Annotated in this window: 54 protein-coding genes (1 of these 54 running past the window's edge); 15 read left to right on the forward strand and 39 right to left on the reverse strand. The window is 41.3% G+C overall.

Annotated elements, in window-relative coordinates; all coding sequences use genetic code 11:
• Window positions 1-138 precede the first annotated feature (138 nt).
• From P2W73_RS17335 to P2W73_RS17360, 6 genes are all read right to left on the reverse strand, one after another.
• A complete protein-coding gene (locus P2W73_RS17335) occupies window positions 139-756 on the reverse strand; it encodes a DUF4304 domain-containing protein (RefSeq protein ID WP_276503346.1) in 618 nt (205 codons plus the stop codon).
• A 130-nt stretch (window positions 757-886) separates the two neighbouring features.
• Window positions 887-2083, reverse strand: a complete 1197-nt coding sequence (locus tag P2W73_RS17340) for a tyrosine-type recombinase/integrase (RefSeq protein ID WP_276503347.1) — start codon at window positions 2081-2083, stop codon at window positions 887-889.
• 52 nt (window positions 2084-2135) lie between these two features.
• Window positions 2136-2537 (reverse strand): helix-turn-helix domain-containing protein, encoded by a 402-nt coding sequence (locus P2W73_RS17345; protein ID WP_276503348.1) that lies wholly within the window; start codon window positions 2535-2537, stop codon window positions 2136-2138.
• 95 nt (window positions 2538-2632) lie between these two features.
• Entirely contained in the window at window positions 2633-2962 is a 330-nt protein-coding gene (locus P2W73_RS17350; protein ID WP_276503349.1) for a hypothetical protein, read from the reverse strand.
• 318 nt (window positions 2963-3280) lie between these two features.
• The gene (locus P2W73_RS17355) at window positions 3281-4867 is read right to left on the reverse strand and encodes a M28 family metallopeptidase (RefSeq protein WP_276503350.1); all 1587 of its coding nucleotides are present in this window, start codon (window positions 4865-4867) and stop codon (window positions 3281-3283) included.
• Between the two features lie 255 nt (window positions 4868-5122).
• Window positions 5123-5758, reverse strand: a complete 636-nt coding sequence (locus P2W73_RS17360) for a DUF3347 domain-containing protein (protein WP_276503351.1) — start codon at window positions 5756-5758, stop codon at window positions 5123-5125.
• A gap of 261 nt (window positions 5759-6019) precedes the next feature.
• On the opposite strand from P2W73_RS17360, the gene abc-f reads away from it, so the two are divergent.
• The 6 genes from abc-f to P2W73_RS17390 all read left to right on the forward strand — a co-directional run bounded on the left by abc-f (window position 6020) and on the right by P2W73_RS17390 (window position 14162).
• Window positions 6020-8041 carry a ribosomal protection-like ABC-F family protein gene (gene abc-f, locus P2W73_RS17365; protein WP_276503352.1) on the forward strand — a complete coding sequence of 674 codons (2022 nt, stop codon included), beginning with the start codon at window positions 6020-6022 and terminating at the stop codon, window positions 8039-8041.
• Between the two features lie 180 nt (window positions 8042-8221).
• The gene (locus tag P2W73_RS17370) at window positions 8222-8725 is read left to right on the forward strand and encodes a BON domain-containing protein (RefSeq protein WP_276503353.1); all 504 of its coding nucleotides are present in this window, start codon (window positions 8222-8224) and stop codon (window positions 8723-8725) included.
• A gap of 18 nt (window positions 8726-8743) precedes the next feature.
• Complete coding sequence (locus tag P2W73_RS17375) at window positions 8744-9169, forward strand: SH3 domain-containing protein (RefSeq protein ID WP_276503354.1); 426 nt, start codon at window positions 8744-8746, stop codon at window positions 9167-9169.
• A gap of 226 nt (window positions 9170-9395) precedes the next feature.
• On the forward strand, window positions 9396-11135 hold the full coding sequence (locus P2W73_RS17380; RefSeq protein ID WP_276503355.1) for a tetratricopeptide repeat protein: 1740 nt from the start codon (window positions 9396-9398) through the stop codon (window positions 11133-11135).
• Between the two features lie 212 nt (window positions 11136-11347).
• Window positions 11348-11740: an endonuclease domain-containing protein gene (locus P2W73_RS17385; protein ID WP_276503356.1), complete on the forward strand. Its 393-nt coding sequence runs from the start codon at window positions 11348-11350 to the stop codon at window positions 11738-11740.
• Between the two features lie 184 nt (window positions 11741-11924).
• A complete protein-coding gene (locus P2W73_RS17390) occupies window positions 11925-14162 on the forward strand; it encodes a patatin-like phospholipase family protein (protein ID WP_276503357.1) in 2238 nt (745 codons plus the stop codon).
• Here P2W73_RS17390 and P2W73_RS17395 read toward each other — a convergent pair.
• From P2W73_RS17395 to P2W73_RS17435, 9 genes are all read right to left on the reverse strand, one after another.
• Window positions 14159-14773 (reverse strand): dihydrofolate reductase family protein, encoded by a 615-nt coding sequence (locus tag P2W73_RS17395; protein WP_276503358.1) that lies wholly within the window; start codon window positions 14771-14773, stop codon window positions 14159-14161. The genes P2W73_RS17390 and P2W73_RS17395 overlap by 4 nt on opposite strands.
• 129 nt (window positions 14774-14902) lie before the next feature.
• On the reverse strand, window positions 14903-15679 hold the full coding sequence (locus tag P2W73_RS17400; RefSeq protein ID WP_276503359.1) for a DNA alkylation repair protein: 777 nt from the start codon (window positions 15677-15679) through the stop codon (window positions 14903-14905).
• A gap of 5 nt (window positions 15680-15684) precedes the next feature.
• Entirely contained in the window at window positions 15685-16077 is a 393-nt protein-coding gene (locus tag P2W73_RS17405) for an iron chaperone (RefSeq protein ID WP_276503360.1), read from the reverse strand.
• Window positions 16078-16158: 81 nt separating this feature from the next.
• Window positions 16159-16638, reverse strand: coding sequence for a VOC family protein (locus tag P2W73_RS17410; RefSeq protein ID WP_276503361.1), 480 nt, complete (start codon window positions 16636-16638; stop codon window positions 16159-16161).
• Between the two features lie 54 nt (window positions 16639-16692).
• Window positions 16693-17265 carry a dihydrofolate reductase family protein gene (locus P2W73_RS17415; RefSeq protein ID WP_276503362.1) on the reverse strand — a complete coding sequence of 191 codons (573 nt, stop codon included), beginning with the start codon at window positions 17263-17265 and terminating at the stop codon, window positions 16693-16695.
• Window positions 17266-17440: 175 nt separating this feature from the next.
• A complete protein-coding gene (locus P2W73_RS17420; protein ID WP_276503363.1) occupies window positions 17441-18496 on the reverse strand; it encodes a formimidoylglutamase in 1056 nt (351 codons plus the stop codon).
• 73 nt (window positions 18497-18569) lie between these two features.
• A complete protein-coding gene (locus P2W73_RS17425; protein ID WP_276503364.1) occupies window positions 18570-20741 on the reverse strand; it encodes a cation:proton antiporter in 2172 nt (723 codons plus the stop codon).
• 463 nt (window positions 20742-21204) lie between these two features.
• The gene (gene hutI, locus P2W73_RS17430) at window positions 21205-22452 is read right to left on the reverse strand and encodes an imidazolonepropionase (protein ID WP_276503365.1); all 1248 of its coding nucleotides are present in this window, start codon (window positions 22450-22452) and stop codon (window positions 21205-21207) included.
• Window positions 22453-22470: 18 nt separating this feature from the next.
• Window positions 22471-22947 (reverse strand): hypothetical protein, encoded by a 477-nt coding sequence (locus P2W73_RS17435; protein ID WP_276503366.1) that lies wholly within the window; start codon window positions 22945-22947, stop codon window positions 22471-22473.
• A gap of 264 nt (window positions 22948-23211) precedes the next feature.
• Between P2W73_RS17435 and P2W73_RS17440 the strand changes: the two genes are divergently transcribed.
• From P2W73_RS17440 to P2W73_RS17460, 5 genes are all read left to right on the forward strand, one after another.
• A complete protein-coding gene (locus tag P2W73_RS17440; RefSeq protein ID WP_276503367.1) occupies window positions 23212-24201 on the forward strand; it encodes a type I glyceraldehyde-3-phosphate dehydrogenase in 990 nt (329 codons plus the stop codon).
• Window positions 24202-24208: 7 nt separating this feature from the next.
• Window positions 24209-24973, forward strand: a complete 765-nt coding sequence (locus tag P2W73_RS17445) for an oxygenase MpaB family protein (RefSeq protein WP_276503368.1) — start codon at window positions 24209-24211, stop codon at window positions 24971-24973.
• Between the two features lie 1282 nt (window positions 24974-26255).
• Complete coding sequence (locus P2W73_RS17450; protein ID WP_276503369.1) at window positions 26256-26714, forward strand: transposase; 459 nt, start codon at window positions 26256-26258, stop codon at window positions 26712-26714.
• A gap of 221 nt (window positions 26715-26935) precedes the next feature.
• Entirely contained in the window at window positions 26936-27907 is a 972-nt protein-coding gene (locus P2W73_RS17455; RefSeq protein WP_276503370.1) for a metallophosphoesterase, read from the forward strand.
• 935 nt (window positions 27908-28842) lie between these two features.
• Window positions 28843-30171, forward strand: coding sequence for a DEAD/DEAH box helicase (locus P2W73_RS17460; RefSeq protein ID WP_276503371.1), 1329 nt, complete (start codon window positions 28843-28845; stop codon window positions 30169-30171).
• Window positions 30172-30248: 77 nt separating this feature from the next.
• Here P2W73_RS17460 and P2W73_RS17465 read toward each other — a convergent pair whose 3' ends face one another.
• From P2W73_RS17465 to P2W73_RS17485, 5 genes are all read right to left on the reverse strand, one after another.
• Window positions 30249-31301 carry an SO2930 family diheme c-type cytochrome gene (locus P2W73_RS17465; protein ID WP_276503372.1) on the reverse strand — a complete coding sequence of 351 codons (1053 nt, stop codon included), beginning with the start codon at window positions 31299-31301 and terminating at the stop codon, window positions 30249-30251.
• Window positions 31302-31433: 132 nt separating this feature from the next.
• A complete protein-coding gene (locus tag P2W73_RS17470) occupies window positions 31434-32618 on the reverse strand; it encodes a parallel beta-helix domain-containing protein (protein ID WP_276503373.1) in 1185 nt (394 codons plus the stop codon).
• A 100-nt stretch (window positions 32619-32718) separates the two neighbouring features.
• Entirely contained in the window at window positions 32719-33768 is a 1050-nt protein-coding gene (locus tag P2W73_RS17475; protein ID WP_276503374.1) for an ABC transporter permease, read from the reverse strand.
• Between the two features lie 5 nt (window positions 33769-33773).
• Entirely contained in the window at window positions 33774-34967 is a 1194-nt protein-coding gene (locus P2W73_RS17480) for a BT_3928 family protein (protein WP_276503375.1), read from the reverse strand.
• Between the two features lie 207 nt (window positions 34968-35174).
• Window positions 35175-35723 carry a DUF1599 domain-containing protein gene (locus P2W73_RS17485; RefSeq protein WP_276503376.1) on the reverse strand — a complete coding sequence of 183 codons (549 nt, stop codon included), beginning with the start codon at window positions 35721-35723 and terminating at the stop codon, window positions 35175-35177.
• A gap of 48 nt (window positions 35724-35771) precedes the next feature.
• On the opposite strand from P2W73_RS17485, the gene folP reads away from it, so the two are divergent.
• Window positions 35772-36599, forward strand: a complete 828-nt coding sequence (folP, locus tag P2W73_RS17490) for a dihydropteroate synthase (protein ID WP_276503377.1) — start codon at window positions 35772-35774, stop codon at window positions 36597-36599.
• Between the two features lie 299 nt (window positions 36600-36898).
• Here the strand turns inward: folP and P2W73_RS17495 are convergent, their stop codons facing one another.
• Window positions 36899-37879 carry an FKBP-type peptidyl-prolyl cis-trans isomerase gene (locus P2W73_RS17495; RefSeq protein WP_276503378.1) on the reverse strand — a complete coding sequence of 327 codons (981 nt, stop codon included), beginning with the start codon at window positions 37877-37879 and terminating at the stop codon, window positions 36899-36901.
• A gap of 77 nt (window positions 37880-37956) precedes the next feature.
• A complete protein-coding gene (locus P2W73_RS17500; protein WP_276503379.1) occupies window positions 37957-38964 on the reverse strand; it encodes a DHH family phosphoesterase in 1008 nt (335 codons plus the stop codon).
• 142 nt (window positions 38965-39106) lie between these two features.
• Between P2W73_RS17500 and P2W73_RS17505 the strand changes: the two genes are divergently transcribed.
• A complete protein-coding gene (locus P2W73_RS17505; protein WP_276503380.1) occupies window positions 39107-39523 on the forward strand; it encodes a nucleoside-diphosphate kinase in 417 nt (138 codons plus the stop codon).
• Window positions 39524-39566: 43 nt separating this feature from the next.
• Here the strand turns inward: P2W73_RS17505 and P2W73_RS17510 are convergent, their stop codons facing one another.
• From P2W73_RS17510 to P2W73_RS17530, 5 genes are all read right to left on the reverse strand, one after another.
• Window positions 39567-40553 (reverse strand): ABC transporter ATP-binding protein, encoded by a 987-nt coding sequence (locus tag P2W73_RS17510; protein ID WP_276503381.1) that lies wholly within the window; start codon window positions 40551-40553, stop codon window positions 39567-39569.
• A 63-nt stretch (window positions 40554-40616) separates the two neighbouring features.
• Window positions 40617-41771 (reverse strand): DUF6370 family protein, encoded by a 1155-nt coding sequence (locus P2W73_RS17515; RefSeq protein WP_276503382.1) that lies wholly within the window; start codon window positions 41769-41771, stop codon window positions 40617-40619.
• 70 nt (window positions 41772-41841) lie between these two features.
• Window positions 41842-43218: a serine hydrolase domain-containing protein gene (locus tag P2W73_RS17520; protein ID WP_276503383.1), complete on the reverse strand. Its 1377-nt coding sequence runs from the start codon at window positions 43216-43218 to the stop codon at window positions 41842-41844.
• A 43-nt stretch (window positions 43219-43261) separates the two neighbouring features.
• The gene (locus tag P2W73_RS17525; RefSeq protein ID WP_276503384.1) at window positions 43262-43648 is read right to left on the reverse strand and encodes a DUF3037 domain-containing protein; all 387 of its coding nucleotides are present in this window, start codon (window positions 43646-43648) and stop codon (window positions 43262-43264) included.
• Window positions 43626-44420 (reverse strand): HipA family kinase, encoded by a 795-nt coding sequence (locus tag P2W73_RS17530; protein ID WP_276503385.1) that lies wholly within the window; start codon window positions 44418-44420, stop codon window positions 43626-43628. The genes P2W73_RS17525 and P2W73_RS17530 overlap by 23 nt, the downstream gene beginning before the upstream one ends.
• A 567-nt stretch (window positions 44421-44987) precedes the next feature.
• Between P2W73_RS17530 and P2W73_RS17535 the strand changes: the two genes are divergently transcribed.
• On the forward strand, window positions 44988-47648 hold the full coding sequence (locus tag P2W73_RS17535) for a DUF5916 domain-containing protein (RefSeq protein ID WP_276503386.1): 2661 nt from the start codon (window positions 44988-44990) through the stop codon (window positions 47646-47648).
• Window positions 47649-47934: 286 nt separating this feature from the next.
• Here P2W73_RS17535 and P2W73_RS17540 read toward each other — a convergent pair whose 3' ends face one another.
• The 4 genes from P2W73_RS17540 to P2W73_RS17555 all read right to left on the reverse strand — a co-directional run bounded on the left by P2W73_RS17540 (window position 47935) and on the right by P2W73_RS17555 (window position 51031).
• Window positions 47935-48906, reverse strand: a complete 972-nt coding sequence (locus P2W73_RS17540) for a ligand-gated ion channel (protein ID WP_276503387.1) — start codon at window positions 48904-48906, stop codon at window positions 47935-47937.
• Between the two features lie 88 nt (window positions 48907-48994).
• Complete coding sequence (locus P2W73_RS17545; RefSeq protein ID WP_276503388.1) at window positions 48995-49618, reverse strand: endonuclease III domain-containing protein; 624 nt, start codon at window positions 49616-49618, stop codon at window positions 48995-48997.
• Between the two features lie 51 nt (window positions 49619-49669).
• The gene (locus tag P2W73_RS17550; RefSeq protein WP_276503389.1) at window positions 49670-50104 is read right to left on the reverse strand and encodes an acetyltransferase; all 435 of its coding nucleotides are present in this window, start codon (window positions 50102-50104) and stop codon (window positions 49670-49672) included.
• 240 nt (window positions 50105-50344) lie between these two features.
• Window positions 50345-51031 carry an alpha/beta fold hydrolase gene (locus P2W73_RS17555; protein WP_276503390.1) on the reverse strand — a complete coding sequence of 229 codons (687 nt, stop codon included), beginning with the start codon at window positions 51029-51031 and terminating at the stop codon, window positions 50345-50347.
• A gap of 61 nt (window positions 51032-51092) precedes the next feature.
• Here P2W73_RS17555 and P2W73_RS17560 point away from each other — a divergent pair, with 61 nt between their 5' ends.
• Window positions 51093-51317, forward strand: a complete 225-nt coding sequence (locus P2W73_RS17560; protein WP_276503391.1) for a DUF2905 domain-containing protein — start codon at window positions 51093-51095, stop codon at window positions 51315-51317.
• A 51-nt stretch (window positions 51318-51368) separates the two neighbouring features.
• Here the strand turns inward: P2W73_RS17560 and P2W73_RS17565 are convergent, their stop codons facing one another.
• The 8 genes from P2W73_RS17565 to P2W73_RS17600 all read right to left on the reverse strand — a co-directional run.
• The gene (locus P2W73_RS17565) at window positions 51369-51848 is read right to left on the reverse strand and encodes a hypothetical protein (protein WP_276503392.1); all 480 of its coding nucleotides are present in this window, start codon (window positions 51846-51848) and stop codon (window positions 51369-51371) included.
• A 163-nt stretch (window positions 51849-52011) separates the two neighbouring features.
• The gene (locus P2W73_RS17570) at window positions 52012-53340 is read right to left on the reverse strand and encodes a serine hydrolase (protein ID WP_276503393.1); all 1329 of its coding nucleotides are present in this window, start codon (window positions 53338-53340) and stop codon (window positions 52012-52014) included.
• Window positions 53341-53847: 507 nt separating this feature from the next.
• Window positions 53848-54279, reverse strand: a complete 432-nt coding sequence (locus tag P2W73_RS17575; RefSeq protein WP_276503394.1) for a VOC family protein — start codon at window positions 54277-54279, stop codon at window positions 53848-53850.
• Window positions 54280-54400: 121 nt separating this feature from the next.
• On the reverse strand, window positions 54401-55045 hold the full coding sequence (locus P2W73_RS17580; protein WP_276503395.1) for a hypothetical protein: 645 nt from the start codon (window positions 55043-55045) through the stop codon (window positions 54401-54403).
• A 270-nt stretch (window positions 55046-55315) separates the two neighbouring features.
• A complete protein-coding gene (arr, locus tag P2W73_RS17585; protein ID WP_439145494.1) occupies window positions 55316-55732 on the reverse strand; it encodes an NAD(+)--rifampin ADP-ribosyltransferase in 417 nt (138 codons plus the stop codon).
• A 53-nt stretch (window positions 55733-55785) separates the two neighbouring features.
• Entirely contained in the window at window positions 55786-56388 is a 603-nt protein-coding gene (locus P2W73_RS17590; protein ID WP_276503397.1) for a hypothetical protein, read from the reverse strand.
• 218 nt (window positions 56389-56606) lie between these two features.
• Complete coding sequence (locus tag P2W73_RS17595) at window positions 56607-57251, reverse strand: hypothetical protein (protein WP_276503398.1); 645 nt, start codon at window positions 57249-57251, stop codon at window positions 56607-56609.
• Between the two features lie 109 nt (window positions 57252-57360).
• A protein-coding gene (locus tag P2W73_RS17600) for a hypothetical protein (protein WP_276503399.1) crosses the window boundary here: on the reverse strand, window positions 57361-57671 show its end. The gene runs 475 nt beyond the window's last position; 311 of the gene's 786 nt are visible here — the last part of the coding sequence; the start codon falls outside the window, past its right edge; it ends in the stop codon at window positions 57361-57363.

A 57671-nucleotide genomic window follows, 5' to 3' on the forward strand; every position in this document is an offset into this window, starting at 1 on the left:
TTTAACATCCGCATCAACCACGTCTTCCACACACCAATCCCCATAATTACAAGCAACGCCTACCAGCAGGTTCCGTACAACTAAGAGTTCATCGTTGGCCCTTCAGGCCCGACGAACTCTTAGTTGTTAGCTGTTGTTTTAGTCCGTCAATTTGTATTTATCCCTATACTCAAACAGCGTTGATTTCATGTTATTAAAAGTGTACTTGTCTTGTTTAAGTTTGTCATACTCCGATTGTGCATTATCAAACTGCTTGTACTCTCCAAAAATTATAAGTCTGACAAACTTGTCCAGGTTAATATTCTGGTCTTGTAATAATTGTGATATGTCAGATTTAGTTTTGCTTTTTTCAAAATACGGAACAATGAAGTTGAGAACATTGTCTGTCATCTCTCTTTTTAGTTCTTCGATGTCAGTATTTAAATCTACGTCGAACCATTTGTCAATATTGTATTTCAGTTTACCAATTCTTTGTCTGATTGCACAAATTGGTTCTGTAGGATATTCTGGAATTGTTCCGTCATGGTACGTATAAAAAGTCAGCCAATATTCAGGTAAGAAAAGTCCTGTGTTAATTGTAAAAGAGATATGGTCTTTTGAATAGAACGAGCTTTTTTGAACATTTATAATTTGTCCAAGGTCTTGAAGTTGTCGATAAAAATTGTTCCCTTTCTTTTTAAAGCCCAATGGCTTTAAAATTTTCTGAAAACAATCCTTAATTATAATGTCAAAATTTTGTTCTGTAACGGTCTTCATAAAATAACAGCTAACGTGTGTATTATCGCAATATACGAAACCCTAAATCGGTGTAAAAAAATATTGTTGCTTTCATTATCAATAATTTAATCGCATTTATGCAAGAAGCAAATGAATTGCGACAATACAACTACACTATCAGCTCTTTTATGTCCTCGATTGGACTTAAAATATTCAAAATATCCTTGTTGGAAACATGCAAATAACGCAATGTGGTCTTTATGTCATTGTGCCCAAGAAGTTTCTGGATAAAAACCACATCAGTTCCTTTATCCAATAAATGGGTAGCAAAACTATGCCGTAGCATATGCATACTTCCACCTTTTTTTATACCAGCTTTCTCTTTGGCTGCGTGTATGATTGACTCCAGGCTTCTGACACTATAAGCCCTCTCCCTTTTTTGCCCTTCAAACAAAAACTGGCATGGATGATAAGCTAACTTATACTCCCGTAGCATTACCAACATGGCCGGGCTCAGACTGATCACCCTGTCCTTTTTACCTTTTCCCTTTCTCACAATCAGCAATTTCCTGTCTTCATCAAGATCCGTCACCAGTAACCCCGTGATCTCACTTACACGCAATCCACAACTATAGCCTAGCATGATCATCGTTTTATGCTTTATATTAATAATAGCCCGGAGCAATGCGGCTATTTCTTCCTTACTCAAAACTTTTGGCAATTGGATCGCTTTTTTTGGCCTTGGTATATCCCAAAAAAACTTTTCCCTTTTCAGCACCTGCTCATAATAAAATTTCAGCGCATTCATCCTGCTATGCAGTGTGTTTTCTGTCAGTTTTAATTTATCTGCGCAGTATTGCAGATAATCTTTTATTCTGCCAGTATTGAATATGTCTGCAGGATGATGCTTAATGGTTTTTAAAAACACAGCCATTTCATTCAGGTATGTTTTCTTCGTAGATGAGCTATATGATTTCAATACTAATATCTGCTCCATAGACGAAAGTACATGCCTATTGACTGGATGTATTAAGCCTTTTATACCGGCAGTAATTATTTTGCCGCCCGAAGCAGCAGGCTCTTTTTGTATAACTTTATTTGCGGGGATAGAAGGGCTGTTTTTCTTTTTGGCGGCCAGGTAGGCATGCAGCGTTGACTGGTCAATAACGGCCTTATCCTTTATGGCAAAATAAACGAGATTGTAATGCATCTTGCTTAATGGAAGCCACCAGCATTTATTTGTCTGGCTCCATTTAATCCCGGTTATTTTTCTAATAATACTGTTGAGAGCGGTATTATTGTCGTAATAAATACCAATACATTCCTGTTGGCGGTGGTAAAGTGGTTTCAGGCTTACCGGTGTCATACCTGAATTTACAAAATGTAAAGGGAAAATTCATTAAAGGGGAAAGGATTACTTATTTTTTATCTGCAACCATTTTTTCCAGTAAGGCTACCTTCTCCCTTTCAGTTTGTAATAATCTTTCGTACAGTTTTTTGTTTTCCTCCATTGCCTCAATATACTTTTCAAATGGATTGATTGTACATTGATAATTCATATTAACGGCATTATCATTAAAAGTGTTTGAAATTATATTGATAGCAGTCTCGTTAGAAAAATTTTTTATTGCGTCAGTCGGTACTTTTAATGCCTTTGCCACTTTCTCCAGCATCTCCTTATCTAAAGCTTCTTTCTGCTCCAACGCTGACACAGCTTGCTGGCTTAAGCCCAACTCCATCGCCAGCGCCTCCTGCTTGATGCCAAGTATTTCTCTTATCCTTTTTACGTTGCGGCCCTCATGTACTGTTTTTTCTGTCATAACAATTCCGTTTGGGTAAAGATAAATTATCCGACCCTTGTAAAAAACAATCGCACATCGGTAAATTACAAACAGCCAGGCGCCTGAATAGTAACTCAGTCAACCAGGTTCTTTTGTAATTTTTTTATTACCTGCTTTTCTGTCAAGCCCTCCTTCAGCATTTGCATGGCCTGGCCCGTCAGGCACTGGTATACCTTCCTATCACGCTTGTATATTGGAAGCTGCCGGTAGATAAACGACCCGATGACTGACGCTTTGGCTAACAGTCTGGCATATCGCATTGTCTCCCGGAAAGCTTTACCTGTCTTTACCCTTTTGCCGGATAATGAGCTTTTCTTTCGGGCATAATGATCGTTGCCCAACTGGTAAAAGCAAATACCACAAATGGTACCCTTTATTTTGATTGGTCCTGCTTGTCTGGCCATAATGAAAGAAAACAAATAAAGCTAATTGAGGCAACCGTATTAATACTGTATTATTTTCCGCCCGTAACCCAATTTAACAATCGCTACTTTAGGACGAGACAAACACGCTGTCAAAGGCTGGATACCGGCAGGATAATGTATGGCCGAGGCAGGGTAAAAGCGTTCAAAATGTAGTAAGCCACTCACCGTTCCGTATGAAACAGCCATCGCTAAGACCATTGCAGGTTGGATGCCGTGACAGGGGCATTTCGACCTGCCGGAAATAAAAAGAGTCCCTTGCTAAAGGAACTCTTAAAAGCGGTCAGGTTAAATAACAATTTAAAATCCACGCTGCCCGCCGCCTCTTGGTTGCGGCAGTTCTTTGCGGGGCAGCTTTTCATCCCTCATCGCTGCATTGTACACAAAGGATGCTACAATTACCGATATCTGTTGCAGGTCTTCTGCAACCAGGTGATCGTACGAATCCATATTGGTATGGTGTGTCCGTGTATCATACTCGATAGGATCCTGTATAAACTGGAAACCCGGCAAGCCCACGGCATCAAATGACTGGTGATCGGTGCCACCGGTATTGGAGATGGTAACCGTCTTTGCTCCCATTTCATTGAATGGCGCCAGCCATTGTGTAAAAATGTCTTTTACTTTTTCATTGCCCTGCAGGTAAATGCCCCGCACCTTGCCCGTACCATTATCAATATTGAAATAGCTGGAAAATTTACTGTGCTCCGGTTTTAATACCATATCAGCCGGGTCGGCAAAATGATTTTTTACATAGCCTCTTGAACCCAGCAATCCCTGTTCTTCGCCACCCCATAGAGCGATGCGGATCGTACGGCGTGGCTGTATGTTCAATGCTTTTAAGATGCGAACGGCTTCCATCATCACGGAGCAGCCCGCCGCATTATCGGTAGCACCGGTAGCTGCCTGCCAGCTATCGAGGTGGCCTCCGAGCATGACGATCTCATCTTTCAATGCAGGATCGGTTCCTTTTATTTCCGCTACTACATTATATCCCTTGGTATCTTTTTCGTTGAACGTTGTTTTTATATCCACATCCAGCTTAACCGGAATACCTGATTTTGCCAGCCGGCAAATGGTTCCATAATCTTCTGCCGTGATCATGATGTCTAAAAAATTATCCGGCGATCCGGCAGCATAAGCCCCCCCACCCTGTACAAACAAGGTTCCGTCATGGCCCCTTGGGCTGGAACTTAGTATCGCAATGGCACCTTCTTTTTCGGCCAGCTCTTTTAGTTTGTTGGCAACAGATCCGGCGCCACGGCTGCGCTGAAAGTCCCGCATGCGGCGTTGCTGTGCGGTATCGGTGCCCTGGCTTTGTCCACGTGATTGCTGTGGTTTGGCATTGGCCATTTTATCCAAATCATCATCGCTGAAGCGCCTCGCATCGGCAGTGAATGTCTGACGTAGGGTATCATTGCGGTACAATAAAACAATTTTGTTTTTAAGCTGGCCTTTATATTTTTCCAGGTCGGCAGAATCTTTCGCTTCGATCATCATTATCTCTGCGCTTTGCAAACCTTTGGTGCCCTTTGTCCATGTTTTGGGATAAGCGATCATGGGCTTGTAGTAAGGTGCGGTCAATGCCACGTAGCTTTTTTGCAGCTCCCACCCTTTTCCAAATTCACCCCATGGTTCGAGGTTAGCATTTACCAATCCCCATTGGGTTAATTCCGATTTGGCCCAGTTAGCGGCTTTGGTGTAGCCGGGCGACCCGGCAAGCCTTGGGCCATTAGCATCGGTCAGGTGAAAAGCGATGTCCATCACCTTTGAATTTTTTGTGCCTTCTTCTTTGATCTTGTTGATAGTGGTGAGATCCAGTTTTTCCTGGGCAAAAACGGACAGTGTAACAAAAAGAAATAACCCTAAAGCCTTTAGTTTTCTCATGTTGATTGTTGTTTTAAAAAGTAAAATGAATTCCGGGTGAGATTGAAGCCCGGAACTTAGACGAGAGTGGAAAGTAAAAACTTTCGGAAGAACAGAGATTTTTAAATGATTATGCTTAGCAGGATTTGAGTGGGGAATTAGATTCCGCAACATTAAAAAATGGCATTTATTATTTCCGTGAGTTCAAAACAGGCTACTAGCTAATGGAAACATAACTGCGCCAATCATCATAATCATCATGATCAGCGTTCCCGCTTATTTATTCACTGAAGTATCAGGCAATATAAAATTGATAGTATCCTTGGGGCCGCCGCAGTTCAGCATGCCATCCTTGTATTTCGGATGTTTAGTACCCAGGTAAGGGTTGCGCACCTCATCGGTCTTACTGAGCCAATATCCCGGCTGATCTTCACCAAACGCCATAGGACATTCCTGCCAATACAATTTGCCCTGGTCATATTTCACTACGATAAACAAGAGACGCAGGTTCTCTGATAAATTATTTAAAGCAGTTCGCTTTTGATCAATAGCAGGTTCTTTTAATATATTGGCGATCTCATTCCTGGCATTGCTCAATGGATCAAGCGCCGATTCGTAAATGCCGGTGGTATCTACCTTCAGCTCTTCAATCTTCAAACTATCCAGGGCTGTTTTTAACTGGTTGCCCTGCGTGGCTATCGCCGCAGTATCCCAGTTGACAAAGGCTTCCGACATGCCATAGTAAGCATCCAGCGCCGTTTGCACCGATTGATTGAATGCCGGGCTGTGTTTACTAACTGACAGTGCAACTGGTTTTGGCCCCTTAGGCCCTTTTTTACCCTTAAATGCATACCATATATAGCCAGCCAGTAGCAACAATATAATGCCGAGAATAGCGAAAACCTTTTTCATGAAGAATAGAAATATTTTTCACAAATGTAAATCAAAGCCGGTAGAGCCGGTAATCCTTATTTTTGCGGCGAATTTTTCGGCGGGTGTGGAAATATGGAAATGCAGGAATATACGAACGTGAAAGTGTGCAATGAGATAACAGGAATGGATGAATACAGATAAACCAATTAACGAATAAACGGACTAATGTATAGCGGTTTCAACCTTGAACACCCGGCCCTGAACTATAAAACTTAACAACTAAAAACTTTAAAACTTTCCATGTTAGCAGGATTACAAAATGTGACGTTTGAATTTGGCGCAAGGGTGATCATTGAAGATGCAACCTGGCATATACAACCCAACGAACGTATCGGCCTGATCGGGTATAATGGTACAGGCAAATCAACTCTATTGAAATTACTGGTGGGACAATATTCTCCTTCAGCCGGCACGGTAGAGCGCAGCCGCACTACCTCCATTGGTTACCTGCACCAGGATCTGTTGAGCTTTGATACCAACGACAGTATTTTACAGGTAGCATTGGGTGCATTTGAAAAAGTGTTGCAACTGGAAAAAGAAATTGAAGAGTTGGGTAAAGAGCTCGAAAAAACCGGTGACGAAAAAACTTTGTATGAATACACCGACAAGTTGCATGAACTGGAAACACTGGGTGGCTACAACATTCATCATAAGACAGAAGAAGTATTACAGGGGCTTGGTTTTTCCAATGCCGATCTCAATCGTCCTTATAAAGAATACAGTGGTGGATGGCGGATGCGGGTATTGCTGGCTAAAATGATCTTGCAGCAACCCGATTTGCTATTGCTGGATGAGCCGACCAACCACCTTGATCTTCCTTCTATCGAATGGCTGGAAAAATATTTGCAACATTACCAGGGATCGGTAGTAATTGTGAGCCACGATAAATATTTTTTAAACCGCATGGTGACAAAGATCGTGGAAGTGTACCAGCAGCAACTGCATATCTACAATGGCAACTATGATTTTTATGAAAAGGAAAAAGCTATTCGTATTGAGATGCAGCAAAAGGCCTACGAGAATCAGCAGGACTATATACGGCAGAATGAAAGACTGGTAGAACGTTTCAGGGCCAAAGCCAGTAAAGCGGCCATGGCGCAAAGCATCATGAAAAAACTGGATAAGCTGGAGCGTATTGAAGACGTGGCAATGGAACGCCCTGATATCCGTATCAACTTCAGGGTGGATAAAGTACCGGGCCGGGTGTTGACCGAACTGAAACATGTATCCAAATCATTTGGCGATAATGTAATCGTGGAAGACACTTCTATCGAAATCGATCGTGGCGATAAGATTGCATTGATCGGCGCCAACGGAAAAGGTAAGTCTACCCTGCTGCGCATTATTGCCGGTGTAGAAAAAATTGACAGCGGGGAAAGAAAATGGGGACATAATGTAGAAGAAAGTTTCTATGCACAGCATCAGCTCGAAGCGCTGAATGTCAACAATACCATTTTGGATGAGATGAAAGAATGCGGCAGCCAGATGAATGAGTTGGAGCTGCGTGGTTTGTTGGGTTGCTTTTTATTCAGTGGCGATGATGCCGATAAAAAAATAAAAATATTAAGTGGTGGTGAAAAAGCAAGGGTGGCACTGGCGAAGGTAATTGTGAGCAAAGCCAACTTCCTGATGCTGGATGAACCTACCAACCACCTGGATATGCATAGTTGCGACCTGTTGATCGATGCGTTAAACAAATACCAGGGCAGTATTATCCTCGTTAGCCACGACCGGTATTTTGTTTCCAAAACAGCCAACAAAATTTGGGAGATCGTAGATCACAAGGTAAAAGAATTCAAAGGTGGCTATGACGAATGGGTGGCGTGGAAAGAGAGAATGGCTAAGCAGGCGAAAATGGAAGCGGGTGGTCAAAAAGGTGAAGTGAAAAGTCAAAAGGCAGAAGTGAACCCTTCGACTTCGCCCAGGGTTAATGAAAAGACAATAACTAAACCTGCGCCGTCAAACATTCAACCTCAAACTTCAGACTTCAAACCTCAAACTGCTGCACCAATTAATAAAGAGGTAAAAAAGGAACTGCAGAAACAGCAGCGTATTTTTCAACAACTGGAAGAACAGATCGCTGAGCTGAATACAAAGAAAGCAGCATTGGAATCTTCCCTGAGTGATCCTGCCACTTATTCTGATAAAAATAAATTTTTGCAGGCAGAGACAGAATATAAAAAAGCTGCGGAAGAATTGGAAAAATTAAATGTCCGGTACGAAAAGACTTTTGAACTGATCGTTTCATTGGAAGGCAAGTAGCCATTTTTTTGTTGGTATAAACTTTGTGATACGTTTTCTTTTGCAGCAATGGCATGCAAAAAGAAATAACTTAAGATATGTATCAAAACCTAAACCAATGAAAGTAAGCCACAATCATGTTTGTTGAACGCAGGCAAGGTTGTGGCAATTTTATTGGGTAAAAAAATTAAAACCATGCAAATGAAACAAAAAATCAGCAGGTTGCTATTATTGTTTGCCACGGTAGCGCTTATTAGCAGTACATCGCCGGGATGCAAGTCGAAACCAAAAGATGCGGATGTAAAATCATCTGTTGAGACCGCCCTTCGGGCCAATCCTGAAACCAATGGATTAATGGTAGATGTAAAAGATGGCGTTGTTACGCTGAGTGGCGAAACACAAAAAGAAGAAGCAAAAACAAAAGCATCAGAATTGGCGACTGCCGTCAAGGGTGTAAAATCCGTGCAGAACAATGTTAGTGTTGCTCCGCCAGCACCTCCGGTTGAGATCACAGCCGATGATCCGCTTACGGCAGCAGTACGTGACGCTACCAAGGATTTTCCCACCGTGACAGCAACAGTAAAAGACGGGGTGATCTCTGTATCAGGAGAATTGAAATCAGATGCCTGGAAGAAATTGAAAATAGCCTTGGATGGTTTGAAACCTAAACGGGTTGATGCATCCGGATTAAAAATTTCTAAATAACAACTAAAAACTACAACTATGGCACTACAGGATAAATATAAAGAACTCACTGATGCTGCTGCTACATCAGGGGTAAGCAATTTGCAGGTTCGTGAGCAGGACGGTGTTTTATACATCGATGGTGTGGCGCCCAATGGTTCGGTAAAAGATCAGCTTTGGAATATCTATGGAAAAATAGATCCCGATTTTCTCTCAGGCGATGTGGTGATGAATGTAAACGTGGCTCCTGCTGCACCGGGAACCAAAGCCAAAGTGACCACGGAGAAATCGAACCTGAATATCCGTAAAGGCCCTGGTACGGATCAGCCGATAGTAGGTAAAGCAGCTCATCATGAAATAGTAACCCTCGTAAGCAAGACCAACGACCAGTGGTGGCTGGTAAGAACAAAGGACGGAGAAGAGGGCTATGCCTATGCCCAATATCTTACGCCGGAAGGAAGCTAAAAACTCAGCGTCTATAAAAGAAAGGTTGTTTGCAAATGCAGGCAACCTTTTTTATTAAGAAAAATGTCGGACTAGCAGACATCTGCAAATGATATAATCCTGGCGTTGAGAGTCGTGTTGGAATACTAAACCATATTTCCAACTTTATGAATCCGCACATTTGAAAATATCCACAGCATTCAAATGCTTTCTTTTTCGTAACTTTTATTATCTCAACCATTAAACCATGAAATTGCAATTACTTGTTGTTCCCGCTGCGGCGATGGCTTTATTGCTGGCTTTTCGTTTTCATGAATCAGCGGTTCCCGAAACATCCTCAAAGAATAATATCTATGCGAAAAGGAATATCATTAGCTGTAGTCCTGATTGGAACGAATTGAAAGATTGGATCGAAGAAGTTGACATCCCCCCTATGCCAGGCGCTGGTAATTATAAATGGAACATCAATACCAGGAGCGACAGCGCCCAGTTTTATTTTAACCAGGGCATCAATATGTATTATGGCTTTCACATTATTGAAGCCATGGCGTCTTTTAAAAAGGCGGCAAGACTGGATTCTTCCAATGCTATGTTTTATTGGGCACAGGCTTTGGCCTATGGGCCGAATATTAATGATGGTGGCAGTTATGCCGAAAAACAAGACGCCTATGCCATAGCGCAAAAAGCATTGGCGATGTCAGCTAACAGCAGCGATAAAGATAAAATGCTGATATTGGCGCAGACGGTTCGTTATTCAAAGGATTCCTCTGAAAGCCGTGATAGGTTGAATCAGTTGTATGCCGGTAAAATGAAGGAAGCGTATGCAAAATTCCCAAGTGATGCAGACGTTGCCGCTTTATATGCTGATGCACTGATGCTGCAGCATCCCTGGGATCTTTGGTACACCAATGGTAAACCAAAAGAATGGACACCCCGTATCAGGGAAGTGCTGGAAAAAATATTGAGCAAAAATCCCAATCATCCCGGCGCCAACCATTATTATATCCATGTGATGGAGCCCTCTCCTTTTGCCGCCAAAGCGTTGCCCAGTGCTGACCGGCTGGGTGAATCACACCCTGGTCTTTCTCATTTGGTTCACATGCCCTCACATATTTACCTGCGCACCGGTAATTATCAAAAAGGTTCGTTGGTGAATGAAAATGCCGTGAAGGCTTATAAAAATTATTTAAAATTGTTTGCACCGGTAGCGGCCGGCGATTTTATCTATATCATCCACAACCTGCACATGCAAACCAACCATGCCATGATGGAAGGCAACGCTGCATATGCTATTCAATCAGCCAATGAAACAGTGAATAGCGTTCCTGCAGCATATTTAAGTACAGGCGATGCATTTGGAAATTATGCGCAATATATCCATATGACTCCCGTGCTGGTCTATATCCGTTTTGGTAAATGGAGTGAATTATTGTCGATGGCGGCGCCGGATAAGAGCCACGTATACTCAACTATTCTTTATCATTTTGGAAGAGGTATGGCCCAGGCCCGCCAGGGCAAATTAAAAGAGGCCAAACAGGAACTGGAAGCGTTGCTATCATTAAAATCCGATTCATCACTTACATTGCGCATGCCTCCCTTCTCACCAATGCTGGATGGTGCAATTGTTGCGGAAAATTTACTGAGAGGAAGCATTGCCCTGGCCGAGAAAAAATTTGACGAATCAATCGCCGCTTATACAAAGGCTGTAGTAACGGAAGATAATATCGTGTATAACGAACCCCGTGACTGGATGCTTAATCCAAAACATTATTTGGGTAATGCTTTTTTAAAAGCTGAAAAATTTAATGAAGCCAAAGATATTTTTGAAAAAGACCTTCGCTCCAATAATGAAAACGGTTGGGCCCTGTTTGGTTTGTACCAGGTACTCATGAGCGAGGGTAGAAAAAATGACGCGGAAAAGATGCTGGCCCGTTTCAAAAAGGCTTTTGCAAAAGCAGATATACAGTTGTATGGCCCTGTTCTTTAATGTGTCTTTTTTTTCAGCAGCCAATATTAACATCCCACGGTTTAGGCTCATATTGAGTGTTACGAAAAAGTCCCTGAATAGCATTATACCATGCGAAAATGAGACAGTATAATATCCCTCCCGATAGCAATCGGGACGGGGGAAGTTCTTCGGTCTTAGAAAATTTTCGATCGGGGGTGGATTAGTTGCTCGCATATTTATAATTTCATTACATGGTCAGAAAACATGATAATTATTATTACAATAAGAATTTGCAACCTTATGCCAACCGCTTGCGCAAAGAAATGACCAAGGCAGAAGCTTGTCTATGGAAATATATTTTGAGGGCGGGCCAACTCAAAGGTTTTCCGTTCAGACGTCAACGACCGGTGTTGAATTATATTGCTGATTTCATGTGCAAGGAATTAGAGTTGATAATTGAAGTAGATGGGATAACACATCAGTGGGATGATGCCATTAAAAAGGATGAAATCAGGCAAAAAACGCTGGAATCTGCTGGCTTTACTGTACTTCGTTTTAGCGATGAAGAAGTGTTGAACAATATACAGGCAGTTTTTAATTACCTGGAAGATTGGATTGAAAAGAAAATTAATCGACAGGTCTGATCCACCCCCAATTGAAATTTTATCATGGTCAAAGTGCTTCCCCCGCCAGCGGGGGACAACGCATAGTTCTCTGCTCGATCAGTTAGGTACAGCATCTCAAAATAATAATTAGCCCCGTTTTATTTGATTACGAAATCAGGATGAAAGGAATTAATTTCACGTAGTGATCAATTATTCCAGCCTGATGAAGTTTGTGATTTCTGTCTTTTGTCTTATTGTCTTTTCCTGTTCGGCCCTGGCACAAACAAATCCTGCCCGTCCAAAAATCGGCGTGACATTTAGTGGAGGTGGCGCCAAAGGGCTGGCACATATCGGTATCTTAAAAGCCATTGACTCTGCTGGCCTAAAAGTAGATTATGTCACCGGCACCAGCATGGGCGCCGTGATTGGAAGTTTGTACAGCATTGGATATTCGGCTGATTCACTGGTGAAAATTGCCCGTTCTATTGATTGGGATCTTTTGCTAAGTAATCAATCGGGGCTGCGCAGTTTGTTTATGGAAGAAAAAGATGAATACTCCAAGTACGATATTGAGTTGCCCTGGGTGAATAGTCAATTTAAAATAGCTACGGGTTTTTTAGAGGGCCAGGAATTGTGGCTAAAATTTTCAGAATTGTATTTTCCTGTCAGCAATATCAAAGACTTTTCACAGTTCAATATTCCGTTCAGGGGCATTGCAACAGACGTTGGAAATGGCGAGGCCATTGTTTTAAAAGATGGCGAGATCATTACGGCGATTCGTTCCAGCATAGCGATTCCGTCTTTATTTACCGCTTCCAATCATAATGGAAAGTTATTGGTGGATGGTGGTATCAGCCGCAACTTCCCGGTAAGGGATGTAAAGGAAATGGGCGCCGATTATGTAATAGGCAGTACCGTCGCTACGGGATTATTGCCACCGGAAAAAGTAAAAAATATTGTTCAACTGTTATTACAAATCGCTTTTTTCAGGGAGGCGGAGGATGTAAAAAATGAAGTACCGCTTTGTGATATCTATATTCCGTTTAACCTGGAAAAATACAGCATGGCCAATTTTAATGATGCGGAAGAAATACTGGAGATTGGTCTCGAAGAAGGACGAAAAATGTACCCGAAGTTTAAACATTTGGCTGATTCATTAAATGAAAAATATGGGATACAGCCGTTGGACCATCAGCGCCTGCCGGTATTAAAAACTGTTTATATTGATTCGGTACGATCAACTGGTTTTGACAATACTACCCAGGCATTTTTTCTCAATACCATGAACCTTAAATTGCATAAGCACTATACGGCGGTGGAAATTGCTAACATGGTGCGACAGGCATTTGGAACAAGGTATTATAACCGTATCAATTATTCACTGGAGCAAAGAGCTGACAGCAATTATACCATCCTTTTTGATGTGGCTGAAAACCCGCTGAGTTTTTTAAAAGCCGGTTTGCATTTCAACCGGTTTTCGGGCATTGGAGTTATCGCCAACATCACGACCCGCAATTTTCTTTTACCCAATTCACGCAGCCTGGCCACCGTGAATATTGGCGAAAGTTTCCGGATCAAAGGCGAACATCTGCAATATATTGGCCGGTTGAAAGAATTTGGCCTCACATTGAAAGCACAGCTTGATCGTTTTGATGTTACCACCTATGACCTGTATAAACGAACAGGTTTATACAAACAAAATTTTGCAGAAGTCAGTGAAAAATTACATTTCTCACCGGGTAAAAGTTTTACGATTGGCATTGGTCACCGCTTTGAGTGGATCAATTATAATCCCCGCATTTCATCGTCCTTTGAATTCAAAGGGAAAAATAATTTTTCAACGGTATTTTCTTATTTAAAACATAATACACTGGATCGAAATATTTTTCCGCGAAGAGGTATTAAGCTGGATGCTGAATTTGGAAGAGTATTGACACAACAGGTAAGAATCAATTTTCTTATCGATGGTGAGCCGCCAACAAATCCTGATTCATTAAGGACATCTGGTCATCCCTACTGGCGTACATCTTTTTCAGCAGAAGGTTACGTACCACTCAACCACAGATTCACCGCTTTTGCCAATATGCAAACCGGTATCAATTTTAATTACTCCCGCAATATCATGAATGAATTTGTGATTGGTGGCCTGACAAAGATTGTGCGCAACCAGGTATTGTTTGCAGGATTGCAGGAAGCTGTTATTTACTCCCCGGCCGTTGCCACTTTCCAGGGCGGGCTGCGAACTTCTTTGTTTACCGGTGCTTATTTGACCGGCCGGGCCAATGTTCTTTTTAATAACTTTATCAGCCGGAGCGATTTTTTTAAATACGAAGATCTTTATACGGGTTATGCCCTCACCTTCTCCTATAATTTTGCATTAGGACCTCTTGATGTGAGTGTGATGTATTGCGACCAGACAAAAAAAATACAATCCTATATTAATCTTGGAATTCCTTTTTAAGCCGATTGATTGAAATATCGCGGCCGCGGGCCAATATCATCATGCTTGTTTACAATATAATACAGACCAATTTCGCCATTTACAAATTGCCTGGTTTTGGCAAGTGTCAATTTTATTTTATTCGTTGGCTCAGTAAACAACGGAATGCCTTTTCCAAAAATCACCGGGTTAACAAATATCCAGTAGCTATCTATTAAATCAAGCTGCATGAGCATTTTTGTCAAAGCCGGGCTGCCAAAGAGTAGAATGTTTTTTCCATCCCGGCTTTTGATAGCATTAATTTCATCCTGCAGATCTTCACGGATGATGCTTGTATTGGGCAATCCTTCATCCGTCAGCGTTTTTGAAACAACGATTTTGTGAGCCTTATTATACCAGGATGAATAAGCCACGGTACCACTTGAAGCATTAGGAGTATCTTTAGCCGCCGGCCAGTAGCTATTTAATAGTTGATAAGAATTTCGTCCAAATAAAGCGGCATCCGCTTCTTCAGTCAACTGGCATACGAAATCAAGATTTTCTTCACCCACGGGAAAATCATCAAATTCGCCGTTGGGTCCCGCTACAAAACCATCCAATGAGGTATGAACAACCAGAATTAATTTTCTCATCTCTTTCTTTATTTATTAAAAAAATCAGGCGGATTGTGTTTGTGATAATGCATGCGTCAGCAGGGACCTGCTTTGAGCCTTCGACAAGCTCAGGCTGACATTGCTTCGCCAGGCTCAGCATGACAGAGACTAACTGCCCTTTTTGAGATTCATATAATGCTCCCTTTGTTTGGCATCGAAATGTTCTATCGAATAGCGCAATAATGTGCGGGGCATGGTAGCAGCATGTTTATCCAAAAAACTCACGAGTCTTTTTTTATCCTTAGCACCTGCAAAGCGAAGCATCCAGCCTGTTGCTTTATGAATCAAATCTTCCTTGTCTTTTACCAACAGCTCAGCGATCTTAAAAGTGTCATCGAGATCCCCCTGTCGTATAAAATAACAAGTACTTAAAATGGCGGTTCGCCGTTCCCAGATATTCTTTGATTTAGAAAGTTTGTATAATATGTTCCTGGGTTTGTCAAACAGGTAGCTGCCGGTCATATGTAAACAGCCGAGGTCAACAAGATCCCAATTGTTGATCCTGTCATGTCGCTTCATATACAAATTATAAAACTCCTTCAGCCGTTCCGCTGTTATCTTTTTTGTTCTTGACTCTTTATCCATAATGCTAACGGCACCTGCCCGTATCTCATGGATCGGGTTTTCCAGTAGTTTTTCGATCTCATTTACCGGCATACCTGCAAATTCTTTGGCTAAGCTAAACAGCTGCCCCATCTTTACCCCAATGAATTTATCGCCTTCTCCGTATTGTCCTTCACCGGATTTGAAATAACGCTGTATCTTTTTTAATTCAACATCCGATTGATGTTTCTTTACCTCTTCGATAAACTGCTTAGCAGTTAATTGTTTTTTTTCAGCAGTAATTTTTGCCGGCTTTTTTGGTGTGGCTGTTTTGGTTGGCATATGAGCTATTTTTTTAACCTTTTTTTTGCCTCATCCAGCTCTTCATTGTCTTTGATTCTTATTTTGACGATCTTCTGCACCAATGATGCAGGCAAAGGTTTAGCCGGTGTAAAATGAATAGTTGTTCCGGTAGTTTTATAAGGTTGCAATTCTTTTTCGAGTGTTTTTAAAATGCCTTTATTGATGACAACAAGGGAACAATGATCCTTGAAAGCCGCAAAGTGTACCAACGGGCCCAGGTACTTGTAAGTTGGAATTTGATAGCTGATGATCTCCTCTGCCTTCGGTGCCGCTTTTCGGATTGTTTGCCGGAGTTTTTCGAGCATGCTCTTCATGTCCGCAGGCACCATTTCGAGGTATTCATCCACAGTTTTAGCTGGCGTGGTTTTGACTTTCATTTTTTGAAGAAGGTTACTGTTAATGTTTTATAAAAATCAAAAAGCAATTCCCTTGTTTTAAATCGCTTTTAATAGTGATTGTTATTTTTGATCGTAGGCTTTTTGCAGGGCCGCTACGTCCAGTTTTTTCATTTGCATCAATGCTGTCATTACATTTTTTGTATTGCCGTGTTTACTGTCGCTCATCAGCTTGTCAAGGATTTTTGGTACAATTTGCCACGACACACCAAATTTATCTTTTAGCCAACCACACTGGCTTTTTTCTCCACCCGCGGAAAGCTTGTCCCAGAAATAATCGACCTCCTGCTGGTCTTCACAGCTTACAAAAAAAGATATGGCTTCTGTAAATTTAAACTGTGGACCCGCATCAAATGCATGAAATTTTATTCCATCCAGTTCTACGGTAGCTCCCATCACCTGGTCTTTTGGAAATGGACTGTCTTTGTTCCAATATTTGATGCTGGTCACTTTTGAATTTTTAAAAATGGACGCATAGAAATTAACAGCCTCCTCTGCCCTTCCATCGAACCATAAAAATGGAGTGATTTTCTGATTTTGCATATGGTTTAATTTTTAGGTTGTTATTTTATTGGTTTGAATAGTGCTGCTTCGTGCTTATTTCACTACCTCGTATACAATATGACTGGCTGCCGGCGTATCGGTGCTGGCTATTTTTTTTAAACTGATAGGTTGATGGCCGATAGTTTCAAACAAGCGGGTGCCGGCATTTAACAAGATCGGGGCAATATGTATATGCAGTTCATCAATCACTCCGGCTTTGATAAATTGCCGGATTGTATAAGCACCGCCCATGACACAGATATTTTTGTCACCTGCTACGATCTTTGCTTTTTCTAATGCATCGTGAATGCCCTTTGTAATGTAAGTGAAGCCTGCTACTTCTGACTTTGGCTTTTGACTGCACAATACAAAGGCCGGTATTGTAAATGGCGTAACAGCTTCCCAGACGCCGTTGATGGCTGTAGAATAAGTAATATTTCCACAAATCACTGCTCCGGAAGAATTCATCAGCTCATCCAATATTTCATTGTCAGCAGGGGTCTTTGCTGCAAACAGCCAATCATGAAGACGTTGACCATTGTTGCCCATCGGGTGTTCTTCTGTTATGCCCGGTCCGGCAATAAATCCATCCAATGACATGGTAATATCTGCAATTATCTTTTGCATCGGCTAACGCTCGTCATGGTTAAACACAAGGGTGATTTTGTACTGTAAATTTGCACTGAAAATAAAAACCAGGCAGGGTGTAAAAACGTCAGTTTAAGGGGTAGCTTCCGCCAATAGCTGCAAACCGCACCATTAAAATTGCTTCAGAACTCAACCGAAAAGATAGCAGGACCGTTTATGCGGATTGCTGCATCGCCTTTACAAAATCGCTGACAAGATAACTGATCAGTTTACCGGTAGAGCTATCTGTGCGACCGTCTGATAAACGAATAGCGCCTTCACAAATATGCAGGTAGGCCGGTTTTGCATCCGCTGCGCAGTAGGAAACATATTGCCTTGCATGATTAGGAGTAACACCTGTGGGCGTCATGGCACTGCTGAGTGTATGTTGTACCGCATCCAAATCAAGCTCGACACCGCACAAAGTATCTTCCATGAAGCCGGTAGCATGTGCTACAGCCTGCATAAAGTTTCGTTTGCCATGAATAAAAATATCTTCAAAGGTTATGCAGTCGATAAACGGGTTATTTACAATGTCCATCCAGATATTTTGTGGCAGATAGTTTTCATGTAAACCAACGATGCAATATTTCTGCAGGTAGCCATCTTCTTCTGCATAACGGAAGGAATTACCGCTGTGTCTTCCCTCCAATGGGCGATAATCTGCATGGGCATCCAGATTAATACAGTTGATCTGTGCCAGCGGAATTTTTCCCGCTTTATACCAGCCCTTAGCCGCGCCTTTTATCAGCGGGTATGCATTATTGTGCCCACCCCCTATCACTATCGGGATCTTTTGGTATTCCGTGATGATCTTCGCCAGTTTCTCCACTTCGTCGTCAATACTGTTAACAGCATGACGATAAGCTTCCAGCTTCTCTCCTTCATCATGTGCCGTATGATCGATCAGGTAAAGGATATCTCCAAAATCAAAATGACCAGCCAGCGCAATATCATCACCGCTTAAAAAATCATTGCTCTGGATATTTAAGAAGGATTGCAGAAAAGAGAACCAGGCCGTGTCTGTTCCACCCAAACCGGGATTCGCTTTTACGCCAATATCTTCGGGTATGCCAAACAAGATATACTTAGCAGTGGTGGTTTGAAGAAACTCTTCCAGTTTACTGCTATCGGGAATAAAATGTAACCGCTCCCCCAGCTTTGTTTCAAACTTGCGAATCCTGGTGAGGGAGAGAATATCCTGCTTGGTGTAATACTTAAAATGTTGCATGCAATCTTTTATATCCGACAATTTAAAGAAAATAAACTTGTATCAAAGACGATGATTGATTTTTATTTCAACACTATTGAGTCTCTTCCGCTGTATCGGGAGATTTTGGACTTCCCGGGTTAAATATTTTTTTCACTGCCTTACCCAGTTTGTTGAGGTTATCAATTTGCTCCTGTATTGGCGTCAGTGTAAGATCACCTGATTGAACACCGCTTTCTAAAAACTCCACTTCGGTTTGCTCGGGGTATAGCAGGATGAAATTATTTTCCGTAAACTGCTTTAGAATTTTTGTTTGCAAAGTATCCATGAATGACTGGTAAGACAAAGTGCCTTTTCTTGCATTGACGATCACAATAAGATCATCTCTTGTGATTTGACCGGAAAGGACTGAGAAATCATCGGCGGTTTCGAAATCGCTATAGTTCACTTCCACTGTTATCCTTCTCTTACGAAGTTCATCCTGAAAAGCCTGTCTTGTTGCGGGATCACAGCATACCACCAATCTTGCCCCTGCCTGGCGGGATAGTAACAACATTTTTTTTAGCCAATGCTTGAACCCGATCTCATACTGTGCGTTGGGTGTAACAAGCAGGAATATCTTTCTTGCTGTGTTAACGGGGTGCTGAAAATTGCAGATATAAACCGTTTCCCATACGGTATCGATAATGTTTTGCGTATTAGTTCCAAACAATGAATTCACGAGGAAGTTTGTAGTGCTTCCACCCTTTTCACTCCATTGCAATACCACATCGGAAACAAATCTTTCTTTCACAGCCCTGGCTACACCATTACTCATGTTCAGATCAACCCTGTTCAAAACCTGTAATTTGGTGTCCGTTTCTGCGCCGTGCTTAATCACTTTTTCAAGCTTCTTCTGGTTTAGCTTCACTCTTCCTTTCGCTTCCGCATCATCCTGAACAACTGATAAAAGATCGATGGGCAATTTGTTGGTATCGCCTTTGATCATGACTGCAAAATCAACCAGCTCATCCATTTTTTCAATATCCACAAAAGGAATTAACAGCCTTTCCTGTTCATTCACGACCTCCGGTAATTTATTGGCTTCCGATATCGCCAAACGTTTGCCGGCATTTGCTGTAACAAACGATCCGACCATACAGGTCACCAGGATCAGGATGATGGTTCCATTCAACACATTTTCATCTATCAATCCAATGTTGAAACCAATAAGAATAACGGCGATAGTAGCCGCAGCATGCGAGGTGCTTAAGCCAAAGATCACGTTGCGTTGCGTGGAGGTGTAACCAAATATTTTTTGCGTGAAAAATGCGGCAAGCCATTTGGTGAACACGGCCATTGCCGTCAATGTACCGGCAATGATCAGCGCATCAGGTCCTTTTAACAACACCCGCAGGTCCACAATCATACCTACACTGATCAGGAAAAAAGGAATGAAGATCGCATTGCCTGTAAATTCAATGCGGTTCATTAAAGCTGAGGTATGCGGTATTAGTTGATTGAGTGCTAACCCGGCGAGGAACGCCCCGATTATTCCTTCGACGCCTGCCAATTCTGCCAGCCAGGCAGCCAGGAAAACCATCGCTAATACAAATATGAAATGCGTGGTCTGATCATCTTTTATCCGCTTAAAAAACCAGCGGCCGATAAAAGGGAATCCGAATAGTACACCAAACGAAAACAGGAGAAACGATCCGCCCAGTTTTAACCAAAACGCCTGGTTTAACTGGCCATCAGCGGCACCTGTAATAACAGCCAGGATTAACAATACAGCTGTATCAGTAATAATTGTTCCCCCGACTGCAACAGTTATCGCTTCATTTTTGGTGATGCCCATCCTGCTGGCGAGTGGATAGGCCACCAATGTATGCGTGGCAAACATGCTCGACACCAGCAACGAACCCATAAAATTGAAATGCAAAAATTGATAGCACAATAAAAAGCCAAGACCCATAGGGATAGCAAAAGTGAAAAAACCAAATACCATGCTTTTGTATTTGTTCTTTTTAAACTCGGCCATATCCAGTTCAAGACCGGCCAGGAACATGATGTACAAAAGCCCTGCCTTTCCAAAAAGATCAATACTGCCCTTCGCTATAATATTGAAGCCGTGGTCACCAATGGCCATGCCGGCAAGTATCAACCCAATGATACTGGGAATTCGCAATTTGCGCAGCAGTATTGGCGCCAGTAAAATGATGAATAAAACAATGGCGAAAATAGGTACCGGGTCTTGCAAAGGAAATCTGATCTCCAGCAAATTCATAGTTTCAAATTAAAGGGTGAACAGCAAGCCCGTTTAGCATTAATGGTCAAATCAAACAACAATTGAATGCCAAACAAAAATAAGTTATAATATGTCAGAACGTTCTGAAAACTGGCTTTCCTCTGCAAGCTGATCGGGCTTCTTTTTATAAAAAATCATGCCAAGGGCCATAATAATAGTAGTGGTAAGAATAATATAAAAAAGAATGCGTTTGACCTTAGTAGGTAGAAAGGACACGATAAAACACATAAACCTTATTACCTTATTTTGATAGATTTGCTGTAAAGGGACACGGCGTCTTTGGTAAAATAAAAAGGTAATAAGGTCAATACAGTCAGGCAGGTTTACTTCGACTAAGGTTTGACAAAAGACAATCAGAGAGTAAAATTGTTTATGTAAATGGAATGAGTGACTGCATTGAGAGCCCGCATCTGATTTCCCAGCGAATAATTTCTGAATATTTCTAAAATATCCACTCTCCTTTCAGCATCACTTTATCGATAAGGTTGCTACCAAATGCATAAGGAAAATAGGCTAATGATGGAATCGGTTTCGTAATGATCAGGTTAGCTTTTTTGCCAGGCATGATACTGCCAACCTCATTTTGTAATTCCATAGCGAATGCACCATTGATCGTGGCTGCATTGATCGCTTCTTCGGGTAGCATCTTCATTTGAATACAGCTCATCGCCACCACCAGGTTCATATTACCACTCGGTGATGATCCGGGATTATAATCGGTTGCCAAAGCAATAGCGGCGCCACTATCGATCAATTGCCTTGCCGGTTGAAATGGCATGCGCAAAAAGAAAGCAGCAGTTGGTAACAAGGTGCCGATAGTGTTTGAGCCGGCTAATTGACCGATATCATCTTCGGTCATTGTTTCTAAGTGATCGAGTGAGATGGCGTTTAATTGTATTCCTGTTTTTATACCACCAATACTGTTGAGTTGGTTTACGTGTAATTTTGGTTTTAGGCCATAACCCATTCCAGCCTTACAAATCGTCTCAGTCTCTTGTGGAGAAAAGAAACCTGTTTCACAAAACACGTCAATATAATCAGCTAGTTTTTCTGCGGCTATTACGGGCAGCATTTCATTGATAATAGAATCAATATAGCCCTGGTGATCTTCTTTAAATGCCAGCGGGTAAGTATGGGCGCCTAAAAAAGTGGCTTTGATAGAAAGTTTCGATTTTTCTTTCAATCTCCTGATCACCCTAAGCATTTTCAATTCACCTTCTACGGTTAGTCCATACCCACTCTTTATCTCAACAGCACCGGTTCCCAGTTTGCTCATTTCTTCCAGTCTCTTCCATGCCATGGTAAAGAGCTCATCTTCCGGGGTCTCATTTAATTTTTTTGCCGAATTCAATATGCCGCCACCTTTTGCCGCTATTTCAGCATAACTCAACCCTTTTATTTTATCAATAAACTCGTTCTCCCGACTGGCAGCAAATACAAGATGAGTATGGGAGTCGCACCAGGCTGGAAGGATCATTTGACCGGATAAATCGAAAGTAGATGACGGTTGATGGCTGATAGTTGACAGTAACTCCTCCATTGGGCCATACTCTACTATTTCATCGTCTTCAATTAGCAACCAGGCATTTTCAATACAAGGTAAATTGGCCAGTTCTTTTCCGCGCAGCAATTCATTTTGCCGGCGGGTATTGACCAATAGTTTGATGTTTGTAAAAAGTACAGCAGGCATAGACGCAAGATAAATAGATTAGTGGCTCTTCAGCTCTTCCAGTTTTTTGCGATAATCATATTGCAGGTCTTCATGTAAGGTATTCAAAACTGTTTGCACCTTTTTTAATTGTGACTGGTAAATATTACTGATCACCGTATTGTAAAGTGAGATACCCGAATCTTTTAATGTGACACAAAAATGCAGCCTCAACTCCACTTCGGTTTGTTTGGAAGCACTGTACCGACAGTATTTATTTATGATGCGGATAATCTTGCGAAGGCTTTTTTTGGCAAAGTACAGGTGTGATTTATTGATTTCAGCAAATAACTCATCCATTTCCTCCTTCACAGCTTGCACATAGGCGGTTTCATTATGCGCCTCAAACAACAGGTAGGTGAGCAATTCTTTATTTTCTTTTTTAAATCTTGCCAGTCGTAGACAGAGCTCGGTAATGGCAGCTGGTTTCAAGGCCAGCAATTCCTGTTTTATTTCATGAACGGTAGCAGCTTTCATATGGACGAAGATATTTATTTGTGCCTGATAAGGAATTAGTCATAAAGTGAAACGTTTGCGTTTTTTATCTCCGTGCCTCTGTGTTTCAAAAGTGTTAGCAGTTTATCTGAAACACCAAGGCACAAAGGCACGAAGACCAGCGGTTTTCGTTTGATTAGATAATCATTTATAAACTTACTGGCTGACATATCTACTTTTTAGCAAACTGATATACTCGTACTAAGCGATTGTTTATGATATTTGCACTCCAAAATTGGGAATGAAATGAGAATTGCGATTAATGGCATGGGAAGAATTGGCCGGCTATTGTTTAGGAAAATGGTAGCTCACCAGGAAATTGAATTGGTGGCGGTAAATGATATTATGCCGGTTGACAACCTGGCTTACCTGCTGAAATATGATTCTGTCTATGGCACGTTTGATAAAAATATTCAAACGGAAGACCATGCTTTTATTATAGAAGGAAAAAAAATTGCTGCCTTGCAGGCCGATCATCCTTCCAGGCTTCCCTGGCGAGAACTGAAAGTAGATGTGGTGGTGGAATGCTCCGGTAAATTCACGAAAAAGGAACTGGCTGAAGAGCATTTAAAAGCCGGTGCGAAGAAGGTATTATTGTCTACCACGGGTTCGGATGATATCCCCCTGATGATCTATGGCTTTAATCAAAATGGTTTGTCGGATGATACCACCATTATTTCCCCGGGTGGTTGTATGACCAATTGTTCCGTACATATTTTATACCTGTTGCAATCTATCGGTATCAAATCGGCACAAATAAATATGCTGCATTCGTATACGTCAAGACAGGAACTGATCGATTCACCCGCCAAACAATTTCGCCGTGGCCGGGCGGCCTCCGAGTCCATTATCCCTGTTGAGATCGACCTGCATCACTCTATCGAACGCCTGATGCCGGGACTAAAGGGTAAACTGGCCGCTGTATCCACCCGGGTACCTGTTGCAAATGGCGCCATGGCTGATTTCTCTGTTGTATTAAGTGATGAGGTGAGCGCCAAACAAGTCAATAAGCTATTTGAAAAAGCGGCAGCCAGCGAATACAAAGGCATATTGGATTACACAGAAGATCCACTGGTTTCGCTCGATATCAAAGGCAATTCCCATTCCTGCATTATTGATGGTACGCTTACTTCCGTTGTGGGTAATCATTTAAAACTGATCGCCTGGTTCGACAATGAAAATGGCTTTACCAGCCGCATGGTTGACTGGCTGCAATACTGGAAGAAATTGTTTTAATTCGTGTATGGAATATTTTGTCCATCAGCAATCCATTGTGCGCAAGATCTGGGGCAAGAGCGACACGATCCTGTTTGTGTTTGCCGGTGCTTCTGCAGAATTTGCCCTGAACAAAGCGGTGGACTGGTTGTACTTCACCGGCCGGTTACCGGCTGATCCGTTGGGCCGTTTATTCTCCACCGTAATGTATGCCCGGCAGATTGTTTTTTCCAACACGGAAGATGCTCATAAAGCGATTGATAAAATAACCGCTATTCATGGTGCTATTGAAAAAAGCCGTGGTACTCAAATACCCGATTGGGCCTATCGGGACGTGTTGTTTATGCTCATCCATTATTCCATTGCCGCTTTTGAAGTGCTGGAAAGAAAATTGACCGACGCCGAAAAAGAAGACCTGTATGATGTATTCTATCGCATGGGCCAACGAATGAATTTAAAAGACCTGCCCACCAATTTTAATCAATGGCTGGTGATGCGGGATGAGCACCTGCACAATGACCTGCAAAAAAGTGATTACACGGTTGATCTTTACAAACAATATAAAAAGCACCTGGGCAGTGTTCGTTTTTTAATCTTAAAGGAATCACAGAAATTGGTGGTGCCGTCCTATGTCAATCAGCTACTAGGTCTTGGAAAGATCAACTGGATCAGTCCTCTTCTCACCGTTTATAAACTAAGTCGTTTAATAAAAATGGATGGTTTATTAAAAGCCATTATTCTGCCGCAGGATTACAAGGAGCAGATAAGGGAATTGGATGTTAGGGTAGCATGATGCTTTTGTCGGGAAGTTTTTTAGCATTTGGCGGATGGTGTCAAAAAGTGACTATAACAATCCATCACTCATTTCATGCCACACTGCACCCACTCGCCTGTTTAATGGAAAAATAAGGTAATAAGGTTGAGTTCTCTATGTAGTATTTTCTACTAAGGTTAGGGTTGAGATTTTTTGCCGAACTGCGGGGAATTGAAATAAGGTTTTTTAAGATGAATGAATTTCTTTGGCAGGTAAATCTTATTCAAACTTTATGTATTAAACAGGGATTCGGGTTTGGGATTAAAAGGACCAACCTCACCGATCTCAGGGTGGCACGATGGTCTGCCTGTAATGTATTGTTACAATTTAGTGGAGGTGGAAAATAGCAATGAGCCAGTCTAATGGAAGAAATTGTTTTTACTATTTGTCTTCTAACCTTAGTAGGAAGTAAATTAGCTCCATACACAACCTTATTGTCTTGTTCGCATGAAAATTTAAAATGACAACCTCTACACTCATTTCATACATATCACACAGAATCTACCCGTTTGATGGAAAATAAGGTAATGAGGTTTGGGTTCTCTATGTGGTATTTTCTACTAAGGTTAGGGTTGAGATTTTTTGCCGAACTGCTGGGAATTGAAATAAGGTTTTTTAAGATGAATGAATTTCTTTGGCAGGTAAATCTTATTCAAACTTTATGTATTAAACAGGGATTCGGGTTTGGGATTAAAAGGACCAACCTCACCGATCTCAGGGTGGCACGATGGTCTGCCTGTAATGTATTGTTACAATTTAGTGGAGGTGGAAAATAGCAATGAGCCAGTCTAATGGAAGAAATTGTTTTTACTATTTGTCTTCTAACCTTAGTAGGAAGTAAATTAGCTCCATACACAACCTTATTGTCTTGTTCGCATGAAAATTTAAAATGACAACCTCTACACTCATTTCATACATATCACACAGAATCTACCGTTTGATGGAAAATAAGGTAATGAGGTTTGGGTTCTCTATGTGGTGTTTTCTACTAAGGTTAAGGTTGAGGTTCTCTGGAAGACAACAGAAAAATTCAAATAAGGTTTTTTAAGATGAATGAAAATTTCATGTCATTCAATACCGTAGCTGAATAAGTTAGCAGGGTTAGTTTTCTAGACGGCACTCGCTACTAAGGTTATGGTTGAATTGTTCTGAAAGACAAGAGGAAATTTAAATAAGTTTTTTTGATGGGTAAATCTCTTGTCTTCTCTAACCTTAGTAGAAAATAAGCTAACTTCATACTCAACCTTATTACCTTATTTGTATGAAGATAGAATATAAGAACCTGTACACCCATTTCATACTTACCACACTGCATCGCCAGCCTGTTATTACTGAAAAGCACAGGGAGAGAATTGGAAAATATATCACCGGTATCATAAATAACAACGAGTGTCATCTTTATGCCATCTACGCTAATCCGGAACATGTCCATTTTCTGGCATCCCGTTCGCCTAAAATATCCGAGGAAATACTGGCTTCCATTGTTGCTGATAGTTCGCAACGATTTATTAACCAAAATAAATTATCTGTCGGATTATTTAACTGGCAAGATTCTGCATCAGCTTTTTCAGTATCGAAATCCGATGTTGATAAAGTTTGTAAATACATTCTCAATCAACCGGAACATCACCGTAAGGTTAGTTTCGCAGAAGAATATGAAGAGTTCATAAAGTTTTATCAAAAAACCTTGCATCCATTTGAAAAAGTTAATGGGAAATAAGGTAATGAGGTTTGGTTTGCTCTGCTATATTTTCTACTAAGGTTAAGCTTGAACTATTTGTCGGATAACACGAAATTGGAATAAGGTTTTTATGATGGTAAACTTCCCTTCTCTAACCTTAGTAGGAAATAAACTAATTTCATACGCAACCTCATTACCTTATTCGTATGAAATATAGAATATAACAGTCCATTCTATTTCAATCCAGTTAAATCCCTTGCATGTTTCACCTGCGATCATTACCAACTTTATTTGTGGCATTGCTTTTCTTTTATTTTAAACATAGTTATGCAGTTCCACTAGTGGATACAATACCGGGGTTAAGCAGAATGGATAGTTCCGTTCATTTTCTTGTTGTGGGCGACTGGGGCACACAGGGTTCCGCAACACAGCGAAAAGTAGCGGAGGCAATGGCTGCGGCTGCCCGGCAATTAAACATATCTTTCGTCATTGCTACTGGCGATAATTTTTATCCTGCCGGAGTAAATAGCATAAACGATTCGCAATGGGTGCATACTTTCGAAAATGTTTATGCCGATTCTTCCCTGCAATGCCGCTGGCTGGCAGTATTAGGCAATCATGATTATACATTAGATCCTGATGCGCAGGTAAATTATACCTACATCAGCACACGCTGGTATATGCCGCAAAGATATTATGACACCAGTATCATCATTGGGCAAGATTCCATGTTGATGGTTTTCCTGGATACAGAACCGATAGAAAAACAGTTGCGGGGCATACCGGCTGACACCAATAAATACTCAACTTCCTATGTAGATGAGCAACTTGCCTGGTTTAAAAAAACATTGAGCAGCAGCAGCGCCAAATGGAAAATTGTAACGGGTCACCATCCCTTGCATACCGGCGGAAGCAGGCGGCATAATATAAGAGTAAAGAAGCTTCGCCGTTTAATTCAACCTGTGCTGTACGCTAATAATGTAAATTTTTATTTATCCGGTCATGAACATCATCTCGAATTGCTGAAACGAAAAAGGCGGCCCACTCATTATATTATTTCGGGTGCCGGATCGGACACCAGGCATGTGGGCTGGCTCAAACGATACCGTCGCTTTGCGGCGCGGAAAATAGGCTTTATAGCTATTTCTGTTTCTCCCCGCGGATGCCTTGTACAGTTTGTTACTGATGAGCAAAAAGTGGTATATAAACATCAATTAGCAACCCCAAAGTGATAGGTTTTTTAGAAATAATCGATATTGGGATTGGCGCACGGATTAGTCTGCGATGAAAGAGGTGAGAGATGCTGATGCTTCTTCCTTAAACCTTAGTAGGAACTAAACTAACTTCATACACAACCTTATTATCTTATTCGTGTGAAAATAGAATATAAACCTTTACACCTATTACATTACATTTCATCTTATCCAACGACGAGTCCGCTCTACACATATCCACGCAGTAAGACTTGTCTGGGAAAGAGTATAAGTCTTTTCGTCTTACATAAAATTACTGCTAACCGTCCAGGCTTTCTGCTGTGCTGATATTCTGTGTACTTCAGCCCGAACTATCGCTGAATAAAGATATAAAGCAGGAAGTTATATTCCAAGGTCCATAGCCGAGTCTGTAGCATGATAGGGATTGTGGCTAAGTATTTATTCCGAAGCAAGTAGTTGTCTATCGTCATGACAACCAAACGTAGAACACAATTACTAAACAAAGCATCAATATTAACTCTGCTATCCAAATTCGCCCAGTCTTATTCCTTGTGATGAGTCTTAGTAGTAAATCTACGGGTACAAAAACAAAAAAAGATGGGAAGAATAATCCAGCAACTAAATGCGACCATTCCCGGGTATCTCCAGAAAATCTGAATTTGTCAATTATGAATCCAATCAAACAGAAAAGCGTCCAAATAATAAATGGTGAGAGAAAATAAAATATGGTTTTGGAAAACTGACTTGTATTCACGATTTCTTTTGTAGACTCTTGCCTGACAAAGTTGCGCATAAACTTATAAATATACATAACCGCTGGTACAATTCTATGCTGATTTCTAATGATATTTTGCATCAGCAAAAACCGCTGCACCGGTCGCTGCAAGCGGCCATGAAGAACCAAATTCATTCTCCAAGCGTTTAAACATCGCCGTTTACCTACTTTTGCTCCCATGAAAAAGCGATCTCACTCCATTAGCGATATTCTATCCCGCTTAAATATCGATGAGCTCAATGATATGCAAAAGGCATCCATTGAAGCCAATGAAAAAAGCGATAACGTCATACTGCTGTCGGCTACCGGCTCGGGTAAAACACTTGGTTTTTTGTTGCCCATCCTTTCCCTGCTCGATGAGACCAATAAGAAAACACAGGCTCTCATTATCGTTCCCTCCCGTGAGCTGGCATTGCAGATCGAAAAAGTTTTTAAATCATTGGGCACGGTGTATAAAGTCACCTGTTGCTATGGCGGGCATAAAAGAGAGATCGAGGAAAATAACCTGGTAGAACCTCCCGCCATGCTGATCGGTACTCCTGGCAGGCTGGCCGATCATATCCGCCGGGAAAATATTACAACAGCATCTATCAAAACATTAGTGCTGGATGAATTTGATAAATCACTGGAAGCAGGCTTTGAAGATGAAATGGCATTTATCATTGGCTCTTTACCGGCCATTGAGAAACGCATCCTGACATCCGCCACAGAAGCGGTAATGATACCGGCGTTTGTGGGTTTAAAGGAACCGGTAAAGCTTAATTTTCTCAATAACGGTGATGAAACGCCGACAGGGCTCGCTATAAAAATTGTCCAAAGTGAAGCAAAGGATAAACTGGAAACGCTGCTGAAACTGATCTGCCACCTGGGCAACCGGTCAACCATTGTATTCTGCAATCACCGGGAGTCAGTGGAACGAACCAGTGAGTATTTGAAGGAGCAGGGCATCGTCAATGTGTTTTATCATGGCGCCATGGAACAACAGGAAAGGGACAGCGCCTTGTTTAAATTCCGAAGTGGTACTTCCAATATTTTAGTGACCACGGATCTTGCTGCCCGGGGTTTGGATATTCCCAATATCCGGTATATCATCCATTATCATTTACCGCATACCGAAGATATATTTACCCACCGCAATGGAAGAACAGCCCGCATGGATGCAAGCGGCACCGCTATATTGATCTTATCGCCGGAAGAAAAGCAACCGGCTTACCTGCCTGCAGATACCGAATCCATCGAATTACCTGCGACAAATGAGTTTCCCGAGAAGCCGAAGTGGTCAACGCTTTTCATTGCAGCGGGTAAAAAGGATAAAGTAAACAAAGTGGATATCGTAGGTTTCTTGGGTAATAAGGGCAAACTGAAAAAAGAAGATATTGGCCTGATAGAAGTAAAAGATTTCTTTTCGTTTGTAGCAGTGAAAAAAATAAAGATGGGCGAAACATTGCGCCTAATAAAAGACCAGAAGATCAAAAACAAAAAAGTGAAGATGGCGATTGCGAAATAGACGGTTTGCAGTTTGACAGTTAGCAATTAGCAGTTATAGGTTTTGCATTTTAGAGCCAGCAATCTGAATGAGACCACTCACCGTTCCATTCTCTTTATCCATTCTTTTATCAGCTTCACCCCTTCCTTATGCACCTGTTCTCTTCCCAGTTCGGGCATGGCAATGCCGGGATCATTGGTTTGCATCCGGAATGTAAGAATGGATTTATGCGGTTGGCCAGGTACAATATCAAAAGCATTTTTTCCGGCGCCGCGCCCTGCTGCTACCGGGCTTTTCATGATGCCCAATTCCACGGTTGGATCCTGGTCGTAATGTAAAAACAAGCCGGAAGTATTAGCCGGCCCCTGCGGATGATGACAGGTACCGCAGTTCACATCAAGGTAAGCTCTTGCCCTTGATTCAACGGATTGAGCGGCATCATCGATGCGGGCCATTTTTGCAATGCTGCCAAGATCCGGCAAACCGCTGAGCATTCCTTGTTGTTGCCAATAGCTTAACTGGTTTTGCGTTCCTGATTCATACGCATAATCTTTGTTCAGTTGCGCAGCTATCGGGCCGATCGGTTTCATTTTTCCATCCCGGATATGACAACCCTTGCATTGGTTTTTATTGGGGATGATATAATCAATATTGATGCGCTTGCCATTGGCATTGATATAAGACACCTCTTTTATGTCGCCGGCCACATCATAAAACGCTTCCGTCTGTTCATCGTTCCATACATAGGGATAAGCCGTCCAGCCATTCTCTTCATTTACCAGCAGGCGGGTTTCTAAGATCCTTCTTCCTTTATTTTTTTTGCGGAAATCATTTTCGTAATAAAAATTTTTAATGATCACGGTTCCTTTCGGCAATTGCAACACATCATCTTTGCTGTAAGCCGCTGGCATTCCCTCAGGTAATTTTATAAAACGTAATTTCTCGGCATAGTTGGAAAATAATACGGAGTTGATATCATAGGGCACAACAGAATTGGACGGTTGCAGGTCTGCCAGCTTACCGATAAAGAAATGGTAGTCCGATAATTTATCTTTTCTTTCAAAAACCGGTTTTCGTAGCGGCGGTATCAACGCCAGGTTGATAACAATAACAGACGTTAAAATACTAATAACGATGAATTGCTTTTTCATGTTCAACAGCTTGATATCACTTTTTTGTCAGTAGCACAACGATAACACGATGAACACAATGAAATGTTTCCCGCCTTATGTCCTTTGAGCAATCTTTGTGTTCTTTGTGTTGCATTACCTATCCTCATCTATTTACTCCTTAACTAACCTCACTTCTTCCTGTATCGTTCCATTACAATCATAAGGCGACATCTCTCTTGTTATGCCTTTAAACTTGTTACCCGCTTTAATATTGCCAATACTCTGATTGGTATTATTGCGGATGCAGATCGCAGGATTTTTTACTTTGTCATCCACGATGCCGTCATAAATAATATGGGGCACTTTTTTACCAAACCGCACTTTTAACCTGAACATTAATCCCATTCTTCCCTTCATGGTAGTCCGGATATTTTTACGTTCGTAAACATTATCGTGAATAAAAATTTGATCGGGATAAGGATAATAGGATTCGTCTTTGATCGGAATCTCTGAAATATAATAGCTCACTATTGCCGTGCCGGCGGTGCGGTTGTTAATAATGCGATTATTATAGATCTCAACATTATTTGTAGCCAGCACCATCATGCCCGTTCCCAGGGGTACTTTGCCAACGATATTCCCTTTGGGGGCGAAATTGGGATAATTGTTATGATGAACATGGTTGTTAAAAACTCTGACATGTCCACCTTTTTTCTGAACAAGATTGGGCAGATCGAAGATCAATATGCCGCCGGTATTGCCCGTGGCTTCATTGTTGTATACATCGGCATACAACGTATTTTCAATTTCTATCCCCGCTACATTGTGATAGGCTTTGCTGTTACGAACAATCACCTGCTGTGATTGGCCCACATAAATGCCTGCATCTGATGCGCCGATGGCCACACAACTATCGATCAGTACATTTTTACATTGCACGGGATATAATGCATAAGCGCCGTTGTTTTTCGAGGGTTTGCCTGTCCATTCGGCTTTTACATTTTTCAATGTCAATCCATCCACCAATTGTGCTTTTATTAAGTCGCCCTTTGAATCCTGTACCGTGATATTTTCTAAAATAATATTAGAAGAGTTGGTGATCTTGATCCCTTCTGCGCCTGCCAGTTGTCCCCTGAACGATAAAATGCTTTTATCCATTCCTTTTCCACGGATGGTAATATTGTTCTTGCCATCCATCCACAGCGCCATATTCAATTGAAAACGGCCTTCAGGAATTTCGATCACGGAGCCATCGGGTGATTCGATAAACTGTGCCTGCAACTGGCGGCGCAGGTCTTGCGCAGTAAGAACGGAAAATAAGCAGAGGAAAACAGCAAGCAAACAGGCAGCTTTCATAAAAGCTTTTACTGTAATTTACAAAATATCGATGAAGGATTTCAGCAAATGAAAATTAGGCTAGGTTACGTAAGGGTTAATACATAGAGGTCCGGGAACATTAGCTGATCCTCACACGGGGATCGACGACACCATACAAGATGTCAGCTAAAATATTAATGAGGATAAAAAAACCGGCAGAGATGAGTACAGAGCCCATCACAACGGGGTAATCGAGCTTTTCCAATGCATCCACTGTTACTTTACCGATGCCCTGCCAGCCAAAGATATATTCTACAAAAAAAGCACCGGCCAGTAGTTCTGCAAACCAACCCGTAATAGCTGTTATGACCGGGTTCAATGCATTGCGAAGGCCATGTTTCCAGATTACGGTTTTTTTACTCAATCCTTTTGCATAAGCTGTGCGGATATAATCCTGGTCGAGCACATCCAGCATCGCACTACGGGTAAGCTGCGTGATGATCGCCAGCGGACGTATGCCTAATGTAATGGCTGGCAGAATAAGATTTTCTACGGTTAATCTCTTTTCCCCCGTTACATCATCGATCTCAAGCCAGCTTCCGGAAATATGTAAACCTGTCCAGTCGCTTAACAGAAATCCAAAAATATAAGCGATAATAATACCCATAAAAAACGATGGCGCCGAGATACCTACGATACTGGAAAAAATGGCGGATGTATCCCACCACGTATTTTGACGAACAGCCGCCACCACTCCTAACGGTATACCGATTATGACCGCGATGATCATGGCCGCAATAGCCAGGATCAGCGTTCCCGGTAAAGCTTGCATTAATATGGTACCAACCTCCCGTTTACTTTGATAGGATTTTCGCAGGTAAGGTATTTTTAAACCAATTTTATTCTCACCACCAATAAAAATACCTTTCAATCCTTTAGACTTGATCTCTTCTCTACTATGCATGCCAATGGGAGATACATCATTGAGATAAAAAAGAAATTGTTTCACCTTTGGCTGATCGAGATACATTTCTTTCCGGATATTGGCTTGTGTAGCCGAATCACCGGATTGCCCCATTACCAATCTTGAAGGATCGCCAAAACCCTGGAACAGGAGGAAAACCAGCACGACAACACCGGCCAGAACCAATATGCCATACAATAATTTTTTGACGATGTATTGCAACATGACTGTTAATTGCCGTTACCTGTTTGCTGAAGACTGTCTAATTCGGCGGTAGATCCCTGGCCGGGCGGTGGAATAATTTTCTGAACAACTAATGATCCAAGCTGCGCTACAATTTTATCCATTCGTGAATGGCTCTGCTTGTCCTGCACAGTTCCCCTTCTTAAAAGGTAGATACATGGGTCAGTGCGGGCTGCAGTGCGAATGGCAGTATAGTCGCATTTGAATACAGGTATATCAGCAAATGATGTGGCAGAAAAATTCTTTATTGCTTCTTCCATCCGGTTGGTAACAGCATATACCGGGATATTTTTTGCTTTGGCCGCCTCATACACTTTCGCAAATTCATCTTTCCAAACTGAAAGCGGTGTGGCAAAGTTTTCACAAAAGAGCAACACCGTATAAGGCTGACGTAATACGATACCGGTAGAATCTTCGCCGGTGATGCCGGATAAAGCAAACCCTTTGATTGGCGGCTCAGCGTTTCCTTTCCTGATCAATTTATCAGTGCGGCTTACATAGTTGTAAGAGTCCAGGTCGGCAGGCAGATCAGCCGGTGCAAACTCAAACTGTTTACCTCCTTTTTCATAGATAAAACGAATAGCGAAACTATCGGGCAATGCGCCTGCCGGAACCCGCATTTTTTCTGTGATATTATTCCCTTTTTTAAAGGGTAAACAATCAATCGGGGGTAAATACCGGAGAGCATACCATTGCAACCCAAAACTAAATAGTGTCACCAACGCCATGATCAACAGGTTTGCTTTGTTGCCAAAAACAGGTGCGATCTTTTTGCGGTTGGCAAAAAGAAATAGAATTAATACAGTGAGGACAATATCTTTCAGGAAAGAGGTAAACGGAGTGATCGGAATACAGTCGCCAAAACAGCCGCAGTTTTTAAACTTGCCCGACAGGTAAGCATAGCCGGTAAGGAAGGTAAAAAAAACAATCAGCAGTAATAGCAGCCAGCTAAAAAGCCGCATTCTCCAACCCAACAACAACGCTGCACCGGCAATGATCTCAAAAGCGATCATTGCCACCGACATCCACAAGGTATGTTCATTGAGGCTGGCCATTCCCCATAGCTCAAAAAACTCCTGCATTTTATAGCTTAATCCCAATGGGTCGATCGCTTTGACAAGACCGGAAAAAATAAAAAGCGATCCAACGATAATCCTGGCTATGTTGATGAGAATTTTCATGATTGTTTAGTTAGTGATGAGCGTTGCGGGATACAAGATTAGGATATTGATCTTTTGAAAATACATTGTTTATATTTTGGACAAGTTCCATATTTCAAGATCCTTGTAATTCATATCCCGCTACAACCAACCATAACGTTAATGTTGATATCAAATTATCCCGGATCTTGCAATCTCGTATCCCTTACCCTGTAATTCCTGCAGCTGCTACTTCTCCCCCAACAAGATCAACGCAAAAACTGCATAGTTAATGATATCATTATAATTGGCGTCAATGCCTTCGCTGATCAGCGTCTTTCCTTCATTGACCAAAATTTGCCTGATGCGCTGGAGCTTCATCAGGATGAGATCGACAAAGCTCTCCTGGCTCAGGCTTCGCCATGCTTCGCCATAGTCATGATTTTTATCTTCCATCAGTTTTTTGCTGGCTTCCACATACTGGTCGTATAAGGATGAGACGGTCAATAATTCCAGTTCTTCCGGTGCGTCAGCCGGCAGATCAAGCTGGATGAGCCCAATGATGGCATAGTTGATGATGCCTTTAAACTCCCCGCTGATGTCATCCGCTACTTTTTGTTGTTTCTTTTCCTGTATGGTTCGAATACGCTGCGCCTTGATAAATATCTGGTCTACGATGGAAATGGTTCGTAAAACCCGCCACGCTGTTCCATAGTCTTTTGCTTTCTTTAAAAAAATTTCTTTGCATGAGCCGACTACTTCATCGTATTGCAGGTTGGTGTTCGTCATAATGGTCATATCAGTTACTAACTTATCTTAGCTTCAAAAATAGCGAAACAAGACTTAATGTACACCTTGAATTGTAAAGGCAGATTATTGGTGATTGACACCCCCGTGGTAATGGGCATCATCAACACTACACCTGATTCATTTTATGCCGCCAGCCGCCAGCAAAACATCGATGCCATTTTGCAAAAAGCGGAAGTGATGATAAAAGAAGGTGCGGCCATTTTGGATATTGGCGGTCAAAGTACCCGGCCCGGGAGCATTGTTGTCGGCAAAGACGAAGAGTTGAAAAGAGTAATTGAACCCATCGAAGCAATCAATAAAAATTTCCCGGAGACCTTTATTTCTATTGATACCTATTACGCAGCGGTAGCAAAAGAAGCAGTTGATGCCGGGGCGGCTATAGTAAATGATATCAGCGCCGGAAGCATGGATGAAGATATGTTGAAAACCGTCGCCTCCTTGCAAGTGCCTTATGTGTTGATGCACATGCAGGGCACGCCGCAGGATATGCAACAGTCACCCCACTATGATGATGTCACAAAAGCCGTCCTTGATTTTTTTATTCAAAAAACAGGTGAGTTAAAAAAAATGGGTTTGCATGATATCATTGTTGATCCGGGATTTGGATTTGGTAAAACCATCACACATAATTTTAAACTGCTGCAAAACCTATCAGTGTTCAGCATGTTAGACAAACCCCTGCTCGTGGGTATTTCACGCAAATCAACCATTTATAAAACGCTCAGGGTTAGTGCGGATGAGGCACTCAACGGAACAACGGTATTAAACACTATCGGTTTACTGAACGGAGCACAAATATTGAGAGTGCATGATGTGAAGGAGGCGAAACAAGCAATAGATTTGATCATTGCGTATAAGGATTAACAAAATTTTTCAACAAAATAAAAAGAGCATCCCGTTACAGATGCTCTTTTTCATTAAGACATTTTAATCAGGCCTCAATGTGTCTTAGGGTAATTCGATAGATCCGGACTACATATAACTCTAAGTACGGTAGTTCGATGATGACTGTTTCATAGGGTTATAGAATTGGATCTTGGACTAAAAACGGGGCCAACTTTGACAGTTCGTTAAAAAAAAACCGCCCTATTTCCAGAGCGGTGTAAAGGTGCAACATTATTTTGACTTAACAATCAACATTGGGTTGAGTTCTATCAATTTCTTCAATGCGGCGTTGGCTGTGCGTTTTGGCTCGGCATTGTATCCGATACCGAAAGCATTTCCACATCAAAAATCAGCGCTGCAAAAGGTTTAAAGGCGGGATGACTTTTTCCATAAGCTCTGAAGCCGGGAATATATAAAGTTCCTTTTCCTCCTTCTTTGAATAATTTCAATCCTTCATCCCAACCTGCAATCACTCTGCCACGACCCAATTGTAAGGGATATGTACCTGAATCAAAAACGCTGTCCTTTTCCAATGTCCTTCCGGTATATTTTACCGTCACATATTTTCCTGAATCAGCCATTGGACCAGTTCCCTGTTGGGTAATGGCAACAAACGTTCCTTTGCCCGTTTTTTGTGCGGAAATATTTTTGCTTTTCAAATAGGCCTCCATAGCAGCAATTCCCTTGGCAGCTTCGCCAGATTTTTCCATTTCCAATTCATCCTTCCTGCGTTGTTCCAACTGCTCCTTTTCCATTTTTGCCATTTGCTCTTCCTGCTCTTTCATCTGGCGGGGGCGATCTTTTTCCATTTCTTTTGCGTGGTCCGCCTGGTACAAACTATCGTTTCTGATAATATCTATGATCCTGAAACTGGTAATAAGCCTGTCACCTTTTTTCATAAACGGCGGCATTTCGGGCATCAATCCTTTTGAGAGCAATGAATCCGTGATAGCAACTGTTACTACACTATCTCCCTTTCTTAACAAATGAAAAATTTCGGCGGGATTATAAGTGTTCCCGGGATTGGTTTGCATTTTGGCATACACCGGCATTTTGCCAAAGCTTGTTTGCAAGACAGAGTCGTTCAATTTTTGAGTGAAATGAAGTTTGAGATATTCTCCTTCTTTAACTGTTGAGTCTTTACTGTTCGATATTATTTTGTAAAGCATCCCACTTTTTGCTTTCTCATAATTCACGCCATTGCAGGAAGCTAATACAGCGATACCCGCAATCGTCAGCATCGAATAAACCTTTTTCATTTGTGTAGTTTGTATTGTTTTTTGCCTTTTATAATTGTCTTCAAATTTGATCGTAACCGCCTACCTGAATCTTCCAATTATTCCAGCAGCGCCCTATTTTCTTTTACCGCATCCTTAAATTTTTGTACCGTCACCTCCAGTGAATCACTGCTGCGACCACCCGATGCGTTAAAGTGTCCTCCGCCATTAAAATATTTGCGGGCAAAATTGTTACAATCAAAATCACCCTTGCTGCGGAAACTCCATTTTCGTTCTTCGTCCCTGTCAATTACCAAGCCTACTAGTTTGATCCCCTGGATGGATTGGGGAAAATTAACGAGGCCTTCGGTGTCGCCGGTTTTAATATAATATTTAAGTAAATCGTTTTTCGGAATGGCAATCAGTGCGGTATTATATTCATACATGATCTCCATCCGATGCAGGAGAACATGACCGGTGAAGCGAATTTTATTTTCTAAAAAATTGTCAAAAAGATTTTCATGCACTTTGGCATGTTGCAAGCCTTTTGATTTCAGATCTGCTACAAGTGTATGCACCCCCGAATGCGCCGATGGAAAACGAAAGGAACCTGTATCCGAAACCACTCCCGCATAAATGCATTCACCAATCGTTTCATCGATCCTGTCCTGGTGCCCCGAGTTAACGATAAAATCATAGATCATCTCACTCGTTGAACTTTTACCCGTGTCGCTTATTCCGTAATTAAATGATGGGGCATCAGGCTCCTGGTGATGATCAATTAATATTTTGGTACAGGAAATTTGAGCCAGTTTTTCAGTCATTGTTTTGGTACGGTAAAAGATATTAAAGTCCAGGCAAAAAAGCCATTCAGTTTGATCAAGAATGGCATCGGCTTTTGCTTTATTGGCTTCATAATCGATCACTTCATTGCAACCCGGCATCCAGTTGAGCCATTTTGCCCAGTTGGTCGGTGAGATGACGGTAACCGTATGACCCAGTTGTCTTAAAAAATGAGCAAGCCCAAGGGATGACCCCATCGCATCAGCATCGGGTTTTTGATGCATGGTAATGACCACTTTCCGGGGTTGGGCCAGTTGCGGAAATATCTCCTGTATAGGTTTCATAAAACGGTTGCGAAGATAAGGGTTCTCACTTGTAGAGTTTAAGCTGATTTTGGTTTTGCAGCCAATAAAAATCAATGTTTTTGAAAACTTTAGAACTTGTTACCTAAAACTTTAGCTACATTTGCGCCCCAAAAACAAGTACATGAGCAATAGAACATTTACCATGATCAAACCGGACGCCATGAAAAATGGGCATGCCGGTGTTATTTTAGACAGGTTTATCAAGGAAGGATATAGAATTGTAGCGCTAAAACTTACTAAACTCAGCGCCGAGAAGGCCGGTGAGTTTTATGCCGTGCATAAGGAAAGGCCGTTCTATGGTGAACTGGTTGAGTTTATGAGCAGCGGCCCTATCACCGCGGCGATATTAGAAAAGGAAAATGCCGTTTCCAGCTTTCGTGAGTTGATCGGCGCCACCAATCCTGCACAGGCTGCAGAAGGCACGATTCGCAAAATGTATGCAACTTCTCTTGGCGAAAATGCGGTGCACGGAAGTGATAGCGATGAAAATGCTAAAATTGAGAGTGATTTCTTCTTCTCTATACTCGAAAGAGTTTAAGTCTTTCTATATAATTTGAACAGGAATAGCCGGTATTTGCCGGCTATTTTATTTTATCGGCCGCCGCCAGGATCAATGAGATATTGACACTGTCGCCCCTGGTAAAATGATTGTGATTGGTTTTCACTCTTACGGATTGATTACCGAGCATTACATCCACTGTATAAAAACTGCCCCAGAATAATGTCTCTTTTATAAGACCATTCCCAGGTTGATCATTACTTTGCGAGATGGTTAGTTGTTCAGGCCGAACAATTATCGAATCACCCTGGAGCACAGGAAAAGATAACGGGTCGATAAAGGCTAAACTTTCTTTATCGATCAAATTATACTCGCCAAAAAGACCAGCGCAATATTCGTTGACAGGCTGGTAGTATATCTGCTCCGGTGTTCCCTGTTGAATGATCTCACCATCCTGCATCACCAGAATTGTATCAGCCCATGGAAGAATGTCCATCGCATCATGCAGCACCATCATGCAGGTAATCTTCAATTTTTCTTCCAAATCACCGATCACCGATTTAATAATGCTTTTATGCGCGGCATCTAAATTGGAGAAAGGTTCATCCAGTAACAAAAGTTTAGGAGACGTAGTCAATATTCTGGCCAAAGCAATGCGTTGTCTTTCGCCACCGGATAGCTGGTCTGTTTTTCTCTTCAATAAATGTTCAATACGACAAAGGCGATACAGATTGTACGCTTCTTCTTCAGGCAATTTATTCTTGCTCTCCAGTTCCTCCTCTACCCGGTAGTTATTTCTGAGTTCAAAATGTTGCGACAAATAAGCGATAGCGGGATGGCCGGGTAATAATTTTTCAAATGGACCTTCTACCCTTTTGTTTTCGAAAATAATCTCACCAGCATCTGGTTGCACCAAGCCGGCGATCATTTTTAAAAACGTTGTTTTACCGGAACCCGTTTCGCCAGCGATAGCGACCCTTTGTGAAGGTTGTTGGGCAAAGTGTATATTCTTTACAGTGTAGTTTTCTTTTTCCAGTCTACTAATGCCCCGCACAGTTAACCAATCCATGCCGCAAAATAAAGCATATCATGAATATGACAAGTGCTACAAACGTTAGCGAAGGGAACTCTTTCATTTCTTTTCGTCAGCATTACTGTTTGCCAGTTTGAAATAAGTGGCTTTAAACCGATTATCAACTATTTCGCCCTGTACTTCCGCTTTGCGGACCGCTTCGCAAAAGCCATCTTTGGCATGGGCGTCGCCGTGATCGTCGATGGATGTGCCGTCCACGAAATATGATTTTCCATTTATGCGCACAGCCAAATCACAACTTTTTCCCGGCAGTCCCAAGCGGCACTGACCACAGGCGGCTTCCACCGACTGAATTTTCTTTGACGGGTCGGCAATGCCGATTCCAATTTCTTTAACCTGTGATTTGAAAAAATTCCACGCATATAAGTACACGTCAATATCATTGGGATAATCATGCTTTCCTCCCACTACTTTCAGCAATGTTATTGATGGTTTGTTTGCGTCACGGTAAGAATAGCTTTCAATGATCTTACCATCTTTAGGATCAGTATCGGGCAAAACTTTCTTTATCGCCTCGCCATCATAGCCAGCCAGCGCAGACCAATAATGGAAACTGCTGTCGGTACTCCTTACCACACCATAGCTGGAATTGTTTACATACATTTCTCCGCCTTGATATGGATTAGTGTCATCATTAGTTCCATTCACAATGAGAACGGGTAAAGCTTTGCGAACGGGTGTGCAATCCATGGAGGCGGAATCCGGCATATTGGCTACGATAGCAGCAATGCCTTTGATCTTATCTGGCATGGTCAGTCCCAATTTATAGGCCATGTGGCCACCGCCGGAAAAACCGGCTGCAACAACTTTGTTTTCATTAATACCATATTTATCCCTGAAATAGTGGATCATTCCTTTAAAGAAGTCCGCTTCATTAATATTCTCTTTATTCGCATCGGATGTAGCAAACTTTCTGCATTCATTCCAATACTGCTTATAACCCTCCGGATAAACAATCAGCAAGTTTTCTTTTGCTGCAATTGCTTCCAGTTTGGTTGCTTGCCTTGCAATCCGTTTGCCACTGCCGCCAGAACCGTGCATGATAAAAAAGAGATTGCCGTTAATTACGGACTCTGCTGGTTGGTTGAAATGAAATGTCCGATAATTACCATCAATCAATAATGAGTCAGAAATAAGCTGGCTATAAGATGTATAGGTTACCAGTAAGAACAAAGAGCCGAATAAGCGTTTCATCGGGTGATTGTTGTTTTGAAATAAAGATAAAGTTATCGGTTTATGGAGTACCCGCTTGTTGATTAATTTTTTAATTATCTATAGCTGCAATCACTTCCCGTAAAAATTTATTTTCATTGATATTGTGCAATCCGAGTCTTACCACTACCAGTTTTTTTGATGGAATGATATAGACGTTCTGACCACCGAAACCATCAGCAAAATACATATCTGCCGGAACATCCGGGTACCATCGTTTTGTCAAATCATCTTTGTCAAAACCATTTAACCAAAATTGATAACCATAATGCTTTCTATTATCGGCTGATGCTGGCCGAATGGATTCCCTCACCCAATTGTCAGGCAATAATTGTTCACCATTCCATAAGCCGTTGTTATAATACAGCAATCCGAATCTTGCAAAGTCTCTTGCTGTGGCATAACTATAAGAAGATCCGATATAGGTTCCCGACGCATCCGGCTCCAGCAATACCGAATGCATATTCACCTTTTGAAAAAGGGCTGTATAAGGAAACGACCAGTAATCTTTTTCACCAATTGTTTGCCGGATGATCCGGCTTAAAATATTGCTGTTACCACTTGAATAATTGAATACGGTTCCGGGCTTATTTTTTAAAGGGAGTTTAGCCGTAAATGCGGCCATATCGCCTTTTTTAAACAGCATATTGGTCACTTCACTGGGCGAAGTATAATCTTCTATAAAATCCAGGCCGGCTGTTTGCTGCAACAACTGTTTTAAGGTGATTTTTTCTTTGTCAGTGCCTTTCCATTCCGGAACGGGTGCCGGTGCATCAGGATTTAATTTTCCCTGTTTTACCAATATACCAATCAAAGCGGCCGTCAAACTTTTGGATATTGACCAGCCCAGCATGACGGTGTTTTTATCGAAGCCCGGTGCATATTGTTCACCAACAATTTTACCGTCATACACCACCAATACGGCCCTTGTGTAAGCAGGTTTGCCTTCTGTTGTTTCGTGTAGTACATTGTTAATGGCCTGCTCCAGCATCTTTTTATCGACGGAAGATGAAACGCTGTCTGTTATTTTATCGCCATAAGGCCATGCTACAGTATCGCTATTGGTTTGCTTCAACGGTAGTGAATAAGACTGAGCCCTTACTTCGGCTTCGCTGCAGTTATTGATGAGCGTACAACCAAGACCCTTACGATAAATAGCTTTTCGTTTGCCCAAGCCCCAGACAGAACCAGTGACCGAAGAATCTTTTTCATTTACTGTATAAGTTCCCAATGAAAAAGGAAAGCCGGCAAGATCTTCTTTTAAAACATCGTCGAGCCGGCGATGCTGTACAAAGACTGCGGATGCCATATTCTTTGCACCATAGCCGCTGATGATGGGAGCCGCCTGCCAACCGTACCAAAAAGCAAATCCTAGCGCCAGCAATAACAAAAGCAACAGGGTTCTTCTGATAATCTTACGTTTTGCCATGGAGATAGTTTATAAGTAAAAACTTTCAGTATATTTTACCAGATCAGCATAACACCAATTGCCGGTAGAGTCTTTCCAGCGTTTCACCGGCATCTTTACACAAACCCGGATGAACGCCTGATGTCTGTACAATCGTACTTCGTTTAGCAGTCAACCAGCGAAAGCGGGATGCCATATCCAAAGCAGCAATAGGCCCTGCATCCGGTTTACCCAAACTGATCCTCTCAAATGCTTCCAGGTGGGATCTCAATTCTTCGGGTTCTGCTTTGGGACAAAGAGCCAGCAATCTTTTTTCATCGATGGTGAATTTCATTTGCAAAAACTTTTGCTGCCGGCAATACAGGATGACGCCTGCGTTCAGAAATTCTTCCCGCTCCACCATTGGCACTACCCGGATGATGGCATATTCAAATAAGTGATTCTCTTGCATGCTTAGCTTCTTTTACAAATATGCCGGAATGATTGATCCTGTTGATCAAAAACTTTTTATAGACTTCACGCATTGCCACCGGATCACCTTCTTCTTCATTTTGCAACCAGGCATCCGGTATTAATTCTACAATCAATTTTATTTTCGCGGGGGTAATGATTTGTTTTAGTTCTTCATCAGCTTTATCTATGTCATTTGCCAGTGGTAGCAACACATGATCTTTCACCTGTACAAAAGGCTTCATCGAATGTTCTTCCCAATTGTGCCAGGAATGATGAAAGTATAATGCAGCGCCGTGATCGATCAGCCAAAGCTCATTGTGCCAGGTAAGCATATTCGTATTGCGGGCTGTGCGATCGACATTGGTCAACAGGGCATCGAGCCAAACAATTTTTGATGCCAGTTCAGGCGACACTTTGTTTACAGCGGGATCATATGTTATAGCGCCGGATAAAAAATGCAAGCCGAGATTTAATCCTTCACTTGCCCTGAGTAAGTCTTGTATTTCTTCATCGGGTTCCGTGCGGCCAAATGCTTCATCCAATTCGGCAAAAACAATTTCTGGTACTTTCAAGCCAGCAGCTCTTACTATTTCACCTCCGATCAAATCAGCGATCAACGCTTTAGGCCCCTGCCCTGCGCCTCGAAATTTCAGCACATACAAAAAATCATCATCGGCTTCGGCAATAGCGGGCAATGAACCACCTTCACGCAGCGGCGTCACGTATCGCATCACCTGTACTGTTCGTATCTCCGGTTTTTGTTCACTCATGTCAAAAAAATCAATCCCATTTGCGGCGCAAAAGTCAAATCAATATAAGCGGCTAAATTATTGTAAAGTTTGGGATTGGGAATAAAAACGAAGAGCTTGGTTAATTAATATTTTGAAGCGCTGGAATAATATGATCCATTTGTTTGCCTCAGCGGGACAATCTGCAGGTTGAAAGAAACAGGTAATGCTTTTTTTATTACCAGGAAAATTTCATGTCACTCTTTCGGAGTTTTTTGGAAAAACTTAAAATATCTTCTATAATCATTGCATCCCTTCGGGATTTAAGCCTGAAAGGCTGATATGATTATAGAAGGTATTACGGCCATAAAGCCATCAAAACCACGAAGGGGTGATATTTTTCTTAACTAAATGACATTGCCTTACGGGACAGCTAAATTTATTTAGACCGGGTCCTGCACCTCAAAATATCAATTAACCAGTTTTAAACCTCTCATTTGAACAATAGTGAGCTTTTTTTGATAACACAAAACAGCCGCATATCTTGAAAAAATGACCGCTGTTACACTTTGGCTATTTCATAATACCATCAGGTCTTAACATTGGCGAATGAAAACCTGCCTGCTGCTAATCGCTACCTGCTTCCTCTTCCTGGTTGCTAACAGTAATCCCGGAGACTCCACAATTGCAAAGAAGAAATATTTTACCAACCGATTGAATGCGGAGATTAATCTCGATGGTATTCCCGATGAAGCTGCCTGGGATGCGGTTGAATGGGGTGGCGATTTTATTCAGTGGCAACCCAATGAAGGAAAAGCTCCATCGCAACCGACCAGTTTTAAAATATTATACGATGATAAATTTTTATACGTTGGTTATCGTTGTCATGACCTCTCTCCCGATTCTATCATCGGGCGAATGAGCCGGCGGGATGAATTTCCCGGCGATTGGGTCGAGATTAATATCGATAGCTATCACGATCTGCGAACAGCGTTTTCTTTCACCTTATCAGTTTCCGGTGTTCGCGGTGATGAGTTTGTTTCGAACAATGGAAATAACTGGGATGTAAGCTGGAATCCCATTTGGTATGGCAAAACTCATGTCGATGATAAAGGCTGGACGGCTGAAGTGAAAATTCCATTCAGCCAATTGCGCTATGGCAATGAACCTGAAAAGATATGGGGCTTCCAGGTTACCCGCAGGATATTCCGGAAAGAAGAAAGAAGTACCTGGCAATATATCCCGCAAAACTCCGGCGTATGGGTAAGTGCTTTTGGTGAATTACACGGCTTGAATAATATCCCCATGCACCGGCAGGTGGAAATTGCTCCCTATGTAATTGCCCAGGCTGATAAATATAAAAAGGAACCAGGCAATCCTTTTGCAAAAGGGTTTGATACAAAACTGGCAGGCGGGTTGGATGGAAAATTTGCCGTGACGAATGATCTTATTCTCGACTTTACTATTAATCCTGATTTTGGCCAGGTAGAAGCAGATCCGTCACAAGTTCGTATCGATGGATTTCAAAACTTCTTCCAGGAACGAAGACCCTTTTTTGTCGAGAGCAGGAATATTTTTGATTACCAGTTGACCGGCTCTGAAGCTGGCGGTGATTATGATGCTGACCTGCTTTTTTATTCCAGGCGAATAGGAAGCTCGCCGCATGGTTATCCCAATCTCAATAGCGGTGAATATGCGAAAACACCTTTTAATACGACGATTCTTGGCGCCGCTAAATTCAGCGGCAAAACAAAAAAAGGATTGAGCATTGGTATCCTTGAAAGCATTACTGAAAGAGAACTTGCAACTATAGATAAGAATGGCTCCCGAAGACGGGAGATGATTGAACCCCTGACTAACTATTTTGTGACACGTATTCAAAAAGATTATAAAGGAGGGAATACCATCATCGGTGGCATTATCACTGGTGTTAACCGTGAAAAAGGATTGAGTGATCAGTTGCACCGCAGTGCCTATTCCGGCGGTCTTGATTTTGTCCGGTATTGGAAAAACCGTACCTGGTATGTTCGGGGCAATGTCGTGTTCAGTCATGTAACCGGAACCAAGGAAGCGATCCTAAACACACAGACAAGCTTTGAGCATCTTTTTCAACGACCGGGCGCCAGTGAAGTTTCTGTAGATAGCAGCAGGACATCATTATCAGGAATGGGTGGAACAATCCGGTTTGGAAAGATAGGTGGTAAATCAGGTAAACTGGGACAGGTTTTTAAATTTGAAACAGGCGCTACTTTTCGTTCACCCGGATTGGAGTTAAACGATATTGGCTTTATGTATTCAGCCAATGAGATCAATCATTTCACGTGGGCGGGATTTCATTTTCAAAAACCATTTTCAATCTTTCGCAATGCCCGGTTGAATTACAATCACTGGTCGAGATGGGATTACGGCGGCCAGTTTTTATACCAAGCTTTTAATTTTAACTCACATGCTACTTTTAAAAACAACTGGCAATCGGGCACCGGTTTCACCTGGAATCCCTACGAAGTTTTAAACAATGCGTTAAGAGGCGCTTCATCTATTCGGCGACCACCGGGTATTGGCCATAATGTTTACCTGACTACTGACTATCGAAAAAAAGTGTATGTTAATTTAAACACTTTTAATGCCTGGGGATTTCCCAAAACGGTAAGAAGCAATAATGCTGGTATCGGTATTTATGTTCAACCTGCTAATGCATTTAAGTTTAGCATCAGTGCAGATTATTCTTACTACTGGCGCCGGCAGGATCAGTTTGTTACTAATTTAACTTTCAACAATAGCACCCGTACTATTGTGAGCCAGGTAAAACAAAAAACGCTTCGCTTCACAGCAAGGTTGAATTATAATATTACACCCGACCTTACATTACAATATTATGGACAGCCTTATATTACCCGGCCGTTGTATGACAGGTTTGCTTTTGTCACGGACCACTTGGCCAAACACTATGATGACAGGTTTCATGTCTTTACCGCCAGCGAGATTAAAACTGACAACGGTTCTTATTTGGTGGATGAAAACAGGGATGGCGTCACTGATTATAGTTTTGATAAGCCTGATTTCAATTTTGTACAGTTTCGGTCCAACCTGGTGGCAAGATGGGAATATAAGCCGGGTTCAGAACTATATCTTGTATGGTCACAAAGCAATACCCCTGATGCTTACGCCGAACTAGATACGCCGATATTCAGAAGTTTATTTGACAATGCTTTCGCGGAACAGGGGCGAAATATATTTTTGATAAAATGGACGTATAGGTTTTTGAGATAGATAGTTTATTCTTTGGCAACTTTGTATTCGACGTTCCTGGCAATGGTGTGCATTTTGCCATCACAAATAATCAGTTTACTAAATTGTTCCGGAGGAACAAATCATGGGTAAGAGCTCATAGATAAAAGCACCAAGCGTTCCTTCGGAACGCCTTATGCATTTTCCTTTGATACTTTTACTCCACGAATCATCCGCCGCGGCGGATGAAGAAAGACCCAAAAAATCATGTCAGCTATGACTTTTTCGAAATACGAGCATCAAAACATTTTTGGCAGCTAAATGAACCTTACCCACCCTTACTCGCCTGCGATATAAACCAGGCATTGGCCAAAAGATACAAGACCAATAATACAATGGACATAATCATGTCAAACTTGTGAGCTTTAGCCTGCTGATTTCTTTTAACGAGTTTTAGTGAATAGGCTGTGGCGCTGATCACACAAAAAATAAAGAACAGTGTAAGCCCATGCAGGGTGTCCACCAACGTGAAAGAAGTGGATTCGGGCAAAGAAGAATCAATGATATATTTATTACCGATCACGGCAAATAAAGAACCCACACTTAATCCGAAACGGGAATCAATGCCATCGGTGTGAATAAAGAAACAGATATAAGCGATCAGGAAAGCTATATACATACCAAGGAATACCTTCCAGAAAAGGCCGCTGGCATCCCTGTCGATGCTTAACCTTACACGATACGAACTATATTCTGTATGCGGTTTTGCAAAACTTTCATCGCCAAAGGCGGTTTCATATGCTTTAACACCCGTTGAGATAATACAGCTATCGATCGTCCATCCACGAAGGGTAAACCGGGGATCGAAATGGTTGCCAACTGTATCCGGCACAAACACCAGGTACCTCGAGTCAAATTGCGAATTCTCGATGGATAATCGCAGTTTTTGTTCATCAAAGGGAAAATTAGCGATGCGCCAGTTGTCTTTCATCACACACTGCAATTTCATCTGCATGTATACTTTTTCGCCTGTGGTATCGATCAGTGAAAAAGATTTTTCCACCGTTTTCGCCTGCGGGACTTCGAGATTATTAAAAAAATCGAAGTCCTTGTTCCTGTACTTTAACCACAACCAAAAATTGATGGTGTACTCTTTATCCTTAAAATCAATATTGTGAATGCTGGTGATATAGATGCCGACGCTTACGGTATCCGGCTTACTGTCTTCTGCATGTGAGCCATTGCCAGATAATAATGCAACGAGGAGTAAAACGAAAGGACAAAGGATTTTTTTGAACATCATATTCGGTTTATCTGCTGAAAGATAGAAAACTGGACGATAAAAATAAAAAACAAGAAGTTAACAATATCGTGAAGACACTGATGATCTACCGGTTATTTTTATAATATTCACAGACAGTATTCATTAAACATATTTCACACTTAGGTTGGGGGCGGCAGATCTCCCTGCCGAGAAATGACATGGCCATGCCCGCATCCCACTGCTTCTGCGGGAGTATTTCTTTAATTTGTTTTTCTATTTTTTTCGGATCTGTTCCGTGGGCAATGCCCAGCCTCGGCGCCACCCGCACCACATGCAGGTCAACGATCACTCCTTCGGCAGGTTTGCCAGCTTCCCGCAAAATAACATTGGCCGATTTACTGCCGATGCCTTTTAACTGGGTGAGTTCATCGTGTGTGAGCGGAATATTTTTATCTTCTTTTATTTGTTGTGCTATCCCGATCAGCCACTTGGCTTTATTACCGAAGTTCCTGACCTTACTAATATATGGGAACAGCAACTCCTCCGTAGCCCTTGATAAGGCTTTCATATCCGGAAATGCTTCGAATAATTTTGGGGCAATATGATTGATGTTTTTATCAGAATCCTGGGCCGACAAAACGACCATCACCACCAGTTGATAAATGCTTTTATATTCAAGCGGATGTTGTTTGTCTTTGTATTTTTTGAGGAGGGGTTTAATTGCCTCGGACCAGTCTATCTTAGCCATGATTTGATTTTTAGTACTAAATCTACAATAAAACAGCAATTGAAAAGACCTTTACTCACCAACAAGTTTCATGTGAATTAATGGAAATGGCTTGCCCATCCCGTCAGTTTCACTTCTCCCTGTTTCGACGAAACCGAGATGTTTGTAAAAACCGATTGCCTGTTCATTTTGTTCATTTACATCCACCGTATTGGCATGTAACTCATGTATTGCAAAGTCAGTGAGTGCCTTGCCAATTCCTTCTCCCCTGCTCCCGGGATGGATAAACAGCATTTCGATTTTTTGATCCGCAACTCCCAAAAATCCTTTTATGCGGGCCTTTTTATCCTGGTAAATAAAGATATCTACCTGCGGTAAAATATCAGGCAGCATTTTTTTGATTGTCTGTAAATAATCTTCCGGTAAAAAATGATGCGTTGCCCGAACAGAAAGCTCCCAGATTTCGATAATCGAACTATAAAGAATATTGTCAGCCTTTCTTATCATGTTTCTAACATAATATTTTCAGATCGCAATAATCTTATTTAACGTGAGTTTTGGGTGTTCTAACATCCGCCGCGGCGGATGATTCGTGGGTAAAACTCAATGTGAACAAGCACGATGCGTCCCTATCGGGACGCTTGGTGCAAACCTGGCAATAACTACCCATCCCGATGACTATCGGGATCCCTAGCGGGACAATTATAGCATTCATTCTCATTAAAAAAAATCCAAAATTCACGTTATTTATCCTAAAAACTGGTGAATAATATTGCCTAACATTTTTACATCGACTTTTTCCAGGGGATGCGGCGTATTTTCAAGCAACTGAAATTTGCCATTTGGTAAGGCCTGTTCCACCTGCGCTGTTTCTTCTGGTGTTACCATTTTATCTTTATCGCCCAACAACAGCAAGCTGGGAGTTAAAATAGTTTGATAATCGTTTAGCTGCAAATCATTCTTATCCCCCAGCTGAACCAATAACTGTTTTGTCTTTTGTAAAACGATTTTCCAGTCGTTGGGATAATGACGTTGTTGCAATTGCTCAGCAAATGCAGGAACTTTTTCTTCGATAGTATCAGCATTTAGCATGGCCGCTTCTTTTGTGGCGATGCCGGGGTTCCACTGAAATTTAGTTGCCAATGTAATGACCCGGTTAACCAGTATTGGCGAATGCCTGACGAGGTATAAAGCTACATAGCCGCCCATGCTGTAACCGAAAATATTCGTTTGGCGAATGTTATTTTCTTTAAGGTAGGTAACGACATCACCGGCAAAAACGGGAATGGAAAAATCGCTTGCATGAAAAGGTTCGCCACCGTGCCCGCTGAAGTTTAACGTGTGAATAATATAATAATCAGATAATTCATCAGCCAATGATTGCAGCTGGTCTTTGGCACCGATGGCGCCGTGAAGCAGTAAAAGATGTTGCATCCATAAAATTAGCATCCTTATTTCAATGCATCGGAGAAATTGAAAAACTTAATTTTGCGTCATGAACAGCGAAACCGGGAAATGGGTGATCATCGCCGGCATATTAGTCGTCTTGGCTGGTGTGATCATTTATTTTTTTTCAGATAAACTGCAATGGATAGGCAGATTACCCGGCGATATCCGGATTGAAAAAGCCAATTTCAAATTCTACTTTCCCATTACAACAATGATTATTTTCAGCTTAATTTTTACACTGATCATCCAGGTGGTCAAACGATTCTTATAATTTTTAACATAGTTTTGTTAGCCATATTTTTTTATCCAACTTTCCTTACTCCTAACATTGATTTCTTCGTGCCCCAACAATTTGTAAATTTTCTAGGTCAACAATATAAAGCCCGTATGTGTCTCCGTCAATTCTGCCATCTTTTTCTAGCAAATAATCATACAAAATAGAAAATGAATACTTGTCACTTTGGTTGTATTCGTCAACCTTTCCGTTGTAAAAGATTGAGTTTTTAAATATCATTTTCCAATCTTTTATTTCTTTGAAACCTCTTCTAAAAAAGGTCTTACCAACTTCCGATATTAACGGAATTCCGCAATGAGCAAGTTCTTGTAAGCGATTTTTTACACAAATAAATTTAAAAAAATCAGCGAAGTGCTGCCAGTCAATACTGCTTTGTCTATGAAATTCAAAGTTTATCTCTATCTCAATTTTCACATTGTCAATTAAAGCCACAGCGTGCCAACAGTTCGCATTCTCATTAAAAGAGAAGTCCAAAGTCTGATTTTCAATTTGAATGGTATGTCTCATAAAATTGTGGCTAACGCATAAATTTATGGCACTCAAATCGCATTTTCGAAAGAATCTGTATTGATTTCAAAATTTTAATCTTCGTCGGATTTGATTATTGTTGCACCAATACAACCTATACAGAAACGGGCGTAAAAGTTTTCTATGACCTTTATACTTTAAATCATCGCTTATTGCCTTTTGTTTCCTTACCATTTTGTAAAATGCTCATAGCCACTACTTCTTTCTTTTCATTGCGGTAGAAATTTATCCGGGCTTCCACTTCTTTTAGAAAAAACTGGTCTTCTTTTTCTGGGTGCAGTTGCAGTGCTTCCTGTCCTTCGGGTTTGCCGATCAGTTTGCCATTTTCAAAGCTTACTGTAATGATGAGTTGTGGAGATAAATCATAAACGCCAATGTATTGCTTCAGCACGTCAGGTGGCAGGCTGATGGACTTTTTTTCTTTTGGCAGCTCATAAGGCTTATCATAAAGAATCGCCAATATGCTCTTAGTGATCTTATCCAAATGCGGGCTAGAAACATTGGCCAGTAAAATGATGCAGGTATTATCCTCGGGTATGCTGATCATGTTGCTGTTAAAACCATGGATACCGCCACCATGTCCAATTGTTCTTTTACCAGCACTGCTGTCGGTCACCCATCCATAACCATAATTATTTTTTACCGCTGTATATGCTTTTTGTTTCGATGATTTTGACATAATGGTGTTAGCCTGTAGGGACAGGTGCCATTTGTACAGGTCGCCGGTAGTGGAATAAATAGCGCCGGCAGCATATGAAACCGAAGAATCTACTATCGGTGCAGGAATATTCGTATCATCTGTCAGCCGGAAATAACCAATTGCTTTTTCTTTATCGGCCAGGTGAGTAAAATCGAACCCGCTGTGATCCATATGCAACGGATTAAAAATATATTTTCGTACAGCCCGTTCGTAAGGCATTTTGGTTACGTCTTCAATTATATAACCCAAAAGCATATAAGCAGAGTTGGAGTATTGCCATTCTGATCCCGGTGAAAACTGGAGCGGTTTGTCCTTAAACAGGGCCATCATTTTTTCACGGTTGGAAGGTTTGGCTACTTCGTTTGACATAAAAGTCCGGTCGTCGGTGTAGCTGTAGATGCCGGATGTATGTGTAAGTAAGTGTTCCAGGGTAATACTGTCGCCATTGGGATAAGCAGGAAAATATTTACTGAGTTTATCTGTTGTATTCAGTTTTTTTTCTTCCTGTAGTTTTAACAATATAGTTGCAGTGAACTGTTTGGTAATAGAGCCAATCTGGAAAATGCTGTTCTTGTCATTCTTTATCTTATCACCCGCATTGCGAAACCCATAACCTTTATCGAGCAATATCTTCCCCTTATGAACGATCAAAGCAGAGCCATTGAACTTATCCTGACCGGCATATGTATTCAGCAGTTCTTCAAGCTTATCGCCCTGACCCGAACAGGCGCTGATAACAAAACAGGAAAAAGCAAAAAGCAAATGTTTCATTGTTTTATTTTTTATTATAAAATGAACCATATAAGAGTCAAATACTTTGACCACCCGGAAGCAATATAAGTTACACCTATATCCAAATCTTTTTAAGAACAAAAGTTGTCTAATTCTTAATTTGGGGTGCTGGTATTCGTTTTGGATAGCCGTTGCTGGAAAAAAAATTAACACAGCTTCAATTTTGATCTTTACCCAAACCTTAGTAGAAAAGAAATTGAATCAATGATTTAACCTTATTACCTTATTGTCAAATAAAAGTTTCGCGGACGAAGAATACAAGGAGTTTATAAAATTTTACCAAAAAAATCTTACGCTTCTTTGAGAGCGGCCGGCCCAAATAAGGTAATAAGGTAAAGGACTCCGATGAATTATTTTCTACTAAGGTAATAGATTTGCTTGCAGCAGCAGATAGGGAAAGCGAAATAAGGTTTTTGAAATAATTACAATTGCAGCCAGCACCGCAAATTAAGAATTAACTCAAAAATTGCGAAGCGATTCTTCAGCCTATTCAGCGGGCCAGTGAAAACAAAGCCCATATCCATCCGGGTCGGTAAAATGAATGGCTTTAAAACCATAACCTGTTATGGAGGGCTTATTTATTTCCAATCCCTTTGAAAGAAAATGTGTATATAAGCTGTCTATATCCGGGCAGCCAAAATAAAGGGCAACATCGCTGTGGCCGATCTTTCGCACCGGATCAGGAACAGCGGGCCGGTCAGGTTTTTCATAGATAGTGTTTAACATCAGCTCTATGCCCTGTAATCGCAATAAGACCCAATCGCAATCATCTCCCTCCGCTGGTTGTGATTGCATGGCAACTTCAAATCCCAGTTTATCCCGGTAAAATGATATGGCCGTTGGCATATCATAGACTTGCAGGTAGGGAGCCATGCCTCTTATTTCAATTTCGCCGGATTGCTTTTTTTCTGTGTGCATAGTATAGGAATTTATGCGTGGGAAAAGATTTGCCCGGAATAAAAGCTCAATAGAATTACTAAAGTTGAAGTTAAGTTATACAGCTGAGACTTATTCGTTCAGCCCGGACTACAGAGATATGTCACACAAGGTTATTTTTTATTTGTCTGCGATATAGATTTATAGTTATAAAGCAAATCCAAAGCAGAAAAAAAAGGAAAGTTATTTTTTGAACTACTGGCAAGTATAATTTTAGTCCGCCACCATAATATAATATGTTGTTTAGGGCAACAAGTGCCAAGTTAAAAATGCCTAACCAAAAAAGTTTTGGCCACTTTAGTTTGCGAAGCCCAATAAAAGTCCCAACAGTTGCAACAATACCGAATAGGCTTGCAATATTTACAATTGTGTCGTGGAGGTCTGTAAAAAGAAACATTCCTACTGTCATTGCTAGTGCACCAGAAATTTGAATAGTAATTTGCACACTTTTTTTTAAGTCAGCATGTTTAGGAAATATGTACCAAAAAATTGCAAGTGTCAAACATAGAACAAACATTGCTGCCATTGCTATTGGTTTTGCTGCGTTGTGTCGCCCATCAATTGCATTTTCATTGAGCAAGTTGCACCAATAATTATTTGTCCAACTAAAACCTTCCGATTTTTTGTCAACCTGTGAACCGCCAGGATAAAAAAGGGTCGCAGCAAAATACAAACATATAAAAAGTAGTGCCCCGAATAATGGTGTAAGCACCCAAATGTTTTGTGGTTTAATTGTGGTCTTTGTCAAACTAATGCCGCTGATTTTTCAAATTTAGTTCTATGCACCAACAACTGAACTATGAGCACTTCATTATTATCAGAGGCCTTCTTCAATTCAGTTGTTGGTGTATGTCGACTACAGTAGTAAGTTATTCAAAACAGAAACACCAACAATGGCGTAAAAAGAATAAATACCCAGTAATATTTTACGGCATTGTTGGGTGTGTCACGAATCAACGACGTATATGTTGTTAGCGGTTCGTTGTTTTAAGTATTTGAAGTGTCAAATTTATTTTGCTCAATCCTCGATTGCCTCAATACCAAGTTGCTTAAGTCGATCAAGATGCTCTTTCATGGCCTTAAGTTGTTCCGGGGAGTGTCCTTGCCAATCTGTGACCTCACCAGAGACCCGAAGCGGATGCCGGGAACGGTATGACTTTGTTGGATTTCCAGGGTACTTCTTGTCCGTCAAATTGGGATCATCTTCAATCGGGCCTGTCGGCTCAACTATATAAATTCTGCCAGGTCCTTCGCCCAAGGCAAGTTCAGCTCCCCAAATAGCAGCATCCAGGGTAGCGGTTAGATAGATATAGGACGCCTTTTTCCTCTCACCGTAGTTTGAATTAAAGCCGGGTTCAATCAGGTCTCCCTGCTTCAGATTAGCCTTAGTGCCATGATAGAACCTCTGTGAACTCAGGTCGTAGGTAGACTCTATTGACTTGTCCTCACTCCTGTTTGTTTTCATTGTCGTTATATGTTTGTGAATGTCTATACAAGTCCTGTTTTAGTTAATTTACCCAAAATGAGTATATCTCCTCCATCGTATCCCGACCCAAGGTATAGTGATTTATGAGTCGCGGTTAATGAATTATTTGCTTGCTCAAGTGAATTTATAATTAATAGGTTTAGCAAGCCATGAAAAATTAAAACATTCAAATCACCCTCGATATGTGAGTTTAAATTAATGTTTTGATCGAGGATCGTAAAATCAGTAAGAACTAAATATTTGTTCTCTGGCAGATATGTATTGTCAGTCCAGCAAGCCCAGTCGTCATCGTCTCGGGGTGTCGAAGTAGACCCGCAAAAATAAACTGTTGTAATTTCGTCATCTGAGTTGTTGTCAGCCTCAACCATTGAAAAGAGACCAAAGTAGAGGGATTTAACTTCTTTTGGAAATCGTTTTGTAAAGATTTTATTTACCCAATCACTAAACTCTGCCTGTAATCGCTCTTCGTCAACATTTTCGAACAGTTCTGCTAAAGACTGATTGGCCAATAAGTTTTTTATTTCATGGAATCCTGAAATAAAAGTTGGCTTGCGTTTTATTTGATCAACTAATATTGGCTCTATTGTGTCCCAGTCCCAATCCATGTAGGAAGTCGTTTATAATGGCGTGTTCGGCTTATGTACATTTTTAAATTTAGTTCTATACACCAACAACCGGGCTAAGAACATTTTCATTACGATTCAAAGTCCTTCTTGAATTCAGTTGTTGGTGTGTGTCGCCTACAGCAGTATGTATTCAAAACACAAACACTAACAACGGCGTAAAAAACCTCGTTGTTGGCTTACTTAAGATCGTAATGCTATTAAGCCACGTGTCGCTTAATAAAAACATTATTTGAAAGTGCTTTAGGTTGTTGACTTGACATCATCAAACTCATTGCTTCAAGAAAGATTGTCGCTTCCAGGTCTGTTGATGAACAGAATAAAAACTTGTCTTGATTTGGAATTATAAATGTTATATCAGTTGAATTGCAAAAAGCAAAAATTTTGTCCCAAACTTGGTCCACCATAATATAGCTTGAAGCAAGTCCGTTTGGGTTTAAAAGTATTTCGACCTTTGAATCTTCCAATCCTTTTTCTTGAATTTGACCGATAGACAAGTCGCCTTTTGAAAGTAAGTTTCGATATGCTTTATTAATAGTTTCATCCAAAGAACTTTCTAAGTGTTTATTTTGAAGCCACTCAAAGTGTCCTCCTTTATCAACTCCAATAATAATTGACAAGCCGGAATTACCAATTTGCTTCATCACTGGAAGAGATGCGTCTGGAAGTTCAATTTCTTGACCGTCAGCTGTCACAAATTTTTTAGCTGGTGATTGCCCAACTTTTATGATTGGAAACAGGCTATTGTCAATAAGTTTGTTTGAAGTATTTGCGGATAAAATCTCTTGTCCTACTTCCTGAGTCTGTTTGTCAGACTTGCCGAAAATTTTTTTGAAAAAGCTCATTTTAATTATAGTGGTTTTTAATTACAGCCAACGCATAAATTTATGGCACTCAAATCGCATTTTCGCAAAAAGCAGCATGGATTTTTTACGCCGTTGTTGGGTGCAGCTTTTATTTCTGGTAGTATCTAACTTTACCGTTAATGTGAATTCCAGTCAAATCGAAAAATTCTTTACGAGATTTAGGTAGGTAAATGCAGTGTCCAACATAAGCAAGCTTACCTAACGATTCGATGGAAGTGTTTCTAAGGTTCAACGTCCTGCCGACTTTAGATAGGTTAGACAGGGTTTTTATTGGAGAACTTTTAAGATAGAGATCTTTGCCAACATACTCTAAATTCGCTAGATCTTCTAAATTGGTAAATGGGTGAAATTGAGCAACCCATAAAGAACCAGTCACCTTTCTTAGTTTTCCAAGGGATT

This window comes from Terrimonas pollutisoli, from assembly GCF_029360765.1.
Taxonomy (GTDB): domain Bacteria; phylum Bacteroidota; class Bacteroidia; order Chitinophagales; family Chitinophagaceae; genus Terrimonas_B; species Terrimonas_B pollutisoli.

What these genes read in the sequence shown, in the direction of transcription:
- P2W73_RS17495 (WP_276503378.1), bottom strand. Translation starts at nt 37,879, where the DNA reads ATGAAAAAGGTTTATTCGATGCTGACGATTGCGGGTATCGCTGTATTA.
- P2W73_RS17500 (WP_276503379.1), bottom strand. Translation starts at nt 38,964, where the DNA reads ATGAAACCTATACAGGAGATATTTCCGCAACTGGCCCAACCCCGGAAA.
- P2W73_RS17405 (WP_276503360.1), bottom strand. Translation starts at nt 16,077, where the DNA reads ATGAAAGTCAAAACCACGCCAGCTAAAACTGTGGATGAATACCTCGAA.
- P2W73_RS17465 (WP_276503372.1), bottom strand. Translation starts at nt 31,301, where the DNA reads ATGAAAAAGCAATTCATCGTTATTAGTATTTTAACGTCTGTTATTGTT.
- P2W73_RS17555 (WP_276503390.1), bottom strand. Translation starts at nt 51,031, where the DNA reads ATGCAACATCTTTTACTGCTTCACGGCGCCATCGGTGCCAAAGACCAG.
- P2W73_RS17485 (WP_276503376.1), bottom strand. Translation starts at nt 35,723, where the DNA reads ATGACCATTATGACGAACACCAACCTGCAATACGATGAAGTAGTCGGC.
- P2W73_RS17375 (WP_276503354.1), top strand. Translation starts at nt 8,744, where the DNA reads ATGGCACTACAGGATAAATATAAAGAACTCACTGATGCTGCTGCTACA.
- P2W73_RS17380 (WP_276503355.1), top strand. Translation starts at nt 9,396, where the DNA reads ATGAAATTGCAATTACTTGTTGTTCCCGCTGCGGCGATGGCTTTATTG.
- P2W73_RS17545 (WP_276503388.1), bottom strand. Translation starts at nt 49,618, where the DNA reads ATGGCTAAGATAGACTGGTCCGAGGCAATTAAACCCCTCCTCAAAAAA.
- P2W73_RS17410 (WP_276503361.1), bottom strand. Translation starts at nt 16,638, where the DNA reads ATGCAAAATCAGAAAATCACTCCATTTTTATGGTTCGATGGAAGGGCA.
- P2W73_RS17535 (WP_276503386.1), top strand. Translation starts at nt 44,988, where the DNA reads ATGAAAACCTGCCTGCTGCTAATCGCTACCTGCTTCCTCTTCCTGGTT.
- P2W73_RS17440 (WP_276503367.1), top strand. Translation starts at nt 23,212, where the DNA reads ATGAGAATTGCGATTAATGGCATGGGAAGAATTGGCCGGCTATTGTTT.
- P2W73_RS17550 (WP_276503389.1), bottom strand. Translation starts at nt 50,104, where the DNA reads ATGATAAGAAAGGCTGACAATATTCTTTATAGTTCGATTATCGAAATC.
- P2W73_RS17595 (WP_276503398.1), bottom strand. Translation starts at nt 57,251, where the DNA reads ATGAGCTTTTTCAAAAAAATTTTCGGCAAGTCTGACAAACAGACTCAG.
- P2W73_RS17360 (WP_276503351.1), bottom strand. Translation starts at nt 5,758, where the DNA reads ATGAAAAAGGTTTTCGCTATTCTCGGCATTATATTGTTGCTACTGGCT.
- P2W73_RS17530 (WP_276503385.1), bottom strand. Translation starts at nt 44,420, where the DNA reads ATGAGTGAACAAAAACCGGAGATACGAACAGTACAGGTGATGCGATAC.
- P2W73_RS17345 (WP_276503348.1), bottom strand. Translation starts at nt 2,537, where the DNA reads ATGACAGAAAAAACAGTACATGAGGGCCGCAACGTAAAAAGGATAAGA.
- P2W73_RS17385 (WP_276503356.1), top strand. Translation starts at nt 11,348, where the DNA reads ATGGTCAGAAAACATGATAATTATTATTACAATAAGAATTTGCAACCT.
- P2W73_RS17340 (WP_276503347.1), bottom strand. Translation starts at nt 2,083, where the DNA reads ATGACACCGGTAAGCCTGAAACCACTTTACCACCGCCAACAGGAATGT.
- P2W73_RS17415 (WP_276503362.1), bottom strand. Translation starts at nt 17,265, where the DNA reads ATGCAAAAGATAATTGCAGATATTACCATGTCATTGGATGGATTTATT.
- P2W73_RS17480 (WP_276503375.1), bottom strand. Translation starts at nt 34,967, where the DNA reads ATGAAAATTCTCATCAACATAGCCAGGATTATCGTTGGATCGCTTTTT.
- P2W73_RS17455 (WP_276503370.1), top strand. Translation starts at nt 26,936, where the DNA reads ATGTTTCACCTGCGATCATTACCAACTTTATTTGTGGCATTGCTTTTC.
- P2W73_RS17395 (WP_276503358.1), bottom strand. Translation starts at nt 14,773, where the DNA reads ATGAGAAAATTAATTCTGGTTGTTCATACCTCATTGGATGGTTTTGTA.
- P2W73_RS17350 (WP_276503349.1), bottom strand. Translation starts at nt 2,962, where the DNA reads ATGGCCAGACAAGCAGGACCAATCAAAATAAAGGGTACCATTTGTGGT.
- P2W73_RS17560 (WP_276503391.1), top strand. Translation starts at nt 51,093, where the DNA reads ATGAACAGCGAAACCGGGAAATGGGTGATCATCGCCGGCATATTAGTC.
- P2W73_RS17435 (WP_276503366.1), bottom strand. Translation starts at nt 22,947, where the DNA reads ATGAAAGCTGCTACCGTTCATGAAATAAAACAGGAATTGCTGGCCTTG.
- P2W73_RS17505 (WP_276503380.1), top strand. Translation starts at nt 39,107, where the DNA reads ATGAGCAATAGAACATTTACCATGATCAAACCGGACGCCATGAAAAAT.
- P2W73_RS17390 (WP_276503357.1), top strand. Translation starts at nt 11,925, where the DNA reads ATGAAGTTTGTGATTTCTGTCTTTTGTCTTATTGTCTTTTCCTGTTCG.
- P2W73_RS17370 (WP_276503353.1), top strand. Translation starts at nt 8,222, where the DNA reads ATGAAACAAAAAATCAGCAGGTTGCTATTATTGTTTGCCACGGTAGCG.
- P2W73_RS17515 (WP_276503382.1), bottom strand. Translation starts at nt 41,771, where the DNA reads ATGAAACGCTTATTCGGCTCTTTGTTCTTACTGGTAACCTATACATCT.
- P2W73_RS17445 (WP_276503368.1), top strand. Translation starts at nt 24,209, where the DNA reads ATGGAATATTTTGTCCATCAGCAATCCATTGTGCGCAAGATCTGGGGC.
- P2W73_RS17400 (WP_276503359.1), bottom strand. Translation starts at nt 15,679, where the DNA reads ATGCCAACCAAAACAGCCACACCAAAAAAGCCGGCAAAAATTACTGCT.
- P2W73_RS17540 (WP_276503387.1), bottom strand. Translation starts at nt 48,906, where the DNA reads ATGTTCAAAAAAATCCTTTGTCCTTTCGTTTTACTCCTCGTTGCATTA.
- P2W73_RS17525 (WP_276503384.1), bottom strand. Translation starts at nt 43,648, where the DNA reads ATGCAAGAGAATCACTTATTTGAATATGCCATCATCCGGGTAGTGCCA.
- P2W73_RS17450 (WP_276503369.1), top strand. Translation starts at nt 26,256, where the DNA reads ATGAAGATAGAATATAAGAACCTGTACACCCATTTCATACTTACCACA.
- P2W73_RS17355 (WP_276503350.1), bottom strand. Translation starts at nt 4,867, where the DNA reads ATGAGAAAACTAAAGGCTTTAGGGTTATTTCTTTTTGTTACACTGTCC.
- P2W73_RS17460 (WP_276503371.1), top strand. Translation starts at nt 28,843, where the DNA reads ATGAAAAAGCGATCTCACTCCATTAGCGATATTCTATCCCGCTTAAAT.
- P2W73_RS17570 (WP_276503393.1), bottom strand. Translation starts at nt 53,340, where the DNA reads ATGAAACATTTGCTTTTTGCTTTTTCCTGTTTTGTTATCAGCGCCTGT.
- P2W73_RS17520 (WP_276503383.1), bottom strand. Translation starts at nt 43,218, where the DNA reads ATGGCAAAACGTAAGATTATCAGAAGAACCCTGTTGCTTTTGTTATTG.
- hutI (WP_276503365.1), bottom strand. Translation starts at nt 22,452, where the DNA reads ATGCCTGCTGTACTTTTTACAAACATCAAACTATTGGTCAATACCCGC.
- P2W73_RS17575 (WP_276503394.1), bottom strand. Translation starts at nt 54,279, where the DNA reads ATGCACACAGAAAAAAAGCAATCCGGCGAAATTGAAATAAGAGGCATG.
- P2W73_RS17335 (WP_276503346.1), bottom strand. Translation starts at nt 756, where the DNA reads ATGAAGACCGTTACAGAACAAAATTTTGACATTATAATTAAGGATTGT.
- P2W73_RS17590 (WP_276503397.1), bottom strand. Translation starts at nt 56,388, where the DNA reads ATGGATTGGGACTGGGACACAATAGAGCCAATATTAGTTGATCAAATA.
- P2W73_RS17470 (WP_276503373.1), bottom strand. Translation starts at nt 32,618, where the DNA reads ATGAAAGCTGCCTGTTTGCTTGCTGTTTTCCTCTGCTTATTTTCCGTT.
- P2W73_RS17425 (WP_276503364.1), bottom strand. Translation starts at nt 20,741, where the DNA reads ATGAATTTGCTGGAGATCAGATTTCCTTTGCAAGACCCGGTACCTATT.
- P2W73_RS17420 (WP_276503363.1), bottom strand. Translation starts at nt 18,496, where the DNA reads ATGCAACATTTTAAGTATTACACCAAGCAGGATATTCTCTCCCTCACC.
- abc-f (WP_276503352.1), top strand. Translation starts at nt 6,020, where the DNA reads ATGTTAGCAGGATTACAAAATGTGACGTTTGAATTTGGCGCAAGGGTG.
- P2W73_RS17510 (WP_276503381.1), bottom strand. Translation starts at nt 40,553, where the DNA reads ATGGATTGGTTAACTGTGCGGGGCATTAGTAGACTGGAAAAAGAAAAC.
- P2W73_RS17565 (WP_276503392.1), bottom strand. Translation starts at nt 51,848, where the DNA reads ATGAGACATACCATTCAAATTGAAAATCAGACTTTGGACTTCTCTTTT.
- folP (WP_276503377.1), top strand. Translation starts at nt 35,772, where the DNA reads ATGTACACCTTGAATTGTAAAGGCAGATTATTGGTGATTGACACCCCC.
- P2W73_RS17475 (WP_276503374.1), bottom strand. Translation starts at nt 33,768, where the DNA reads ATGTTGCAATACATCGTCAAAAAATTATTGTATGGCATATTGGTTCTG.